Here is a 57,316-nt window from a genome sequence, read left to right as displayed (position 1 = left end):
AGCCGAGCGCCGCCTGAGGGCGGCGCCCGAGCCGCCCGCGACCGGGCGAGCCCGCCCGCGACTGGGCGAGCCCGCCCGCTACTGGGCGAGCCCGACTTGGACGAGGTTGTCGCTGTAGGTCGGCGAGTGGCCCATGCCGCCGTAGGTCGAGGCGCTGATCACGTTGACGGCCCCGTCGCGGTTCAGCGAGTGCCAGTAGCCGAGCGAGGCCACCACGAGGCCGGGCGGCACGTCCTCGGTCACCTTGGCCTCGCCGTGGAACGTGCCGCGGTCGTTGAACACCCGCACCAGCGCCCCCTCTGTGATGGCCCGCATCCGCGCATCCGCCGGGTTCATCAGGATCGCCTGCCCGCCCTGCGCGCGGATCTTGTGCGCCTCGTTCGCGTATTGCGAGTTGAGGAAGCCGTGGCTCTTCGGCGAGACGATGTTGAGCGGGTAGCGCTCGGCCTGGGCCGGGTTGGTCTCGGGCCGCTCGTTGGCCGGCACGTAGCCGGGCAGCGGGTCGAGGGTCTCGCCGCCCTGCTCCCGCTCGTACATCTGCCGGAAGGGCGGGGCCACGAAATTGCCTGTCGTCGCCGCGGTCTCGGACCAGAACTCGCACTTGCCGGACGGCGTCGGGAAGTTGCCCTCCGCGTGCGGCGTGCGCGTCTCCGGATCGCCGATGTCGAGCCGGTACCAGCCGTGCTCGCGGAAATAATCCATGGTGATGCCGCCGAGCTTGGGGCTGTCCCAGTCGAGGTACCACTCCATCAGCTCGGTCTCGCTCATCCGGAATTGCGGCTCGGTGAAGCCGAAGCGCTGGGCCAGCCGCCGGAACAGCTCGGCATTCGAGACCGTCTCGCCCGGCGGCTCGATCGATTTCTGGTTGAGCGTGAAGAAGAAGTGCCCCCACGAGAACATCATGTCGTCGTGCTCGGCCGCCATGGTGGCGGGCAGCAGGATGTCGGCGTAGCGGGCCGTGTCGGTGACGAAGTGCTCGCTCACCACCGTGAACAGGTCCTCGCGGGCGAGCCCGCGCTTGATCTTGGCCGTCTCGGTCGAGTTCGAGACCGGGTTCGCGTTGTAGACCATCAGGGCGTGGATGCCGGGCTCGATTCCCGCCTCTCCGGTCAGGATCTCGCCGAGCTTGAGCACGTTGAGCGCGCGCGTGCCCTCGGGGATCAGGTCCGGCCGGCAGACCCGGTCCCAATGCACCGGGAATTCCCAGAGCGGCATCTGGTAGACGCCGCCGCCCGGGTCCTTCCACGAGCCGGTCAGTGCCGGCAGCGAGAAGATCGCCCGCAGCGCCTGCGCGCCGCCGGCACTCCGCTCGACCGCGATGCCGGGCCGGAGCGCGGCGTTGCGCGTGGTGGCGTATTCGCGCGCGAGTTGCCGGATGTCGTCGGCGGGAATCCCGCAGATCGCGGCGGCGTATTCGGGGGTGAAGGCCGCGGCCCGCTCCTTGAGCTGGTCGAAGCCGACCGTGTGCCGCGCGATGTAGTCGTCGTCCGTCAGCCCCTCGCTGATGATGACCTGGATCATCGCCATGGCGAGGGCGCCGTCGGTGCCCGGCTTCGGCGCGAGGTGCCAGTCGGCCTCCTTGGCGGTGCGCGAGCGGTAGGGGTCGATCACGACGACCTTCGCCCCGTTGCGCTGGGCCTCCTTGACGATGTGCCAGTGGTGGATGTTCGTCGAGACCGAGTTGCAGCCCCAGATGACGATGTATCGCGACTGGGCGAAGCTCAGCGGGTCGGTGCCGTTCGTCGGCCCGACCGTCAGGAGCCACGCCGTGCAGGAGCCGGAGCCGCAGAAGGTCTTCTCGGCCACCGTCGCGCCGAGGCGGTTGAAGAAGGCGTCGCCGACCGTCAGCCCCTGCACCGTGCCCTCGTTGCCGAGGTAATTGTAGGGCAGGATCGCCTGCGCCCCGTGCGTCGCGATGATGCCGGTCCAGCGCCGGTGGATCTCGTCCAGCGCCTCGCCCCAGCCGATCCGCTCGAAGAGGCCGCTGCCCTTCGGGCCGGCGCGCCGCATCGGGTAGAGGATGCGGTCGGGATTGTAATGGTGCTTGTCGAAATCCTTGACCTTCGCGCAGAGGGCGCCGCGGGTCATCGGGTGGTCGGGATTGCCGCGGACATTGACGAGGCGCCCGGCCTCGACCGTGTAGATCATCGAGCACGTGTCGGGGCAATCGTGCGGGCAGGCCCCGAGCGTCTGGGTGATCTTGGTGGGCTCGGCCTGCGCTTCGAGGCTCGTCTCGACGTCCTGCAGCATGTTTCACTCCCGCAATCCGACGTGGCGTCGTGTTTTATTGTTTTCGCCCGGGCCTGAACGGGGCGCGCACTGGCGCCCGGCCGAACCCTCGGGGTCAGTCTGCACGAAGTTGGAATCGTTGCAACGTGGCCTTGGGCGCGTCGGGTCACCCGGAAGCCGGCGGCAGGGATGCGGCGAGCGAGAGACGCCTCAGCCCACGCCGGTCGGCCCGTCGAGGACGCGGCGCACCCGGCGGGCGAGCTCCATGCGCTTGTAGGGCTTGTTGATGACCTCGAACTCGGTGCCGCCCGCATCCGTGCGCTCCAGCGAGGCTTCGGCGTAGCCTGTCGTCAGAAGCACCCTGATCTTCGGTTGCCGCTCGCGCGCGGCCCGCGCCAGCATCACCCCGTTCATGCCGCCCGGCATGATCAGGTCGGTGAACAGCAGGTCGATGCGGGCCTCGCCGTCGAGCACCTCCAGCGCCGACGCGGGGCCGTCGACCACGGTGACCCGGTAGCCGAAATCCTCCAGGATGGTGCAGGCCGTCGCCGCCACGTCCGGCCGGTCGTCCACGACGAGCACGGCCTCGGTCCCGTGCCGGTCCGAGGCCCGGTGCGAGGCCCGGTGCGAGACCCTTCGCTCGTCCTCGGTCTTCTGGTCGGAGGCCGGGAAGAGCAGCCGCACGGTCGAGCCGTGGCCCACCTCGGAGTAGATCTTCACCGCGCCGCCCGATTGCTTGGCGAAGCCGTAGACCATCGCCAGCCCGAGCCCGGTCCCCTTGCCGTCCGCCTTCGTGGTGAAGAACGGCTCCATGACCCGCGCCAGGATCTCCGGCGGCATGCCGGCGCCCGTGTCGGTCACCGAGAGGACCACGTAGGCGCCCGGGTTCACCGACCGGTAGAGGGCGGCGTCCTCGTCCTCGATCAGGAGGTTCTCGGTTTTCACCGTCACGGTGCCCCCGTCCGGCATCGCGTCGCGGGCGTTGAGGAGGACGTTGAGCAGCGCGACCTCAGCCTGGGTCGGGTCGATGCGCGCGTTCCAGAGGTTCGGGGCGAGGTCCTGGCGCAGCACGACGTGGTCCCCGAGCGTCCGCTCGGCCATCTCGCTCATGCTCTGCACGAGCCCGTTGAGATTCAGGAGGCGCCCCTCCAGCCGCTGCTTTCGCGAGAAGGCGAGGAGCTGGTGGGTCAGCTTGGCGGCCCGCTCGGAGGCATCGCGCACCGCCTCGCCCGCCCGGCGCAGGCGCCTGAGGTCGATGTCGGGATGCTCGATGAGCGCCAGCATCATCTCGTTGTGGCCGGAGATGACCTGCAGCAGGTTGTTGAAATCGTGCGCGATGCCGCCCGTGAGCTGGCCCAGGCTCTCCATCTTCTGCGCCTGGTGCAGGCTCTCCTCGGCGTCGCGGCGGCGCGAGACGTCGAGCTGCGAGCCGAAGAAGTAGACGAGATCGCCCGCGCGGTTGAAGACCGGGCTGACGAACAGGGCGTTCCAGAACGAGGAGCCGTCCTTGCGGTAGTTCAGGATCTCGGTGGCGAATTCCCGGCGCTCGGCGATGGCCGCGCGCACCTCGTCGACGGTCGCGCGGTCGGTCTCCGGACCCTGCAGGAAGCGGCAATTGGAGCCGAGCAGCTCGTCCCGCCTGTAGCCGGTCATGCGGATGAAGGCGCGGTTGACGAAGATGATCGGGTTGTCGGCCTGGTGCGGGTCGGTGACGATCATCGGCATGCGCGTCGTCTCGACCGCCGCGAAGAAGATGTCGTGATGCCGGTCCTCGACGCCGGAGGGGCCGCTGCCGGTGACGGGCGTGCGGGGCCCACCCGTGCTCGGCTTCTCCGGTGACGTGGTCATCCGCGCGTGCCTCCTTGCCATGCCCCCGAGCGCGCGGGGAGTCGAACGCCGGGATGGAAGATCGTGTGCAATCGTATCGGGCGCTGCCGGAAAGCGGGTGAGTGTGCAAATGGTTCCCCAACCAGGGGTCGCAGAAGCGGGACGGCTCAGGCCTCGGCACCTTTCTCTCCGACAGAACTCGCCTCCTGCGGCCAAGCCCTCAGGCGGAGCCGTTCCGGGCCTGCCGTTGATCCAATCGGCATGAGGGTGGGTTGACGGAAAGGGTACACGCGCAGCGAGCATGGGATGCCACGCTTCTATTTCCACCTTCGGACGCCGGACGGGCTGGTCCCGGACGATACGGGGCTCGATCTGGTCGGGATCGAGGCCGCCTATCTCGACGCCTGCCGCTCGATCCCGGCCATGGCGGCCGAGCTGCTGCAGCGGCGGGTCGATCCCTCGCGCCACGGCTTCGAGATCACCGACCGCGGCGGGCAGATCCTGATGGAGATCCCCTTCACGGAAATCGCCAGGGCGAACCCGGCGCCCGCCCGGCCCGCGGGCGCCGATTGGCGCGCGGCGAAGGCGGGGCAGCAACGGACCGCGGACCTGACGGCCTCCATCCAGGAGACCGAGCGGGCCTTGCTGGCCACCCTGCGCGAGACGCGCGCGCTGCTGGACCGGGCTCGCGAGGTCAGCGACCGGGGCTGCGGGCTCGTGCAGGCGTGACGGCGCGGGGCGGCCGCGCGCCGGGCGACCCGCATCGGCCGGGAAGCGGGTAGGCGGCGGCCGCCGGCGCCGCCCGGGACGGATCGCGCGGAGCTTGCGAGGCGTTGGCCCAGGAAGCCGTCAGCCCGGAGACAGGATATGGCCGACGCCTCCCACGCCCCGAATGTCCGCTCCGCCGCGGCGCAGATGCACGGGGCGGAACGCCTCTACCGCGACCTGTTCGACCGTGCACCCCTGCCGCTCCTCGTGCTCACGCCCGAGTGCCGGATCGTGAACGCCAACGACGCCTACCTCGCGGCGACGGGACGGCGGCGCGACACGCTGGCCGGCCTCGACATGTTCGCGGCCTTCCCGGACAGCCCGCACGATCCGCAGGCCGACGGCGTCCGCAATCTCTGCACCTCGTTCGAGCGGGTGCTCCGGACGGGACGGCGCGATGGCATGCCGCTGCAGCGCTACGACATCCTGCCGGAAGGCGGGTGCTGGGAGGTGCGGTACTGGCACCCGGCGAACTGGGCGGCGCTCGATGAATCCGGCTCGGTGCTGGCGCTGGTCCACCACGTCACCGACGTCACCGCCACCGTCCTGAAGCCGCGGGCGCCGACGACGACGCTCCGCCCGGAGCCGGCCGCCGACGACCTCCTCGCCCGCGCCGACGCCGTCATCCGGACGGCGAAGCGGCTGCAGGCGCAGACCCAGCGGGACCTGCTCAACACCCGCAGGCAGGTGCGGGCCCTGCTGGGACGGTAGGGAGCCGGGGGCGCTCCGGGGAGCGCCTATCGGAACGGTCCCTCCCGGGCGGGGCGGCGCCCCCCGGCGCGACCCCCCTCCCCGCGGATGCCCCGGAACCGCTATGGAGCGTTCCCGCCGGTATCCCATCGCCCCCTTCCCCCTCCCCGCCCGTACCCCGATGACATCCGCACCCGACGCCGCGCCCGCCCCGCTCCGGCGCCTCCTCGCCGTCCTCTCGGTGGCGGGCTTTGCCAGCACCTTTGCCGGGCGCTCGGTGGAGCCCCTCGTCGGCGTGCTGGCGCGCGACCTCGGCAGCGACCCGCATACCGTGGCGCTGCTCTCCACCGCCTTCGCCCTGCCCTACGCGCTGATCCAGCCCGTGCTCGGCCCCGTCGGCGACGCCCTCGGCAAGGAGCGCGTGATGACGGCCTGCCTCGGAATCCTCACCGCGGCGCTGGCCGGCTGCGCGTTGAGCGGCGACCTCGGCCTCCTGTTCGGCCTGCGGATCGCGGCCGGCGCAGCGGCCGGCGGGGTGGTGCCGCTCGCCCTCGCCCTGATGGGCGACCGGGTGCCGATGCAGCGGCGGCAGGTGGCGATCGGCCGCTTCCTCGTCGCGGTCATCCTCGGCCAGCTCGCCGGCTCGACCTTCGCCGGGCTGATCGAGGCGAAGGTCGGCTGGCAGGGCGTCTTCGCCATCACCGCCGCGGTGGCGGCCCTCGGCGCCGCCGCGGCCCTCCTCGGCTTCGAGCGCGGGCTCGGCCCGCCCGCCCGGAGGCCCGCCTTCGCCGAGGCCCTCACCCGCTACCGGGGCATCGTCGCCAATCCGCGGGCGCGGATCCTGTTCGGTGCCGTCTTCGTCGAGGCGATCGCCGTGTTCGGCATCTTCCCCCACCTCGCGCCCCTGATCGAGGCGCGCGGCGAGGGCGGCCCCCGCGAGGCCGGCCTCGCGCTCGCGGGCTTCGCGGCGGGCGGCCTCGCCTACTCGCTCCTCGTCGCGCAGCTGCTGCGCCTGCTCGGGACGACGCGGATGCTCGCGGTCGGCGGCGCGGTCTGCGCGGTCGCGCTCCTCGCCGTCGGGCTCGCCGGGCGCTGGCAGCTCGACGCCGCGGCGCTCCTCGCCCTCGGCTTCGGCTTCTACATGCTGCACAACACCTTCCAGGTGCAGGTCACCGAGGTGGCGCCGGGCGCCCGCGCCTCGGCGGTGGCGCTCCACGCCTTCTCGTTCTTCTGCGGTCAGGCGCTCGGCGTCGCGATCCTCGGGGCGGCGCTGCCCGTGCTCGGCACCTTCGCGGCCCTGGCCGCCTGCGCCGCCACGATCCTCGCCCTCGGCCTCGCCACCGCGCGCCGTCTCGGCCCCCCGCCGGCGCCGCCGCGGGCGGCATGATCGCGATCTACGCGGGGGGGCCTCGAAACGAGATCGCTCACGCGGCCAGGATCGTGTGCTCCTCGGCCGCATCGGGCCCGTGGGTGTGGCGCGCGAACTGGCCGATCGCGGCCGGCCGGCCCATCAGGAAGCCCTGCACCGCCTCGCACTTCTCCGCCTCGAGGAAGCGCAATTCCGCCTCCGTCTCCACCCCCTCCGCCAGGACGGGCAGGCCGAGCCCCCGCCCGAGGCCGAGCACCGAGCGGACGATGGCCGCCGTCTGCTCGTTGGCATCCACCGCCCGGATGAACGAGCCGTCGATCTTGATCTTGTCGAAGGGAAAGGCCCGCAGATTCGACAGGGACGAGTAGCCGGTGCCGAAATCGTCCATCGCGATCTGGACGCCGAGCGCCTTGAGCTGGCGGAGCGCCGACTGGGCCCGGGCCGGGTCGCGGATCAGGGCCGTCTCCGTGATCTCGATCTCGAGCCGCCCCGGCGCCAGCCCGGTCTCGAACAGCAACTCGTGGACCAGGGGCACGAAATGCGGCCCGTGGATCTGCACGGCCGAGACGTTGACGGCCACCGTCAGCGGCACGGGCCAGCTCGCCGCCTCCCGGCAGGCCTCGCGCAGCACCCACTCCCCGACCTGGAGGATGATGCCGCTCTCCTCCGCGATGGGGATGAACACGGCCGGCGAGATCGCGCCGCGCTCCGGATGCTGCCAGCGCAGCAGCACCTCGAAGCCGGTCACCGTGCCGGCGCGGACATCCGTCTGGGGCTGGTAGACGAGGTGCATCTCGCCCCGGGCGACGGCGTGGCGCAGGTCGTGCTCGAGGAGGCGGCGCTCGCGCACCTGCGCGCCCATCTTGGCCTCGAAGAAGCGGTAGGTGCCCCGCCCCTCGGCCTTCGCCCGGTAGAGCGCCGTGTCCGCGTAGCTCAGGAGCGTGGCCCGCTCCGATGCGTCGTCGGGATAGAGCGCGATGCCGACGCTCGTGGCGATGATCGGGCCGTTGCCCCCCGCATTCCCGCAGCGCAGGGCCTCGAGGACCCGCTCGGCCAGGCGGCCCGCCGCCACCGCATGCTCGCAGGGCATCAGGATCGCGAATTCGTCGCCGCCCAGGCGCGCCATCACCTGCCCCGCGTCGAGCACGTCCGTCACGGCGCGGGCGACGCTGACCAGCATGGCGTCGCCGGCCGCGTGACCGAACAGGTCGTTGACCTCCTTGAACCGGTCGAGGTCGAGGCAGAGCAGGGCGAGCTTGCCGCCGGTCGCCGCGGCGAGCTTCAGGTCCTGCTCCAGGCGCTGGTTGAAGCTCGTGCGGTTCGCAAGCCCCGTGAGCGCGTCGTGGTGGGCCAGGAACTGGATCTGCCCCTCGGCCCGGCGCCGGGCGCGCAGGTCGCGCACCGCCACGGCGTAGTGGGGCTGGTTGCCGTAGGTCACCGGCCGCAGGATGAGCTCGACCGGGATGGCCGAGCCCCCCCCCGTCGCGCAGCTCCGCCTCGATCGCCTGATCCGGCTGGCCGGCGAGCGCGAGATGGGTTGCGGCTTCCGGCAGGAAGCGGGCCAGGGGGCTGTCCGGCAAATCGGCCGCGGCGATGCCCACGAGCCGCGCGAAGCTGTCATTCGCGCTGACGATGGCCCCGCCCCGGCACACGACGAGGCCCTCGACGGCCGCGTTGGCGAGGCTGTGCAGGCGCTCGCGCTCGCGCAGCGCCTGGCGCCGGTCGCGGATATCGAGCGAGAGCGCGGAGCAGGCCAGGAGCAGGATGGTCACGCTCACGAGGGCGATGCCGACCGCGAGCCAGCGCGCCGGGACGGCGGTTTCCGGGATCACGATGGTCGGATCCGCCGCGATCGTGACGGCGCCCATCGCCGTGAAATGGTGGCTGCAGATGGCGGCGAGGAGGAGGAGCGCGCCCGCCATCTGACCGCGGACGCTGTCCTTGCCGAGGGTGACCGACAGCGCCGCGCTTCCGAGCAGGCAGCCGAGGATCAGCGAGGCGGCGACGAGGACGGGGTCCCAGGCGATGTGCCCGGCCACCTCGAACGCCATCATGCCGGTATAGTGCATGGAAGCGATGCCGCCGCCCAGGATCGCGCCGCCGATCGCGGCCGCGAAGGGCAGGCCCGCGAGAAGCGACACCGCGAGACCGATACCCGTCAGAGCGACGGCGTAGACCAGCGAGAGGCCGGTCAGGCCGACCTCGTAGCCGCTCGGCAGCCCGGGCTCGAAGGCCAGCATGGCGATGAAATGGGTCGCCCAGATGCCCGAGCCGCCGGCCAGGGCGGCCACGCCGAGCCAGACCGCCCGCAGGCGCAGCGTGGCCTTGCGCGCGTGGCGCAGGAGCTCGATGGCGGTGACCGCGGCGAGGCTGCAGATGGCGGCCGCGAGCGCCACGAGCCACAGGTCGTGCGCACCGACGAAACACCCCACGACCTTCAGCATCGCACTCGACCAGCCAGATTTCGACCGGCCCATGGTGCAGACGCGCCCCTGCACGCATCCTTAAATTCCTCGCCTCCGCCTACGAAGACGGCGGTGGAGTTAACGGCCCGTCTTCGAGTGACCCGTCGTTCGAGGCCAGCTTAACCATCTGCGCCCATCGAGACTTACAACGGTTGCAGGGCGGGCCGGATGTCACAGGAGGGGATCGTCGGCCGCCTCGAGCCGGCCCTGGGCGATGGCCTCGCGAAACCGCTGGTAATCGGCGTCGTTCCGGTCGCCGTAGGCCTGCGCCCAGTCCGCCAGGGCCTCGCGGAGGCCGGCTTGGCGGTCCCGGCCGCAATAGCCGGCGATCGCGGCCGCATCGCCCGTGCGGGCATGGGCGCGGGCCAGCAGGGAGCCGTAGGCCCAGGAGAAGTAGACGAGGGGCTGCCCGGTCATGCAGCTGACCGGGATGTCGCCTTTCATGTTCTTCATCTGGCGCACGTAGAACGGGCGCTCCGCGATGGTCGTCCAGCCGAGCAGCGGGTCGCCGACCGCCTGGAGCAGCCGTTGCCCGTAGATCACGCGCTCGCCCTCGTGGGCCGCATAGGGCGCGGGCATGCCGGCGAGATAGGGCGCGTGGGCCGGGCTCACCGCTTCCTTCACCTGGAGGAAGAGCACGTCCTGATCCGAGTTGCCGCAGAGGAGCGCGACGTAGGCGCGGGTGCCGACGCTCCCCACGCCGACGACCCGGTGCGCGACATCGACCACGTGGTAGCGGCTCAGCATGAAGCGCCGCTCGCGCGGCAGCGTCTCGGCGTAGCGCTCCAGGCCGCCGATCACCGCCTCGTGCGTCTCCGCGTCGACGCGGGTGAGGATCGGCGGCTCTTCCCGGAAGCGCCAGCCGCCGTCGACGCGGCGCTCCCCGACCCGCGCCAGCAGGCTCTTGTTGTTCCGCTTGCGGGCCTTCTCCACGGCCTTGGCGACGACGCTGCGGGAATCCGGGTCGATCTCGATGCCGGCGAAGTCGAGCTGGTCCACGCGGGCGGCCTGATGCCAGACGTCGAGCGGCCCCTGAGGCGCGAGCTCGGTCATGGTGTGCTGGTAGCCGGCGACGGCCGCGAGAACCGCGTCCCGCCGCTCGCGGGGGGATACCTCGTAGCCCCGCGCCGCGACCTCGAGGCTCGCGGCGAGCCGCTTCAGGTCCCATTCCCAGGGGCCGACGGTGACCTCGTCGAAATCGTTGAGATCGAGGACGATGTCCCGCTGGGGGGTGCCGAACAGCCCGAAATTCGAGATGTGGGCGTCCCCGTTCATCACGACCATGATGCCGCTGCGCGGCGTCTGCGCGAGATCCCAGGCCATGACGTGGGCCGCCCCGCGCAGGAAGGCGAAGGGGGAGCTCGCCATCCGCGCGACCCGCAGCGGCAGCAGGGCCTCCTGGCGCCCGGCATGCGCCTGCTCGATCAGGGATACGGGGTCGGGGCGCTCCTCGGGCTCTGGCAGGACCGCGTGCGCGGCGTGGGGCACGGCCATGCGCAGATCCTTGCCCGCCGCACGCCGCCTGTCCCAGGGCTCACCGCTCTCCCGCAGGTCGATCGTCGGGAAATCCGCGAGGGGCTCGAGCACGACCTCGTCCGCCGCGGGGCGGCCGGCCTCCGCCTCGTCGGGTACGTCGACGCTCACCGGGTTTGTCCCTGCGCGGATGGCGCGGTCGGGCGATCGATCCATCGTGACGCTCTGTGACGGAGCCCCCTGTCCCTCGGGCCGGAACGACCTCGGGCCAGGATCAACCTTGGCCTTATGATTTCGTTCCGGACCTGCGGATTAAGAACCGCCGACCGATCGTGCGGTGCCCTCCCCCGCCACGACCTATGGCACCGTGCCGACCCGTCGCGCGGGAGCCAAAGGCATCCTGGACACTTACCGTGGCGATGCGCGTCCGGAGCGGACGCCGAGCCGGACAGGATGCCATGCGAACCCGATCGAAACTCGGCCTCGCGGCGCTCGCGGTTCTCCTCCTCGGAGGGGCCGCCTTCGTGCGCTTCATCGTCTACCCGGAAAAGGCCACGCTCGATGCCTCGGCCGGGCTCGGCACGAACCCGACATTGCCCGAACCGAACCCGACCCTCATGCCGACGGTGAATATCGCCCGGGTCGCGCGCTGGGCGAACGGCGCCAAGCCGCAGGCCGCGCCCGGGCTTCAGGTCTCGGCCTTCGCGGAGGGGTTCGATCATCCGCGCTGGCTCTACCTTCTGCCGAATGGGGACGTTCTGGTCGCCGAGGCCAACAAGCCGCAGACCGACGATCCCTCGACGGGCATCGCCGATTGGGTCGCCGACAAGGTCAAGAGCTTTGCCGGGGCAGGCGTGAAGAGCCCGGATCGGATCGTTTTGCTGCGCGACAGGGACGGCGACGGCGTGGCCGAGGAGCGTCACGTCTTCCTCACGGGTCTCCACTCGCCCTTCGGCATGGCGCTTGTCGGAGGCGACCTCTACGTCGCGAATGCCGACGCGCTGGTGAAGGTGCCCTACCAGACGGGCCAGACCGAGATCACGGCGGCCCCCGAGAAGGTCGTCGACCTGCCATCGGGCATCAATCATCACTGGACGAAGAACGTCATCGCCAGCCGGGACGGCCGGACGCTCCTCGTGACGGTCGGCTCGAACAGCAATGTCGGCGAGAACGGCCTCGACAAGGAAGCGGGCCGCGCCGCGATCTGGGAATACACCATCGCGACGAAGCAGATGCGGCCCTTCGCGACGGGCCTGCGCAATCCGAACGGCCTCGCCTTCGAGCCGACGACGGGCAAGCTCTGGACGGCCGTGAACGAGCGCGACGAGATCGGCAGCGATCTCGTGCCCGACTACGTGACCTCCGTGCAGGATGGCGGCTTCTACGGATGGCCCTGGAGCTACTGGGGCCAGCACGTCGACGCGCGGGTGCAGCCAGCCCGTCCCGATCTCGTCGCCAAGGCGGTCGCCCCCGATTACGCCGTCGGCACGCACACGGCCTCCCTCGGCATCGCCTTCTCGACGGATTCGAACCTGCCGGAGGCGTGGCGGAGCGGATTGTTCGTCGCCCAGCACGGCTCCTGGAACCGCCGCCCGAAGAGCGGCTACAAGGTGATCTACGTGCCGTTCAAGGACGGCAAGCCCGCCGGCCAGCCCGTCGACGCGCTGACCGGGTTCCTCAACGCGGATGAGAAGGCGCAGGGACGTCCCGTGGGAGTGATCCTCGACAGGTCCGGCGCCCTCCTCGTGTCGGACGACGTCGGCAAGGTCCTCTGGCGGGTGAGCGCGGAGCCTGCGCGGTACTGAATGCGCCGCATCGGCCTAGCGAAACCCGCGCCCGGCCGTCTGCCGAAGCGGGCGTCGCGGAGCGCCGATCTTGCTGCGCTCTCCCCGTTGCGCCTGCTCCGCGCATCGGCTACTGAATCCGCCACGGCCTGCACCCGTAGCTCAGCTGGATAGAGCGTTGCCCTCCGAAGGCAAAGGTCACACGTTCGAATCGTGTCGGGTGCGCCAATCTTCTCAATGACTTCGTAAGTCGATCCCGCTCCGCCGGCTGGAGTGGCGCATTTGCCGTCGCCGAACCCCTGATCCCGCCGAACGCCATATCGAACAGGCGGATCGAACGGCATCATTCCCGATGACGTTCAGGTCAGGTCGGGCCGGGCGTAGATGCCCGGTTCGCCGTCGACGGCTGCGGGAAGGCCCAGCAGGGTAGCGATCTCGATCCCATCGGTCCCAGCCAGCAGGTCAGCGAGCGTGTATCGGTCGAGCACGGCGAGGAAGGCCGCCAGAGCCTCGCCGAGAGCGCGCCGGAGCCGACAGGGCGCCGTGATGGTGCAGGCGCCGCCGGCGAAACACTCGACCAGCGCGAGATCGTCCTCGGTCTGGCGCACCACCGCGCCGACGACAATCTCGGCCGGCGGCCTCGCGAGGCGAAGGCCGCCGCCGCGCCCCCGGATCGTCCGGATCAACCCCAGGCGTCCAAGCTGATGCACCACCTTGGTCAGGTGGTTCTCGGAGATGCCGTAGGCGCGCGCAATCTCCGCGATGGAGCTCTGCCGAGGCTCGTGAAGGCCGACATAGATCAGAGTGCGCAGGGCGTAGTCGGTGTAGCGGGTCAGGCGCATGGCGACTCCGGAGGAACCCATAAGGTATATTTCATTTGCATGTTTTCAAAGGTGACCTAAAAGGTGCGGGAGATTTGCATCTTTGAGAGTTGCACATGCCGACCTGCCTGTCCGCCAACACCATCTCCGTCGTCAAAGCGACCGTGCCGGCACTCGAGGCGCACGGCCTCGCGATCACCCGGCGCATGTACGAGCGCTTGTTCCAGGACGCCGCGATCCGCGACCTCTTCAACCAATCGCACCATGGCGAGAGCGGCTCGCAGCCGAAGGCCCTCGCCCAGGCGGTGCTGGCCTATGCCCGCAACATCGACAACCTCGGCGTGCTCGCCGGCGCCGTCGAGCGCATCGCCCAGAAGCACGTCGCGCTCAACATCCTGCCCGAGCATTATGCTTCCGTGGCCGACGCGCTTCTCGGTGCGATCCGGGACGTGCTGGGCGAGGCGGCGACACCGGAGATCTGTGCTGCCTGGGGCGAGGCATACTGGTTTCTCGCCGAGTTGCTGATCGGGCGCGAGGCGACGATCTATCGCGACCTCGCCACGAAGCCCGGCGGCTGGAACGGGTGGCGCCCCTTCACCGTCGAGAGCGTCACACGAGAGAGCGAGACGATCCGGTCCTTCGTCCTCGTCCCGGCCGATGGCGGACCCGTCCTTCGCCACGAGCCGGGACAGTATCTCGGCCTCCTCCTCGACCTGCCGCAGCACGGCATCCTCAAGCGGAACTACTCGATCTCCTGCGCGCCGAACGATCGCGCCTACCGCATCACCGTCAAGCGGGAGGGAAAGGCGGATCAGGCCGCCGGCATCGTCTCGACCTGGCTGCACGAATGCGCTGCGCCCGGCACCGTGCTGAGCGTGGCTCCGCCGACCGGTGAGTTCTTCTTGGACCGAGAGACGCGCGATCCGGTGGTTCTGGTGAGCGGCGGGGTCGGGCTCACACCGATGATGAGCATGCTGGAGACCATCGCCGAGACCAGTCCGGACCGGCCCACTTGGTACGTCCACGGCGCGTTGAACGGGCGCGTGCACGCGTTGCGCGAGCATGCCCGCGCCATCGCGGCCAGCAACGGGAACCTGCGCCTGCAGACCTTCTACGCGGAGCCGGAGGCGGAGGACCGAGAGGGTGAGCATTATGACAAGTCAGGTCTGATCACGGCTGACTGGCTCGTGGCGCGGACCCCGCATCAGCGGGCGACCTACTACCTGTGTGGGCCGAAACCCTTCCTGCGCGCCCTCGTGAACGGCCTCCTGCGCGAGGGTGTACCCGCCGACCGCGTGCGGTTCGAGTTCTTCGGGCCGGCCGACGACCTCGTCGAGGTGCCGAAGCAGGCCGCCTGAGGCGAGTCCCGGCAGGGTGCTTGCCTCTCCGCCGCTCCAGACGACCGAAGCGCAGATGATGGCAGGGCCGGCCCGCTCCGGTTCGACGGGAACGTCACCGGGCTCCGCGCCGAGGCGGGTTATGATACCGGCCCCGCCCAATCCTGTGACGGGGACACTCCGCCGCCGGCGGAGCGGGATTCGGCCGCGATGCCCCCAGGGGGCAACCGCATCTCGCTCCGCACGGCTCCCTGAACGCCGCTGGCGTCGAAGCGATCGATGTGTCGTTGTGTAGGCTCTCCGGCAAGGGTTGAGGGCGGTGCGCCGTGGTGGACGAGAGCTTCAAGGCCGATCAGGCCGCGATCGATGCCATGATCGGGGATTTTCGCGGCCAGCGCTTTCTGAGCCCGCCGCCGGACCCCCGGCTCATCGACCCCACCCTCCTGCGCGCCCTGAGCGCCCGGTTGGCCGATCCTTACGCGTATCAGTGGCGTGCGACCCGGGCCAATGCGGACCTCGTCGACGCCCTCTACCACACCGTCACGCAGGCCAACGGATCGCGCTACGGCCTGGGCATCGAGAAGATCGCGCTGAACGACAAGGGTGAGAGCCCGCCGATCTTCGTCGGCCGGAACGGTCATGCGCGCATGCTGGCCTCGGACGAGTTCAAGCTGCATTACTACGTGACGGCCTGCAGCATGAACGTGCGCGCGTTCATTACCTCCTACGACGAGGCCGTCCGGCTGCTCGGCTCCCTGCTTCCGGGATGCGGCTTCCTCCTGCATTGCGCGGATGGCCGCGTCGCCGTCAGGCTGGAGAAGGAAGGCAGGGCCGGCCCCTGGGTCGAGGCAAGCCACGCCGCCCTGGCCCTGGTCCTGGCGGCCCTCGAACATCTGGAGCGCGCCCCGCACGAGGCCGCACACTGGCGGAGCATCTAGGAGGCGGGCCATGCGCCCGCCGCGACGGCGGAGAGGCCGCGTCTCACCCGCCTCGCATTGAAGCCGGAGCGGGACTTTGCCGCGCGCGAGACGTCGTCGCTCCCGAGGGACGCGGCTGTCCGCGAAGATGGGCCCGCCCATCATCGCGGTAGACCTTCGCCCACCGATCAGGCCGGACCGGAAGCTCCAGCGGCATCCCGAGCGATCGACTGCGCCGGATCGGCCTCGTATCGCTGCCTCGCACGCCGGATCGCCCGGTGGCTGGGAAAAGCCCGACGTTCGCGTTCGGAATGCACGACCGTGGCTCGGATCTGCAGCAGATCCTTGCGCGTGACGAGGCCGACAAGGGCGCCGCTTGCCGGATCGATCACCAGGATTCGGCCTTGGCCGGTGGTCATCATGATGTCCGGCGCCCGCGCGACCACATCGTCCGGATGCACGCGCGCCAGCGACGCGTCGGAGATCCTCTCCTCGATGCAATCTCTACCGTGACTTCTCGGTCTTCCACCGCAACGCGTCAGCGCGGAATACCATCCCCACAGGCCTGCGCATGCCATCGACGACGGGATACGCGTGATCCCGGCCGCCTGCGCTGGCCTGAATGGAGGCGGCGATCGACGCGCCGGCATCGAGCATTGACGTCGCGGAGCATGACCTCCGAGACGCGGGTGAGTTCGTGCGGGTCCACGCCGTACTCGCGCATGATGTGCTGCCCGCGTCGCGCGATCTTCTCCGTCGGGATCGACCGCTTCAGGAGCAGCACCGTCACCGCATAGGCCGCGACGGACGCAGCCAGGAGCGGGGCTAGGATACGGACGTCGCCGGTGAGTACCCCAGCGAAAGAGAGGCGCGGATCGCTCCCTCAGCGTCGAGCCGTGCAGGCGGTTTGGAGACCTGACGCCACGCGATTGCGACCCGACCGGTATTCCACCGCGTTGAGGACGACGATGGCTCCGATCAGCAGACCCATCCCGACAATACCGGCCGAAAGCAGGCTCGCCTCCGTCAGCGCATAGCTCACGGACGCACGCCCGAACCCTAAATTTTCAACGTAGAGATCGCATGCATCGCTACCATAAATACCTCGATGCAGCTCACACACCGTAGCCGGATAGTGGCCCTCTTTGTAAAATATCATCATCTGTGCGGCGAGAACCGCAATCCAATAGGAGGCCAGCAGTAGCAGACCATTCTTGAGTATTTTATCCGATGAACTCGGTGACGATTTCGTCAGTCCGACAAGGACACGATCTTCCATCATCACACTCTCTTGCTGACTGCCAGCCCCGAGTATCTGAGTCGATCCCGCGAGGAACGTGCCTAGGTGCTAAAGGCCGAGTTTTGCATGCAGAGAGCATGCCATGCCGTGTGTCCGTCTCCATGACTGCGAAGAGTGTGTCCCGATCGCGTGCCATGCGTGTGCTGGCAGCGGGAACAGCCGGGACTGGGAGGCCGCTGTTACGAAGGCGCGTCAGGAGGAGCATTCCCCTCCGATGCCGCGTCAGCACCTACCCGCGAAATCGAACACCAATCTGCATGCTTCCGATGCGGTCGTGCGCGCGGCATGCACGATCGGACGGAAAGCAGCTGCTCGGATGGCTGCGTCCGAGTTGCCTCAGTTGCACGCAAGGGAGGCAATGACAGCCAGCTCAAGCGGCAAGCGCTGCTGCGTGTGATTGGTGAGCATCCGATGTCGGCCACAGAGCGCCTGTCGGTTAGGCATACTGCATACCAGATTTGCAAATCCGAGGTATCGGAGCTATAAGGTACATCGAGGTTGTATCTTTAAAAGGCGCCGATGCCCCAACCTGCGCATCCCGTAAGCCGGTGCTGAGGGTCGCCGCCGTAAAGGGCGCAAGCGGAGGATGCGGGAAGTCTCACTCGGCAAGCCGAGCGTCGGCTTTTCCCGCCCCTGTCGATCGATCAAGTCCCACTTCAGCCTGAGGCGCATTCTCGCATGATCGAGCCCGGTGGTCCCGCCCGATACAGTGAGCACGCCCGCGGCTTTCGCCTGTTCAGGCCGATTCTCGCCGGGGCAACGCTGAGGGAGCGCCTTGTCGCATGCTTGGGAGCCCTGGCCGGTATCACGCTCACCGGCCTGATCTGCGGCTGGTTCTTCGGACAGGGCCCGCACATTCCGCTCATCGTGGCGCCGATGGGAGCGTCGGCCGTCCTGCTGTTCGCCGTGCCGGCGAGCCCCCTGGCCCAACCTTGGCCCATCATCGGGGGCAACACGATCTCTGCCTTCATGGGCGTCCTCGCTGCCTATCTCATTCCGGATCCGGTCGTGGCGATCGGCGTCGGCGTCTCGCTGGCCATCGCCGCGATGTCGCTCACGCGCTCCCTGCACCCGCCAGGTGGGGCGGCCGCCTTGACGGCGCTGATCGGCGGCCCGGCCGTGACCTCCGCCGGGTTCCTGTTCCCCCTGTTTCCGGTCTGCATCAACTCGGTGATCTTGGTGGCGCTCGGGATTGCGTTCCATAAGATCTCGCGCCGCAACTACCCGCACGCTCCCGTCAAGGCTCCCGTCAACACACACGGAACGTCGGACCTGCCTGCACCGCTCCGCGTGGGCTTCAGGCCGGAAGATGTGGACGCGGCGCTGGTCGCGCTCGACGAGACCTTGGACATCGACCGCGGCGATCTCGACCGCCTCCTTCAGCAGGTCGAGCTCAACGCGCTGGTCCGGACCCAAGGCGACATCACCTGCGGCGAGGTCATGTCGCGGGATGTCGTGACCCTCGGGCTGGACAGCAGCACCGAACGGGCCCGGGAACTGCTGCTCGCGCACAACATCAGGACGCTGCCGGTGGTCGATGGGGACGGCCGGGTGATGGGCACGGTGGGATTGCGGGAACTCGCCCTTCGTCCCTCCGGCAGCCTCGCGGAGGCGATCTCTGAAACCAAGACGGCCGCTCTCAACGATCCCGCCGTCGGCTTGGTCCCGACGCTCACGGATGGCCGAACGCACGCGATCGTGGTCACGGCCGAGGACCGCACGGTCCTCGGGGTCATCACCCAGACGGACCTGCTCGCGACCCTGGCGCGCACCGCCTCGGCGAAAGCCTTCGACCCGCGTGCGGGATTGGCCGCGTAGCGAGGGCTAACCCCGCTTCAGCGCTGGCCGGCAAAGGCACGCATGGAGGTCGTGGACGCTCGGCGGCCGACCGGAGACGATGCCGCCGTCGGAGCGCATCAAACCCATGCGTTCCTCACCGCCACGGCGCATGCGGGCGAGTCCGACGACAGAATCTGACTGAACTTCTTTGCGGATCAGCGCTTTAGGCGGCTGATGGTGCCCAGGAAAGGACTCGAACCTTCACCTCTTGCGAGACTGGTACCTGAAACCAGCGCGTCTACCAATTCCGCCACCTGGGCCCGTCGACCGCGTGCGGCCGGCGTTGGCGTTCGTTTAGGGGGCGGAGGCGGGATCGTCAATCCGGATTCCGCCCCGCTTCGCACGTTCAGGCGCTCGGCCACTCGCGGATGTCGACGAAGCGGCCGGCCACGGCCGCCGCTGCCGCCATGGCGGGGGAGACGAGATGGGTGCGCCCGCGCGGGCCCTGGCGGCCCTCGAAATTGCGGTTCGAGGTCGAGGCGCAGCGCTCCTCGGGCCGCAGCTTGTCCGGGTTCATGCCGAGGCACATGGAGCAGCCGGGCTCGCGCCAGTCGAAGCCGGCCGATTTCAGGATGCGATCGATCCCCTCGGCTTCCGCCTGCGCCTTCACCAGACCGGAGCCCGGCACGACCATCGCCGAGACGCCGGGATGGATGGTGCGCCCCTCCACGATCTTCGCCACGGTGCGCAGATCCTCGATCCGGCCGTTCGTGCAGGAGCCGATGAAGACCCGGTCGAGGGTGATGTCGGTGATCTTCGTGCCGGGCGTGAGGCCCATATAGGCCAGCGCCTTCTCCTTGGACTGGCGCTTGTTCTCGTCTGCGATGCCCGACGGGTCGGGCACGCTGCCCTGCACTGAGACAACGTCCTCCGGGCTCGTGCCCCAGCTCACCAGAGGCGGCAGGTTGGCCGCATCGAGCCGCACCTCGCGGTCGAAATGGGCGCCTTCGTCGGTCAGGAGGCTCTCCCAGTAGCGGCGCGCCCGGTCGAAGGCCTCGCCCTTCGGCGCCTTCGGGCGGTCCTTGACGTAGGCGTAGGTGGTCTCGTCGGGCGCGACCATGCCGGCGCGCGCGCCGCCCTCGATCGACATGTTGCAGATCGTCATGCGGCCCTCCATCGAGAGGGCGCGGATCGCCTCGCCCGCATACTCGATGACGTGGCCGGTGCCGCCCGCCGTGCCGATCTCGCCGATGATCGCCAAGATGATGTCCTTGGCCGTCACCCCCGGCGGCAGCGTGCCGTCCACGGTGACGCGCATGTTCTTCGCCTTGCGCTGCAGGAGCGTCTGCGTGGCCAGAACGTGCTCGACCTCCGAGGTGCCGATGCCGTGGGCGAGCGCGCCGAAGGCACCGTGCGTCGAGGTGTGGGAATCGCCGCAGACGATGGTCTGGCCGGGCAGGGTGAAGCCCTGCTCGGGGCCGATGATGTGGACGATGCCCTGGCGCCGGTCGAGGGCGTCGTAGAACTCGATGCCGAAGTCGCGCACGTTCTCGGCCAGCGCCTCGAGCTGCGTGCGGCTCTCGGGATCCTCGATGCCGAAGCGGCGGTCCGAGGTCTGGACGTTGTGGTCGACCACCGCCAGCGTCTTCTCCGGGTGGCGCACCCGGCGCCCGGCGACGCGAAGCCCCTCGAAGGCCTGGGGGCTCGTCACCTCGTGCACGAGGTGGCGGTCGATGTAGAGGAGGCTGGTGCCATCCGGCTCGACATCGACGACGTGGTCGTCCCAGATCTTGTCGTAGAGGGTGCGGGGGGCGCTCATGATACAGGTCGCGTCTGGTGTGGATCTCGTCCGGTTGCCGGATCGGACCCCTTTAGTAGTGTCGCCGAGCCCGTTTCGGAAGTGGCGGAAGGCGGCTCGGCGCAGATGGCTGCCCGGATGAGCCCGCATGGTGCCGGAAACCGGCCCGCGCGGCCCGCTTCTGCCGCCTGACGGGCCGCCGCGCGGCCGCTATAAGGGCGGCCTCCTGTCCGCACCGTGCGGATCCGCTCCCGGGACCTGAGACGTTGCGCCCCGACCTCCTCCTCCTCCGCCCGATGCAGCCCCTCGTCATGGAGGCCCTGGAGCGGGCCTTCACCCTGCACCACCTCGACGCGGCCGCAGAGCCCGCGGCCCTCCTCGCCGAGGTCGGGCCGCGGATCCGCGGCATGGCGGTCAACGCCCACGCGCCGATCGATGCGGACCTGCTCTCCCGCCTGCCGAACCTCGAGATCGTGGCGAGCTTCGGCGTCGGCTACGACACGATCGACGTGGGCGAGGCGCGCCGCCGCGGCGTCGTCGTGACCAACACGCCGGACGTCCTCTCGGACGAGGTGGCCGATTTGGCGCTCGGCCTCCTCCTCGCAACGCTCCGCCAGATCCCGCAGGCCGACCGCTACCTGCGGGCCGGGCGCTGGCCGGACAAATCCTTCCCGCTCACCGCGACCCTGCGCGACCGCACGGTCGGCATCCTCGGCCTCGGCCGCATCGGCCGCGCCATCGCCCGCCGGCTCGAGGGCTTCGGCGTTGCCATCGCCTATCACGGGCGCTCCCGGCAGGCGGTGCCGTACGCCTACCACGCCTCGCTCCTCGATCTGGCCCGCGCCGCCGACGTGCTGATGATCGTGGCCCCGGGCGGCCCGGAGACGCGGGGCGTCGTGAACGCCGAGGTTCTGGAGGCGCTCGGCGCGCAGGGCATCGTGGTGAACGTCGCCCGCGGCAGCCTGATCGACGAGGCCGCCCTGATCGCGGCCCTGCAGGCCGGCACGATCCTGGGCGCCGGCCTCGACGTCTTCGCCGACGAGCCGCACGTGCCGCCCGAACTGATGGCGATGGACCACGTGGTGCTGCTGCCGCATGTCGGCTCGGGCTCGGTGCACACCCGGGCGGCGATGGGGCAGCTGATCGTGGACAATCTCACCGCGTGGTTCTCCGGCAAGGGTCCTCTCACGCCGGTGCCGGAGACGCCCTGGAGCGGACGCCCGTGAGGCGCGTGCTCGCCGCCCTCCTGCTCGCGGGCTGGCCCGCCGGGCTGCAGGCGCAGGAGGCGCCCCCTCCCCCCTTCGTCGCCAGCCTGCCGGACGCGGCGACCGGCGTGCCGGGCACCTGGGACCTCTCCCGCGACGGAAGCACGCGGCGCTGCGTGATGACGCTGACCGCCGAGAGCGGCGAGGCCGGACGGCGCCTCTTCTTCCCGGCGGGCTGCCGCAAGGCGCTGCCGGTCCTGAACGGTATCGCCGGCTGGCTCTTCACGGACGGGGCGATGCGCCTCGTCGACCGCAATCTGCGGCCCGTCCTGATGTTCGCCCGGCGCCCGGACCAGCGGAGCCTGCTGGCCTCCTCGGAGGGCGGCGAGACCTACAGCCTCGTGCCGCTGCAGATCCAGGCGATGCGGCCGCCCGAGCCCCCCTCGGCGGAGCCGGCCGAGACGGCGCCCTCCGCCGCAGGCGGCACCGCAGCCGCGCCGCCGCAGGAACCCGGACCGGCACCGGGCGTCTACGCCCTCGACCGGTACCGCGACCAGGATGTCTGCCGTCTCTCCCTCGCGCCGGGCGACGGTTCGGCGGCCCCGGTGCACATCCTGGACGGCTGCCGCGACAGCGGGCTGGCGATCTTCGACCCGGTGACGTGGCGCTACGCCTCGGGACGCCTGACGCTGGTGGCCAGGCGCGGCCACGTCGTGAACCTCGTGCGGATCGGCGAGGACAAGTGGCGCCGCGACCCCGAGACGGGGACGACCTTCCAGCTGCGGAAGATCGAGGGCCCCTGAGGGAGCCCGCTCGCCCCGAACGCCCGGATCCCTAGACCTGCGGCCTCTGGGCCGGCAGCATCCGCTCGTGCAGGCCGTCGCGGCGGATGGCGACGTGCCAGGCCGTCGCCAGCACGTGGAGCACCACGAGGGCGTACACCGCCCATTGCCCGACGAGGTGGATCTGCTTGAAGACCGGCTGCAGCGCCTCGTTCCTGGCGAGGCCCGGCGCCGTGAAGAGCCAGAAATACGGCGTGTCCCGCCCCGCGAGCGCGCTCAGCAGGTAGCCGCTCAACGGCATGACCAGGAAGATCGCGTAGAGGAGCCAGTGGTTGACCCGCCCGAGCAGGGTCAGGGCGGCAGGCGTGCCCGGATGCGGGGGTGCGGGGTGGATCATCCGCCAGACGATGCGGGCGACCACGACGGCGAGGATCGTCAGACCGACCGACTTGTGCAGCACGAACATGGTGCCCTTGGCCGGCGCCTCGCGGGCGAGGCTCTCGGCGATCCAGGCGAGCGGCAGCACCGCGAGAACCAGGGCGGCGGTCACCCAGTGCAGCGCCTGCTGCGTCGCAGTGTAGCGCAGGCGCGCCGGTCGCGCGGTGTCGGCCATCCTGTTCCCCCCTCCTTTTCCCCTTCCCCGCCCGCGGAACGGCTCAGATCGCCGCGGCGGGGTCGCCCCCGAGCGGGTTGCCGTCATCCTCGTTGCGGGCGTCGCGCGTGCTGCGGCGGGGACGGCGCTCGAGGAACGAGCGGCCGAGCGCGCGCAGCGGCGCCGAGAGCCGGCGCAGATCCTCGGCGCGCTCCATCACGCGCTCGCCGTTGCGGATCTCGCGGTCGAGCCGGGCCATGGTGCGGGCGAGCGACGGGTCGTCGTCGTCGAGCCAGGTCTCGACCACGCGGGAGAAGGCGATCACCGTGCCCTGCAGCTTGAGGCGCCCGAGGGGGCCTTCCGTGTCGATGCCCGCAGCCGCCAGCATGTAGCGGTGCGAGTTGAGGGCGACGCCGTTGAGCGCGATCATCGCGAGCGGGTCGCCGCGAAGAGCGTACGAGATCCGGCGCAGGGCCGGCTTGTAGGGGGTCATGGCGTCGAGACGGCGCATCAGCACGTCGAACAGGCGCTCGCGCGCGGGCTCGTCCGCGAGGTCGGAGGTGTCGCCCTCCAGCACCGTCCGGTCGATCAGGCGGGAGAGGCCGCCGAGCACGGCGCCCTTGGAGGGGAAGAGATCGCGCATCTCGGCGAGACTGAGATCCGCCTCCCGGGCGATGTCGCCGAGTTCGATGTCGTTCCAGGGCTGCTCGGCAGCCAGCCGCATCAGAGCCTGGACGGCGGCCTCGCGGGGCGGGAGCTTCGGCGCCTCGGCTTCCGGCCCGGCAGCCTTCGCCGCCCTCGTGCTCCTGCCCTTCGGGCTTCCGGACTTCTCCATCGCGTCCCGCTCCTCGTCGGCCTCGCCCTCTATGTAAGCGCCGTTTCCCGATGGGGACCCCGGAGGAGGAAGAAAAAACGCCGCGGGGCGGCCCGCTCAGCCGGCGAGTTCGCCGGCCCGGCTCTTCGCCGCGGCGACCGCCTCCCGCAGGAGCGCGGGCATCCCGTCGGCGCGCATCAGCACCTCGAGGGCCGCCGCGGTGGTGCCACCGGGGGAGGTCACGTTGCGCCGCAGCTCGGCCGCCTCGGTCGCCTCCGCATCGAGGAGGGCGCCCGAGCCCGAGACCGTGGCCCGGGCGAGCCGGCCCGCGATCCCGGGCGGCAGGCCCGCCGCGATGCCGGCTTCCGCCAGCGCCTCGGCCAGCAGGAAGACGTAGGCGGGGCCGGAGCCGGAGACGGCCGTCACCGCGTCGATCAGCCCCTCGTCGTCGAGCCACTCGACGAGGCCGGCGGCCCGCAGCAGGGCGTCGGCGCATTCCCGTTGGCCGGGCGTCACTTCCGGGCTCGCGGCGGCGCCGGTCGCCCCCCGCCCGATGCTGGCCGGCAGGTTCGGCATGGCGCGCACGACCGCGCGGGCTCCCGGCAGCCGCGCCTTCAGGTCGGCGATGGTCTTGCCGGCGAGGATCGAGACGACGAGCGTGTCCGGACCGACGAGGGGCGCCAGCGCGGGAGCCGCGGCCGCGAGGCCCTGCGGCTTGACCGCGAGGACGAGCGCCTCGGGCACCTGCGGCTCAGCCGGGTTGAGGGCGAGGCCGCGGGCGGCGCAGAGAGCGGCGAGTTCGGGCGAGGGTGCGGGCTCGACGACCGTGGTGCGCCGGGGATCCAGTCCGCCGGCGAGCCACCCCGCCAGCATGGCGCCCCCCATCTTGCCCGCTCCCACGAGGGTCAGGGAGGCGGGCAGGCTTGCGACCGTGTCGGGCATGGCCGTGCGACCCTACGCTTCGCCCTCGGTCTCGAACAGCACCGCGTCGAGGGCTTCCCGCGCCGGCTTGCCGGCCCAGAGCACGAACTGGAAAGCCTGGAAGTAGCGCTCGCAGGCCTCGACGGCCGATTTCAGCATCATGCCGCATTGTGGATGCGTCGGCGCGACGCCGCCGGCGAGCAGGAGCGCGTGGCGGAACATCACCACGTTGTCCGTCGACCACAGGTCGAAATGGCCGATCCAGAGCTGCTCGTTGACGAGGGAGACGAGCTTCAGCACCTCGTTGCGCCGCCGCTCCGGGACCTTGAGGTCGAAGGCGCAGGCGACGTGCAGGGCCTCCATGTCCTCGATCCAGGTGAAGGCCACGTGGTATTCCGTCCAGCGGCCCGAGACGGTGACGGACATCTCGTCCGTCTCGGCCCGGTCGAAGATCCAGTCGCGCAGGGAAGCGAGGCGCTCCACCACGTCGAGCGGGTGCTCGAGCCGGTCGTGATCTTCGGTGTCGACGTGGAGCTGGGTCATGGCGATCCGGGCTGCCGGCCCGCAGGGGCCGCAGCGACAGGGTGAGGACAAGAAACCGGAGCGACCAAGCGCGCCGCGACAAGGTGAGAGCCGAACGGACAAGGTTCAGCGCAGGGCGGCGAAAGCTTAGGCGTTCATGGTCTTCGGCGAATCAGGCGAATCAGTGCGTCCCTGACTATAGACCGCGCCGGACTCGCGTTTCAAAGCGGGCATCGCGGCCGGTGAACAGGAAAGGGCCTATCCACCGCTGCTTCCTGTGCACAAGCGCTCGCCGGTGGACAGGTTCTCGGGGCGCTCTTGCCGGCATCCTTGCCGGAGCCGCGAGGCCCCTGCGTCAGACTGACTCGGTGGTGCCCGCGCCCACCTCGGGGCCGAGCTTGGCCTCGAGCGCGGCCACGCGCGCGGCGAGCCCGTCATTCTGGGCGCGCAGGGTCGTGACGAGGTCGCGCAGCACGTCGACCTCCTCGCGCGAGGCGATGTCCATGTCGCGGATCAGCCGCTCGAACTGCGCCTTGACGACGCTCTCCGCCTCGCGGCGCACGCCCTGCGCGGCACCGGCCGCGTCGGTCATGAGGCGGGCGAAATCGTCGAACAGGCGGTTGGGGGTCTGCATCGTCCGTCTCCCGGGATCGAGCGATGCCACAGCGCGGCACGCGCCCGTTGGCTGCGCGGATGGTCCGGCGCCGAAGCATTTCGCCGCCGCGTCGGGACATAGGAATCCGCGGACTCGGCGGCAATCGGGCACCGGCCCGCGGCGGCGCTTTCCACAGCGGGCGCAGCACCCGGGCGGCCGCGGGAAACAGCCGGTTACAATTTTGGGACCCGGACCCCGTTCCGAATGCTCGAACCGGCAAGGCATAAAGGCCGCCGAGACTGGCTAGCCGAACCGGCCGATGACGACGAATCCGACACCCCACATCCTCCTCGTCGAGGACGACCGCGAGATCAGCGCCCTCGTCGCCCGCTACCTGCGCGCCAACGAGTGCCGCGTCAGCCTCGCCGGCGACGGGCGCGAGATGGACCGCGTCCTGTCCGACGCGCGGGTCGACCTCATCGTCCTCGACCTGATGCTGCCCGGCGAGGACGGCCTCAGCCTCTGCCGGCGCTTGCGGCGCGCCTCGTCGATCCCGATCCTGATGCTGACGGCGAAATCGGAGGAGATTGACCGGATCGTCGGGCTGGAGCTCGGCGCCGACGACTACCTCGCCAAGCCCTTCAACCCGCGCGAACTCCTCGCCCGCATCCGCGCGGTCCTGCGGAGGGGCGTCTCCACCGAGGCCGCGGGCGACGACGGGGCGCGCCGCCTCCATTTCGCGGGCTGGACGCTCGACGTCTCGCTCCGCCAGGTGCTGAGCCCGGAGGGCGCGCGCATCGCCATCACGGGGGCCGAGTTCGACCTCCTCCACGCCCTCTGCCTGAGGCCGGGCCGGGTGCTCTCCCGCGACCAGCTCCTCGACCTGACGCAGGGGCGCGCCGCCGGCCCGTTCGAGCGCAGCATCGACGTGCTGATCAGCCGGATCCGCCAGAAGATCGAGCAGGATTCGCGCAATCCCGAGATCATCCGTACCATCCGGTCCGGGGGCTACCTGTTCACCCCGGAGGTGACCCGGTCATGACCGCACCGGCCCGGCTGACGCGCCTGATGGCGCGCCTGCGCCCGCGCAGCGTCGCGGGGCAGATCGCCCTCCTCGTCGTCGCGGCGATCGCCGTCGCGCATGTGGTCGCCACCCTCGCCTTCGTCCTGCTGCGCGAGCCCTGGCGGCCGGACGACCATCCCGGCGTGGCGGCCAACCGCCTCGCCACCGTCGCCCGCCTTCTCGACGCGGCCGAGCCGGGCGAGCGCGACGCGCTGCTGCGCAACGCCGCCCGCTCCCTGCCGAACCTCCGGATCGCGCCCTGGGACGGGAATGCGCCGGCCGCGGGCGCCGAGGATCTCGACGACCACCCGATCGTCGGGCGGCTGCGCGATGGGTTCGGCCGTCCCCTCGCCGTCGTCGATCTGGCGCCGAAGGAGGCGCGGCGCGACGCGCTGCGGCTCGGCCTCGTCACGCCCTCGGGCGCCGTCTTCCTCGCGAGCCTGCCGGACGAGGCGCTGCGCTCGCCGCGCCAGGGCGCCATCATCTTCACCGTGGTCTTCCTCGGGCTCACCCTCGCCCTCCTCTGCGTCTGGGCGGCCCGGGCGCTGACGGCGCCGCTCGCGCGGCTCGCCGTCGCGGCGGAGGCTTTCGGCGCCCGCACCGACATCGTCGCGCTGCCCCGCCGGGGGCCGGAGGAGGTGCTGGCTGTCTCCCGCGCCCTGGAGCGGATGCGCGAGCGCGTCCGCCGCCTGATCGACGACCGCACCCAGATGCTGGCCGCGATCAGCCACGACCTGCGCACGCCGATCACCCGCCTGCGGCTGCGGGCGGAGTTCATCGAGGACGAGCACGCCCGGACGATGACGCTGCGCGACCTCGACCAGATGAACGGCCTCGTCGAGGCCGCCCTCTCCTACGTCCGCGACGGGCAGGGCGGCGAGGCCGGCCAGATGGTGCTCGTCGACCTCGCCTCCGTGGTCCAGACGGTCTGCGACGGGTTCAGCGACATCGGCGCCGACGTCCGGGTCGAGAATCCCCGCCACGTCCTCGTGCGCGGCCGACCCGACGAATTGCAGCGGGCGCTGACGAACCTCGTCGAGAACGCGGTGAAGTACGGCGGCTCGGCCGTGCTGCGGATGGACAGCGGACCCCGCGGCGCCTCGGTCGAGGTCTGCGACGAGGGACCCGGCATCCCGGAGGCGGAGCGCGAGGCCATGCTCCAGCCCTTCGTGCGGGGCGACCGGGCGCGCAATCTCAACGAGGCGAGCGGCTTCGGCCTCGGCCTCTCCATCGTCCTCGCCATCGCCGAGGCGCATCGGGGCCGCCTCAGCCTCGCCAACCGGCCCGAGGGCGGCCTCTGCGCGCGGTTCGAGCTTCCCGCCGGGGCGCAGGGTGTGCCGGCCGCCCCGCCCGCCGCCCCGCCCCTCGCGGCCGAGTGAGTCCGGGCCGGGCTTCGCACCGGGCCGTGCAATCCTGTTTCCCCTCGTGTCCCCCCGCCGAGGGCGACACGCCGCGAAACCGATCCGGCCTGGGCCGCAAGACGCATGAGTTGCAGACCTCGCAGGGCCGGACGTCCGGGGGCTCCGCCGGCGGCCTCGGCAGCGGCGGCGCGCAAGGATCCGCCCTGCTTCGTCGATTTCCAGGCCTGAGCGGGCCGGAGATCCTCAGAACTCCCTTCAGAACTCCATGTCGAGTTCCTCGATCTCCTCGGGCTCGTTCAGGGCGGCCTCGGTCCACTCGACCATGAGGGGCCAGGACAGGATGGTGTCGCGATAGGCGTTGACGCGAGGGGGCAACGCCACGTCGTAGGTCCGGAAGCGCGTGCAGACCGGCGCGTACATGGCGTCGGCGAGCGTGGGCGCCTCGCCGAAGAGGTAGGGACCCTCGTACTGGGTGAGGCACTCGTCGAAGATCGCCACGATCCGCTCGATGTCGCCCCGGGCGCCGTTGAAGATCTTGAAGTTCGGATGGTGCGCCTTGAGGTTCATCGGCAGCGCCGAGCGCAGGTTGATGAAGCCGCCATGCATTTCGCCGGCGATGGAGAGGCAATGGGCGCGGGCGGCCACGTCCTTCGGCAGGAAGCCGGCATCCGGGTAGAGCTCGGTGAGGTACTGCGCGATGGCGAGCGTGTCCCACACCGCCACGCGGCCGTGGGACAGGCGCGGCACGAGGAAGGAGGGCGAGAGGTGCAGGAGCTCCGCCCGCGTCGAGGCGTCGGACCCCGACAGGACCTCGGTCTCGAAATCGAGGCCGGCCATGCGACAGACCAGCCAGCCGCGCAACGACCAGGACGAGTAGTTCCGGCTTGAGATCGTCAGCGTCGCCGCGCCCATCGTGTTTCCCCCTCGGAGGTATTTTTCCCTCGGGCGAACCGAATCAAGACTCGTGCCGCGCTCACGCCCGGCTCCGGATGCCCTTCGAGGGGCGGCGCGATCCGCGCGGGCCGGCCGGCTGGCATATCTCATGCAAACGCTTCGCGGTGATGCAGCGGAACAACAGCCTGCGGCTTCGTACTTTTTGCCGGTTGCGGCCAATCTGCGCCCGGCTAATCCTTAGCGCGCAATGAACATGCAGCGCACAGTGGCGTGGCTGCCCTCCTCCACGGCCGTGACGTCCCTCTCCGAGGGGCGATCACGCATGAGAGCCCGCCCCATGCTGTACGATGCGTTCGAGGTGCAGGCCGACCTCGCGGAACAGACCCGCGCCTGGGGCCGCGTTCTGCACGATGCGATCTCGCCCTGGACCCGGGCCGGCCACCGCGAGCCGGCGACGTGGTGGGCGGCCGGTGCCCGCATGATGATGCGCGCCGGCCTGACCTTCGCGCGGCCCGCCTTCGGAATCTCCGGTGTCCGGGTCGGCAACCGGGACGTTCCGGTGATCGAGGAGCCGGTCGCGGCCACGCCCTTCGGCACGCTGCTGCGCTTCCGCAAGGACATCGACGCGCCCCAGCCGAAGGTGCTGGTGGTGGCCCCGCTCTCCGGCCACTTCGCGACCCTCCTCAGGGGCACCGTGCGCACCCTGCTGCCGGACCACGACGTCTACATCACGGACTGGCACAACGCCCGGGACGTGCCCGTCTCGGCCGGCCGCTTCGGCTTCGACGATTACGTGGACCACCTCGTCCAGTTCCTGGAGACGATGGGCGAGGGTTCGCACATCGTGGCCGTCTGCCAGCCCGCGGTGCAGGCGCTCGCCGCCGCCGCCGTGATGGCGCAGGCCAGGAACGCGGCCGCGCCCCGCTCGATGACCCTGATGGCCGGCCCGGTCGATTGCCGGATCAGCCCCACGGCCGTGAACCAGCTCGCCATCTCGAAGCCGATCGACTGGTTCGAGAAGAACCTGATCTCGACCGTGCCGCGCCGCCACAAGGGCGCAGGCCGCCGGGTCTATCCCGGCTTCGTGCAGGTCTCGGCCTTCGTGTCGATGAACGCCAAGCGCCACATGCAGGGCCACGCGGACCTGTTCTGGCACCTCGCCAACGGCGAGGCCGACAAGGCGCAGGCGATCGAGACCTTCTACGACGAGTATTTCGCGGTGCTCGACCTCGCGGCCGAATTCTACCTCGAGACCGTGCAGATGGTCTTCCAGGACTACACCCTCGCCAAGAACGAGCTCACCTACCGGGGCACGCCGATCGACATGCGCGCCATCCGCCGCACGGCGCTGATGACGGTCGAGGGCGAGCGCGACGATATCTGCGCTGTCGGCCAGACCATGGCCGCCCACGACCTCTGCACCGGCCTCGCCCCCCACATGAAGAGCCATCACCTCCAGGCCGGCGTCGGCCATTACGGGGTCTTCTCGGGCCGGAAATGGGAGGCCCAGACCTACCCGCTGGTGCGCAACTTCATCCAGTCGCACAGCTGAGCGGGCCTCTGTGGCAGCGCTGCCGCGCCGGCCGGGCAGCGCGCCGCCATCCGCACCGGACGCCGCCTGCCCGGTTGGAAGTCGCGGACGCTTCGTGTATGGGATCGGGTCAGGTGTGAATTTACGCGCCGATTCGAGTCCGTTCGATCGACGTCCCTCCCGGGTGCCACCCGGGACAGGGGCGTTTGTCGGTTTCTCAGCGAGACCGGAACCTCGACGTCGGCGCCGCCCGAAAACAGATGCTCTAGAGGATCAAGACCGTTGCAGGTACTCGTTCGCGACAACAACGTCGATCAGGCGCTCCGCGTTCTCAAGAAGAAGATGCAGCGTGAAGGCATCTTCCGCGAGATGAAGCAGCGCAAGGCCTACGAGAAGCCCTCCGTCCGCAAGGCACGGGAGAAGGCCGAGGCCGTCCGCCGCGCGCGCAAGCAGGCGCGCAAGACCGCGATCCGCGAGGGCCTGATCGCGGCCCCGAAGCCGAAGCCCCGCTTCGGTGCCGGCGGCCCGCGCCGCCCGGGTCTGCCCTCCACGAGCGCCGCTCCGCAGCAGCAGAGCACGGGCGCCGCGACCGCCTGATCTCCGGCCCGGGCCGTCACGGCGGCCCGACCGGACCGATCTCCGGACCCCATCTCCCGACGAGGCCCGGCCGCCCTGCGGCGCGGGCCTTTTCGTTGGGCCGCCCGCCGTCCGGTCAGGCCGCCCGTGCGGCGTCGGTCGCCCGCTCGGCCTGGACCAGCACGTCGAGGGCCCGCCACGGCTTCTGCATGAAGACGGCGCCGGACGGCAGGCGGGCGTTGCGGCCCTCGTCGTAGCCTGAGGTGACGATGACGCGGACCTCCGGCCAGCGGCTCTCGACCGTGCGGGCGAGCGAGATCCCGTCCATGCGGCCCGGCAGGCGCACGTCGGCGAAGAGCAGGGCGACGGTGAGGTCCGACCGCTCCAGCACGGAGATCGCCGCCTCCGCGCTCTCGCAGGCGATGACGTCGAGATCGGTCTCCTCCAGGACGGCGGCGGCGAGATCGCGCACGGCCGTATCGTCCTCCACCACGAGGGCGACGGGGCATGGGGGCAGAGCTTGGCCCATGAAGCCTCCTCTTCTCAGGTTGTTGTGATGCCTCGGGACACGCGCAGGCCACGACAGGGCTGCTGATTCCCATCCGCCCATGCTGCGCCGGCCTCGATCAACGGGCAAGAGTCGGGATTATTTCCGTCGCAATGTCCAATTTTACACGGAGCGCGGGCGGCACGCGCCGAAGCCTCTCGGATGCCATCCCCGCGCCCTGCTGCGGCCCCCGTTGCGCGCGAGCCTCACCGGGCTCGATGCTGCGGTGCATTAACGATCTGTTCACCGCAACGGACTGAATGTTACGGTTGTGTGAACGTGGGGGCCGAAACGGAACGGCGCTTGCTTGGCTGTCCGCGAGCCCGGACCGGGAGCCAGTCCCACGCGTTCGTCAGGGGGTGTTCGTCGCCATGTGCCGCTTCCTCGCCTATAGCGGTGAACCGGAATTCCTGTCCGACTTGGTCTGCGCGCCGACGCATTCCCTCGTGCACCAGTCGCTGCACGCGGCCGAGGCGAAGACCGAGACGAACGGCGACGGCTTCGGCATCGGCTGGTACGGCGAGCGGCCCGAGCCCGGCCTCTACCGCGACGTCTCCCCGGCCTGGTCCGACGAGAACCTCGTGAATCTCTGCCGCCAGGTGCGAGCGAGGACCTTCTTCGCCCATGTCCGCGCCGCCACCGGCACCGTCACCAGCCGGGCGAACTGCCATCCCTTCGTGCACGGCCGGCACATGTTCATGCATAACGGGCAGATCGGCGGCTACCACCGCATCAAGCGGCGGCTGGAGGCCCTGATCCCCGACGCGCTCTACGACGGGCGCCGGGGCACCACGGATTCCGAGGCGATCTTCCTCCTGGCGCTCGCCAACGGCCTGGAGGACGACCCGATCGGCGCCATGGCCGAGACGCTCATGACGGTGCGCGGCCTGATGCGCGGCGCCGGCATCGGCGAGCCCCTGCGCTTCACCGCGCTCCTGACCGACGGCGAGTGGCTCACCGCCTATCGCTGGGCCTGCGACGGGCGCCCGCCGAGCCTCTACTCTCGCCAGAGCGAGACCGGCCTCGTCGTCGTCTCCGAGCCCATCGACGGAAGCCGCGAGGGCTGGCGCGTGGTGCCGAAGGGCGGGACGCTCCGGGCCCGGCGCGGCGAGATCACCCTCGCCGAGGGGCCGGAGGCGCTCCCGGAGATGATCGCCGCCTGAGGCTCCGCTCTCCGGAGGCTTGGCCCCCTCGGACCGGACGCCTAAAAGACCCCTGCCGGCAGGCTGGCCGGCCGAGCAGGGTGGGTCGCCATGGGCGGTTACGCGGACGTCGAACTCCACATCGCGGGGCGCTGGCGGGGCGGATCGGGGGACGAGCGGCGGCCCGTCCTGAACCCCGCGACCGGCGAGACGCTGGGCCAGCACGCCGTGGCGAGCCGGGCCGACCTCGACGAGGCGCTCGAGGCGGCCGAGCGGGGCTTCGCGGCATGGCGCAAGGTGGCGCCGATCGAGCGCGCCAAGGTCCTGCGGCGCGCCGCCGACCTCCTGCGGGAGCGGGCCGAGGACATCGCCCGCACCATGACGCTGGAGCAGGGCAAGCCGCTGGCCGAGGCCCGCCTCGAGACGCAGGTCGCCGCCGACGTCACCGACTGGTTCGCAGAGGAGGGCAAGCGCACCTACGGCCGGGTGATCCCGGCCCGCCAGGAGGGCGTGATGCAGCTCGTCCTGCGCGAGCCGATCGGCCCGGTCGCCTGCTTCACGCCTTGGAACTTCCCGCTCAACCAGGCCGTGCGCAAGATCGCGGCGGCTCTGTGCACCGGCTGCTCGGTGATCCTGAAGGGCCCCGAGGACACGCCGGCTTCCTGCGCCGCGCTCGTCCGGGCCTATCTGGATGCCGGGGTGCCGGGCGACGCGCTCTCCCTCGTCTACGGGGACCCGGCCGCGATCTCCGCCTACCTGATCCCGCACCCCGTCATCCGGAAGATTTCGTTCACGGGCTCGACGGCGGTGGGCAAGGAACTCGCCGCGCTCGCCGGCCGCCACATGAAGCGGGTGACGATGGAGCTCGGCGGCCACGCCCCGGCGATCGTGTTCGAGGATGCCGACGTCGAGAAGGCGGTCTCGGTGCTCGGCACCAACAAGTTCCGCAATGCGGGCCAGGTCTGCGTGGCGCCGACCCGCTTCCTCGTCCACGAGAGCGTGTTCGACCGCTTCCTCGACGGGTTCACGGCCTTCGCCGAGGGGCTGACGGTCGGCGACGGGCTCGCCCCCGAGACGCGGATGGGGCCGCTGATCCACGGCCGCCGCCTCGAGGCGATGGAGAGCCTCGTCGCCGACGCCACGGCGCAGGGGGCAACGCTCCGCACGGGCGGCAAGCGCATCGGCAACCGCGGCAATTTCTTCGAGCCGACCGTGCTGACCGACGTGCCGCTCTCGGCGCGCCTGATGAACGAGGAGCCGTTCGGCCCGGTGGCCGCCGTGCAGCGTTTCTCGGACGACGAGGCGGCGTTGCAGGAAGCGAACCGCCTGCCCTACGGGCTCGCGGCCTACGCCTACACCCGCTCGGCCGCGCGCGCCGCCAAGGTCGCCGCGCGGATCGAGAGCGGCATGCTCGGCATCAACCATCACGGCCTCGCGGTGCCCGAGACGCCCTTCGGGGGCGTGAAGGATTCGGGCTACGGCAGCGAGGGCGGCGCCGAGGCCCTGGAGGGCTACCTCGTCACGAAGTTCGTGACCCAGGCGGGCGCCTGAGATCCGGCCGGCGGACGCGCGCAGGCCTCATCGTCGCCCCGGAGCATCGCGCCGGGAACGTCGGGATCGAGGAAGGGGACGCGGGACGCCGCGGGACCCGAGAGTGGTGTTGCGCTGCGGATGCCGATCCCACGGCGTCCCACGGCCTCCCGCCCTCGCGGGCCTTGAGGCCGCCTTCGCGTCGCGGTTCTTGCTACACGCGCGTCGACTCCGGCTTCGGGCCGCGTATGTCGGCGGACCCCGATCGGACCTCTGTCGCCGCACCGGGCCTCGTAGTGGTGCCCGGCACCGGTTCCCTCAGGGCCGCCGGCCGGGCGTGAGCCCGAACCGCCGACCCTGCGTCGCGAGCGTGCCCGGGACGATGGCGACCGAAGCCACCGGCGCGGGACCGCCCTGCCGCCCAGGCCCGCCCGGTCGGCCACCGGGAAGGCCCCCTGCTCGGCGGCGGCAGATGCGGGATTGAAAGCAGATTTTAGGAATTCTGTCAAGAACAAATCGCGTACGCAGATCCGTTCAATAATGCGGCGGGGGCGGCTCGGGGGTGCGGGGATCGGTGCGCCCGGCCGCCTCCTCGACGTGCTCGGTGAGCACGGCGACCTGCCGCGTCAGCCGGTCGATGATCCGCCACTGCTCGGTGATCGTGCGGTTCAGATCCTCGATCGCCTGGTCCTGCTCGGTGAGGCGCATCTCCAGTCGGTCGATGCGGGCGCCGTCGTCGCTCATCGTTTGGCCTCCGCGAAGGATCCCAGCGCCTCGGCCGGGTGGTCGCCGTGTTCCTCGAGGCCGTGGCCGAGGGCGATGCGGCCGTCGAAGACGAAGCAATCCCCCCGCCAGCGGCTCTCGGCCTCTGGCACGGTCTCGAGGTATTTCAGGATGCCGCCCTGGAGCAGGTGGACGTTCCGGAAGCCCCGCGCCCTCAGGTAGGCGCCGGCCTTCTCGCAGCGGATGCCGCCGGTGCAGAACAGGGCGATCTCGGGCTCCTCCGCGGGGTCGAGCGCGTCGGCATAGGCGCGGAAATCGGCAAAGCGGGTCAGGCCCGGATCCTCCGCGCCGTGAAAGGTGCCGAGCGCCACCTCGAACCGGTTGCGGGTGTCGACGAGGCGCAGGCCCGGGCGGTCGAGGAGCGCGTTCCACGCCTCCGGCGGGACCCGTGTGCCGACATCGCCGGTCGGATCGGTGGCGCCGGCGTCGAAGGTGACGATCTCGGGTTTCCGCTTCACCTTCATGCGCCGGAAGGGCGGCTCCTCCGCCGACGACAGCTTGCATTCGAGGGCGTCGAGCCTCCCGCCGAGGAGCGGGCCGGCGCGGAGCTCCGAGAGGAAGGCGTCGATGGCGGCCGCCTCACCGGCCACCGTGCCGTTGATCCCCTCGCGGGCGAGGAGCAGCGTGCCGGTGAGCGCCAGGGACTCGCAGAGCGCCTGGAGCGGCGCAACGAGGGCATCGGCATCGGGGAGCGGCGTGAACCGGTAGAGGGCAGCGACGGTGTAGGGCATTGGGCGGGGTTTAGCAGGGGATGGCGCGGGAGGACACGGGCAGGAGGACACGGGCAGGAGGGCACGGGCAGGAGGACACGGGCGAGCGAGGCGCGCCGCGCGCCCTCCCCCGTTCGGGAGAGGGCTGGGATGAGGGGTGCGCGTCATCCGGAGAGGTCGCACCCCTCACCCGGTCCGCGTCCCGCGGACTCGACCTCTCCCGAACGGGAGAGGTGGATGGCGGCGTGTTTCGAGGCCATTCTCGACCGAGGCGCAGGATCGCAGATTTAGAGAGGACCGCACCGATGCCGATCGCCACCCGGACCCTGCGCCTGCTCGGGCCCGGCTCGACCGAGAACGTAACTGTGCGCCTCTACCGGCCCGAGGTGGAGGATGGGGGCTGGATCTGCCGCTACGCCATCGGCTGGCCGGACGTACGCACCACGGCTTTGCCGGCGGCGTCGACGCGGTCCAGGCGCTGAACCTCGCGCTCCAGCGGGTCGGGTTCGCGCTTCACCGCAGCCCGCACCATGCCGAGGGCCGCCTCGTCTGGGAGAAGCCCGGCGACGGATACGGATTTCCGGTGCCGCCGAGTGCGCGGGATCTGCTGGTCGGCGCGGATCGGGTTTTCGAGTGAGATGCTGGTTCGGAAGGCTGCTCGCAGGTGGTGCAACCTCACGCTTGCGGCCGCTTTCGGTCTTTCTCGGCCCTTCGGAAGGTCTGCTTGTCGGCAATCTGATCAGCTCGAAACGACCGAGCTTGGCCGAAGGCGGAACAGCGGCTTCCGGGTATCAGGCCCCGCAAAGCGGACATCGCGTTTCGGTAGGCGTTGCAGCGCGTCTGTCCTTCATGCCGTCGGCAGCACCTCCGTTCGTGGTTCGCATCGCCCACCGGCAGGCCAGAGGCTTCGTACGTTTCCGACCGTTCGCGCATGCCGGGACGCGCATGGATGCCCACCGTAAATATTCCCCGTCACGCGATAGTATTGCAAGTGGTGCCGGCATTATGAAGCGCCGAAGAAATCGGATGCGCAGATACAACGTCTTGTTGGGCTAAGCCCTCGGATTATGATATACTTCGTATGATCGCGGTATTTGCCGTCTTGAGAATTCTCATTACGACCAAGATACGTACTTTATGCCGAGGAGCGCCGCGGCTCTCATCTGTTTTCGATGCCTGCTGTCGTCCCGGCTCGACCGTACTCGCGCAAGCTGGTCGGCTCAGAACACCTGAGAAGACCGCAAACCACCAAAATTCCGTCAAATTACGCCTGGACTTCGACGCCCGACCCGTTGAAAGGCGCCGGCCATCGACGGGTTTGCTCTCATAGCGAAGGGTGGGGCTATGACGTACGGCGTGGATTTCAGCGTCAGCAGCAGCTGGAACGCGGGTTTCATCGGTTCAGTCTCGGTGAAGAATACTGCGCCGACCGGGACGAATGGCTGGCTCGTCGAGTTCGATGCACCCTTCGAGATCACGAACCTCTGGAACGGGGTCATCGTCAGCCATGTCGGCACCCGCTACGTGGTCCGCGACGCCGGCTGGAACAGCACGATCGCGCCGAACGGATCGGTGAGTTTCGGCTTCCAGGCCGCCTCCCAGGGCACCGCGCCTCCGCCGACAGGCTTCGTCGTGAACGGCGAGGCGGTGGGGACGGGTGCCCCGGCGCCGCCCCCCACCGTCACGATCGGTGACATCTCCATCACCGAGGGCAACACGGGCACGGCGCCCGCGAGCTTCAAGGTCTCGCTCAGCGCGGCCTCGAAGGAGCCGATCACCGTCGCGTATTCGAGCGCCGACGGGACGGCGACGGCCGGGGCGGACTACACGGCAACGAGCGGCACGCTCACCTTCGCCCCCGGCGAGACCAGCAAGACGATCAGCGTGCCGGTGGTCGGCGACACGGTGCTGGAGGGCAACGAGACCTTCCGGATCAACCTGTCGGGCGCGACGAAGGCGACGATCGCGAAGGCGGCCGGCATCGCCACCATCGTCAACGACGACGCCGCGCCGCCGCCGATGCCCTCGATCGGCGTGTCCGACATCACCCTGAGGGAGGGGACGGGCGGGACCACCAACGCCGTCTTCACGCTCACCCTGTCGGCTGCGAGCACCGCCAGCGTCACGGTGGGCTACCAGACGCAGGACGGAACCGCGCTCGCGGGCTCGGACTACGCGGCGACCTCCGGGAGGCTCACCTTCGCGCCCGGCGAGACCGTCAAGACGGTCGTGGTCCCGGTGACGGGCGACGCGCTGAGCGAGGGAAGCGAGGCCTTCAGGCTCAACCTGCTGCAGCCGACCGGGGCGACCCTCGCGAGGGCGCAGGCCACCGCCACCATCACGGACGATGACGCGCCCCGGCCGACGCTCAGCGTCGCCGACATCTCCATCGTCGAGGGCAACCCGGTGGTCACCTCGACGGGCGGCACCGGCCTCGGCAGCGGCTACTTCCACACGCAGGGCAGCCAGATCCTCGACGCGGCCGGCCACACCGTGAAGATCGCCGGCGTGAACTGGTTCGGCATGGAATCGGGCCGCTACGCCCCGGACGGGCTGAACGTCCGCAATTACAAGGATATGATGCAGCAGATGGTGGACCTCGGGTTCAACACCATCCGGCTACCCTTCTCCGACCAGCTCTTCGACGCGGCGAGCACGCCGAACGGCATCGACTACGGCAAGAACCCGGATCTGGCGGGCCTGTCCGGCCTGCAGATCATGGACAAGATCGTGAGCGCCGCCGGCCAGCTCGGCCTGAAGATCATCCTCGACCACCACCGCTCCAGCGCCGGGGCCGGGGCCTCCGAGAACGGCCTGTGGTACAACGGCACCTACAGCGAGCAGAGCTGGATCAGCAACTGGAGCATGCTGGCGAAGCACTTCGCCGGCAACAGCACCGTCATCGGCGCCGACCTGCACAACGAGCCCTACAACGGCACCTGGGGCGGAGGCGGGGCCACCGACTGGGCGGCGGCGGCCGAGCGGGCCGGCAACGCCGTCCTCGCCGCAAACCCGAACTGGCTGATCTTCGTCGAGGGCGTCGCCTCCTACCAGAACAATTTCTACTGGTGGGGCGGCAACCTGATGGGGGTCAAGGACCGTCCCATCCAGCTCAGCAGCCCGGGCCACCTCGTCTACTCGGCGCACGATTACCCGAACTCGATCTACGGGCAGCCCTGGTTCAACGATCCGAGCTTCCCAAACAACATGCCGGCGAAGTTCGACCAGATGTGGGGCTACATCGCCCGCGAGAACATCGCCCCCGTCTATCTCGGCGAGTTCGGCAGCAAGCTCACCGATCCGAAGGACGTCGCCTGGCTGTCGAAGCTCCAATCCTACTTGTCGGGCGACTGGGACGCCAACGGCACGCGCGACATCGCGGCCGGCCAGCAGGGGGTGAGCTGGACTTGGTGGTCGTGGAACCCGAATTCCGGCGATACCGGGGGCATACTCAAGGACGACTGGACCAGCGTGCAGACCGACAAGGTGTCGAGCCTGCAGCCGCTGATGTTCCACTTCAGCGGCGACGGCGGGACGACGACCGTCGACGGGACGACGAGCGCGACCTTCACGGTGAGCTTGTCGGCGGCGGCCGCGACGGCGGTCAGCGTCGACTACACGACTCTGCCCGGCACGGCAGACGCGAGCGACTTCACGGCGACCAAGGGCACGCTCACCTTCGCGCCGGGCGAGACCACCCAGACCGTCACGGTCACGGTGAAGGGCGACGCGGCCGCCGAGGCGAACGAGACCTTCCAGTTCGCCCTCTCGGCGCCGAGCAACGCGGATCTCGGCCACGGCACCGCCACCGCCACGATCGTCAACGACGACGGCGGCGTGAGCACGCCGACCACACCGCCCTCCACGGGCACGCCGTCGACGGGCACCCCGCCGGCGGCCGGTGCGCCGACGCTCCTGCCCAAGACCACGGTGGTCAACGACTGGGGCACCGGCGTCGTCACCAGCACCGCGCTCAAGAACACCGGCACGGCCGCGCTCGACGACTGGACGATCAAGCTGAAGACGCCGCTGGAGATCACCAATATCTGGAACGCCGAGATCGTGAGCCACACGAACGGCGAGTACGTGATCCACAGCGCGACCTGGAACCATCACCTCGATCCCGGTCAGGAGATCAGCTTCGGCTTCCAGGCCGCCGGTCACGCGACCGCCGGCTCGTTCGACTGGGTGATCTGAGGCCCCGCGGACCGCTGGCGGCGGGCGTGCGCCGCCGCTACCAGCCGAAGGGCGGGGGCACCGGCCCGCGATAGGCCTGGGCCGGGACGTCGGCCGAGAGGCGCTCCGGCTGCGGTGCGCGGACCGGAACCGGCGGCGGAGGCGCCGCGGTCTCGCCCGCCCGGCGGTCGGCGGGGGCCGTCGCCACGCGCTCGCTGAGGAAGCGCGGCTGATCGAGGGAGGCGCCCCCCTGCCCGCTCGGCCGCGGCACGGCGAAGCTCTGGCCGACCTCTCCCGCCGCAGCGCCGGCCTGGGGCCGCGCCGCCTCGCCGGAGAGGTATTGCGGAGGCCGCTGCGGCGCGGCCGTGACGAGGGTCCGGCTGCTGTTGATGGCGACCGGCGCGGGCGCCGGCAGCGGCGGGATCGCCGCCGGGGCTGGGACCGGGGCCGGGGCGGGCTCCTGCGGCTCGGCTGCCCGCACGATCCGTCGGCGGGGACGCGGGGACCAGGGGGCCGGCTCCTGGCCGGAACCCGTCCGGATGGACAGGCGCTCGAGGTCGGCGAGGAGCGCCTCCGGGGTCGTCGGGCCGCGCTGGCAATGCTCGACGCGCAGGGACGCGGCAACCTCGCCGCCGGTCCAGTCGAGCCCGCGATCCTGGCCGCGCAGGTTGTCGATCCATTGCCAGGCATAGGCGCAGCGGGCGCTCAGGGCGACGCCGAACTGACCGTAGCGATTGCGGATCGGGCGCCGGACGATGCGGTAGCTCCCCTCGGAGGCGAGCTGCGCGAGTTCCCCGGCGATCCCGGCGCGGGTGGGCTTGTCCATGGGCAGGCCGCCGCGCCCGCCGGTCCGGAGCATGATCTCGATCCGGCTCCGGGAGTTCGGCCCTTCGAGGGAGATCCGCTGCCGGCGGCCGTTGGCGTAGGTGGTCTCGTCGACGTTCGTGACCGTGCCGCTGCGCGGCAGCGACACCAGCGGGCCGCTCTTCGCGGGCGGGCGCGTGTCGAGCGCGCTGAAGAACCCGTCCGGCATCGCGCGGCCCGCGCTCTGCCGGCCCTGGGTCGCGGTGCAGGCCGGCAGCGCGAGGCAGAGGAGGGCCAACGAGAGGCCCATCCGGGTCAGGCGCCGGGCCCGGGCGGCGGGGGAGCGGAGGTCGGTCATCATGGTCCCAGGGAGCGGGTGTCCGGCCGCGCGCCGGCGGGGTTGACGTCGAAGGCGCCGAACCGGTCGGCCTCGCCTCGGGAGGCCGGACGCTGCGCGCCAGCCCGGGGCTCGGCGGCCGCCTCGGCCTGGGCCAGGGTGCCGACGGGCGGGGAGCCGCTGCCGATCTGGAAGCTCGGCCGGTCGGTGCCATTCCAGCCCGGGAGGAGCGTGTAGCCGTAGCGCTCGTAGGGCATCGACGCGACACCGACGACGCGCCGCGCCACGAGCGGCGGCTGCGCGGGACGGGTCAGGCGCAGGTACTCGCCGTCGCGGGCGGGATCGGGCGCGATCGAGCCGCCGGCGAAGTGGAGCGGGTTCTCGGCCGCTACGGCGACGGGGAAGTCGGTCCGCTTGACCGCCACCGGCTGGACGGCGGCCGCGCGCCCGGCGCTCGGCTTGGGCACCCGCGTCGGCGCCGCCGCGCTCGCGACCTGGATGACGGGCGCGGCGGCGGCGCGCGCGGAGCAGGGTGTCGGGTCGCCGGTCTGCACGTCGGCGGGAAAGACCTGCTCGACGACCTTCGGGAAGAGGCCGTCGTAGCGGTTCAGGACCTCCAGGTACTCGCGGGTGCGCTTCAGGCGCGCGAGGGTCAGCGCGTAGCCGAGGATCACGGGCTCGCGCGGCATCCAGGCCGCCGCGCGCTCGAACCACTCGAGCGCGGTCTCGTACTGGCAGGAATTGTAGGCGTACCAGCCGAGCGCCTGAGCGCCCTCGCCGGAGGAGGCCGCCAGCACGACCTTGGCGAAGCGGTCGGTCCGGTGCGGCTCCAGGGGCACCGCCGGCGCCTGGGTCAGGCGCCGCTCCATCAGGTCGATGTACAGGATGGTGTTCTCGAGGGAGGGACCGCGCCAGGCGAACGCCACCTCCTCGGCCTCGCGCTCCTGGCCCATCTCGGTCAGGCTGAGGGCGAGCCCGTGCGCCACCGTGGCGTCGCCGCCGCGGGCGATCGCGGCCTTGAACCAGTCCAGCGCCTCGCGGAACTGGCGGCGCCGGTGGGCGTACCAGCCGAGCATGCTGATCTGCCCGGCATCGCCGAGCCTGCGCGCGCTCTCGCCGAAGGCCGCGAGCTCGGCGGCCTGGACGCGCACCTCGGTCTCGCCGTGCAGGAAGGCGGCGATGCGGGAGCGGGTGATGTCGCTCTGGATCGGCTTGAACTCGCTCGACCCGTCCGCCGCCGCGCGCCCGAGCGCCAGCAGCGTCTCGACCTGGGCCATCGGCAGGTTGGCCATCGCCTTCTGGATGGTCGCGAGGCGCAGGGCGGTCTCGCTCTGGCGCTCCAGGATGCCGCGGTAGACGCTCGCCGCCGCGGCGGTCTGGCCGATGCGCGCGTAGGCCTCGGCGACGTACCACGCGATGTCGATGTCGGGCGCCTGCATGGCGTCCGGGTCGGCACCGATGCGGGCGACGATCTCGGCCCAGGCCCCGCTCTGCGCGGCCGCCTTGACCTCGCTGCGGAAGGTGCCGCGGCCGAGCTTGCGCGCGAGCTCCTCGGAGGGCTGCCAATCGGGGTCCAGCGCACGGCGCGCGGCGATCGAGGCGCGCAGGTCGTCGAAGCGCCCGGCCGTGAAGAGATCCCAGAGCGGCGCCTCCTCGGGCGGGCTCGGCTTCACGGTGTCGAGGTCCGTCGGCACAATCCAGTTCGGGTACCGGCGCTGCAGGCGCCGGATCTCGGCCTGGACGCGCTGGGTCTGGCCGTTCGCCGCGTAGTAGCGCAGGGCGCTCTCGTCGACGATCTCCGTCTGGAGCGGCGTCGCGGGCGTCGTCTCGAGGATGACCGGCGCGCGCCGCTCGGAGGGCTGCAGCACCACGGAGGTGCCGGGCCGCGCCGGAAGGGCCTGCGCCGCGACCGGCCCGGCGCAGCCGAGGCTCGCCCCGAGCAGGATCAGCAGCGTCGCGCCGCCGCGCCGCGGCTGGGAGGCCAGCTCTAACGCCCAAGGCATGTCTTGAACCTCGTCTGCACCGCGACGAGCGCGAGAAGATGCAGCGTCGCCGGGTAGTAATTCTCGGTCTTGGCCGGGGCCGTGAAGTTCGCCGGCAGGGCCTCGCCGGACACGGCGCAGGCTTCGAGGGCGGAGAGGGCCTCGTAGCCGGGCTCCTGCATCCACTCGACCGTCTGGCCGTCCGCGGTGTCGACGACGGGCAGGCCCGTGCGCTCACGCGCCGCCCAGGCCTGCGTGAAGGGGGCGTGGATGCGATGGTCGGTGATGCCCGCCCAGGCGAGGTAGAGCGGGATCCGGATGCTGTTGTAGGAGAAGACGGCCGGGAAGCCCGCGGCCGGCTTCGGCGCCGGGTCGCGCATCGAGATCCACTCGGTCGGCAGCTTGGAGGGGCCGAACTGCGCCTTGGCCAGGAGTTCGAGCCCGCTGCGGGTCACGGCGGCCCAGTCGATCTCCCCCGCCACGGTCGCGAGGCGCGGGAAGGCGGGGAAGATCCAGTAGGACAGGTTCGCGACCGGCCCGTCGGCGCGGTCCTCGGCCGAGAAGCCGGACATGCCGGGCAACAGCGGCTGGCTCGGGGCCCTGAAGAGGATCGTGCGCCGGCCGATATCGACGGCCATGCGCCGCGCCGCGACGCGGTAGCCCATGTCCGACCAGGCGTCCGCGGCCTCGACCAGGGCCCAGGCGACGAGGATATCGCCGTCCGTGGCGTTGTTGATGTCGGCGACGCCGGGGCGTTTGTCCGGCTCCCAGCGCCAGGCGAGCAGCGAGTCGTCGCGCACCATCAGGTTGGCGCGCGTCCAGTTCCAGATCCGCTGGAACGCGTCGCGGTCGCCGGCCGCCACGGCGAGCAGCATCCCGTAGCCCTGGCCCTCGCTGTGGCTGATCTGGCCGTTGCCCGTGTCGACGACCCGGCCCTGGTCGGTGACGAAGCGCGCCTTGTAGGCGAGCCAGGCCGATGTGTTGCCGAGGGCATTGAAGAGCGGCGAGACGCTCTCGGGCGCGTTCCGGCTCTCGGCCGCCGGCTCGCCGCGGCGCGCCTCGGCGGGGGCCGCGTCGCGCGGGGGCGGGGCGGGTTCGGCGATGGCCTGCGCGCCGAGGAGGCCGAAGGCGAGCGAGAGGCAGAATCGGGTCCGGCTCACGATGGCTCTCCCGGGTTCGTGTCGCGGGCGGGGCCGTCCGGACCGCGCCCGCCGGCACTCGTGCGCCCGACGCTGCGGAGCATCGCGTTCGTGCTCAGGCCGAGCGCGATCGCGGCGGCGAACAGCGCGAGGACGTAGATCGAGGGGTTCATCGACAGCCAGCCCGCGAAGACCAGGCGCAGATTGGCGAGGTTGCGCGGCTCGGTCTCGAGCAGGCGGGAGCGCTTCGCCTCGTAGGTGCTGATCGCGCCGTCGTTGGCGTCCAGGGTCGCGATGCGGCCCTGCAATCTGCTCCACAGGACCGGGCTGCTGAGGCAGGTCACCGAGGCCTGGAGGAGGGCGGCATTCGGCGCCGTGAAGACGGTCACGACGGAGCCGAGGCCCTCGCCGTCGACGCCTTGGCCGACGACGAGCGACGCGCGCGAGCCGATCTCCACGGGCGGGTCCTTCATCTGCCCCTTGATCCAGGCCGCGGCGTCCTGGAGCGAGGCCTGCGCGGCGTCCCCGATCTGGCCCGCCATCGCCGAGACCTGATCGGTGAGCGAGGGAGCGGTCCGCAGCGTGGCGTCCCAGGCGGTCGCGATGTCGGCGGCCTCGTTGCGGGTCCGGGACCCTGCGGGGCGCGGGCGCTGCGTGGCGAGGGCCGCGACGCGGGCGTGGGCGGCGGGCAGCGCGCAGGCCGGCGGCACGTTGTTCTGCAGCCGCTCGAGGCTCATCCCCTCGGTCTGTCCGGGCGGGCCGGCGAGCTTCGCGGCCTCCTGCCCGGGCGGGACCGGGGCGGGCTCCGCGCGGCTCTGCCAGATCTGCCGGAGCTGGTCGGGCTCCAGGCCGATGATGCGCAGGAGGGCCGGGTCGAGGGCGCGGGCAGGCGCCACCACGACGGCCGGGGCATCGCGGTCGGCGGGGCGCTCGGCGCTCAGGGAGAAGTCGATGACGCGGTCGGCCGCGATGGCCATCTGGACCGCGATCGTCGTGGCCGCGCCCATCGTGTCGCGGTCAGGGGTCGGCACGACGAGCCGGGGCCGCTTGGAGGACCGGGCATAGGGCAGGCCGCTGCTCGCGGTCGCGGCGAGATCCGGCACGCGCAGAGCTCTCGCCAGGGGCGGCACCTTCAGGGTGCTGGTGTTGAGCAACAGGAAGCGCTTCTGCTCGTCGCTCGGGTTGGCGGTGTCGCAGGTGCGGTCGGCCTCGGTCGCCAGGAGCGCCTTCACGTCGACGTGGTTGCGGCCGGGGCGCCAAAGATCGAGCGGCAGCGCGATCGGCTCGCCGCGCAGGCGCTCCCCGGCCGTGTTCGGCAGCGGGACGCTGGCGGCGTTGCGGCCGTTGATGTCCACCATGATCTGCGCGCCGACCTCGAGGCCGGGGGCGTAGCCGCCCTCCAGCGCCAGCTCGATGCGCGCGTAGTCCGCCGGTACGAAATCGGCCGGCAGCGTCAGGTCGAAGCCGGAGCGGAACAGGCGGCCGCTGAACTCGCGGTTCTGCAGGCCGAACGTGTCGAGCCGGATGGTGTCGCCGCCGCGCACCGGCACGCCCTTGGCGATGGCCAGCACGCGCAGCCCCTGCGGGCTGCCGACGGGGGCGTCGAGGCCCTCGCGGCGCTTGAGGGCGGCCACGCCCGCGTCGAGGTCGTCCCCGTCCGCGCCGGTGATGACGAGCGTCGCGGCGCGTCCCTCCTTGGCCGGGTGGAAGCTCAGGGGCGCGCCGCCGACGGCGCTGCCCATGTCGAGGTCGGGCACCGCCCGCAGCTCGTCCGCCGTCCCGACGACGAGGTTGATGCCGGCCGGACCCGTCAGGAACGGCCCGTATTCGACGACGACCTGCGAGAAGCGCCCGACGAGGGCGAGCTGCTGGACCGCCCGGATGATGCGCTCGAAGCCGGCGGGGGCGGGACGTCCCGGCAGCACGACGCGGATCGGGACGATGCCCTGGCCGTTGGGCGGGATGGCCGGCAGGTCGCGCAGGCTCGCCACGGCCCCGGTCCCGGGCGGCAGGATGAAGCCGGTCCACGAGGGATCGATCTGGGTCCACAGCTCGAAGGTCGCCGGCAGCGAGCAATCCACCCGGTGGCGCTGGACACCGCCGAGGCGGACCGCGTTGTAGCCGGGCTTCAGGACGCCCTCGGGCACATCGAACTCGATCAGCTTCACGGCGCCCGGGGCATTGATCTGGGCGCGCCCGATCACCGTGTCGTTGACGGTCGCGGTGATGAACGAGGATTCGGGCATGACCGAGATGGCGGCGAGATAGCCGATCCGGAAGCGCGCCCGCTCGCGACCCTGCGCCTCGGTCAGGAAGACCGACCATTGCAGGCTGCTCTCCTCGCCGACGAGGCGGAGGTTCTCGCCGATGCTGGGCAGCGGCCGCTGCGGGATCGGCGCCGCCGGCTGGACGGCGGCGACTTCGGCGCGCGCCGGCCGCTCCCGCAGCGTGGCCGCGACCGGGCCCGCGACCGGGATCGGGGCGGGGACGGGAGCGGGCCGCGCGGAGGCGTCCTGCTCCGGAGGCACCACGAGGCCCTTCGGGGCCGTGCGGCCGAGGAAGCTCTGCGCATCGGCCTGCCCCACCGGGACGAGGGCGAGTCCGGCGGCAAGAAGGGCGAGGGGCGCTCCGAGGACCCGCTGCCGGGACCGGCCGGCCGTGAAGCGAAGCAGGGGCATGTCGACCGTCAGCCGTCGCGGGAGGAGGGAAAACCGGGTCATGGGCTGTCGCTTCGCGCCGTCAGCCGGCCGCCGGTTCGGGCGAGGGGCCGAGATCCGCCGACCGTCGCTGGCGGTTGCGCGCGAGGGCCTCGTTCTCGGCATCGACCATGAGTTGCAGCCAGGAGGGGGCCAGCTCGGCGGCCTGCGCCTGCGCGGCCGGGCTTTCCGCCTCGGGGCCCACGGCCGGCTCCGCGGCGCGGGCCGCGATCGCGTCCGCGTTCCGACGCGCGGTCCGGTCGGCGAGGGACCGGCGCATCGTGATGGTCTTGGGGACCGGAACCGGCTCGGCCTCGGCCGGCGCCCGGCGGCGCAGGCCCGCGAGCCCGTAGGACAGCGCCCGGAACGGCTCGACCAGACCCCACCAGACGAACTGCGCGGTGCCCGCGAACAGCGTCTTGTGGCGCCGCCGCGCCTGCTGGAAGCGCGTCATCGCCTCCGCGTCGCCGTACATCAGGTCGGCGAGAGCGAGATAGTCGCGCGGGCGCAGCCGCTCGAACCGGAGCTCGCACACCGTCTCCTCGCCCGAGAGGGCGGAGCTCGTGAGAGTCACGGGCATGGACGGCCACGTGCCCGCCGAGCCGCCGTCCTGCTGCGGGACGATCGCGAGCGTCCCGGTGCTGCTGTCCTCGCCGCGGCGGGTCGGGACGATCGTGTCCATCCGGATCCGGCAGCGCTGGGCCGAGACCCGCTCCACCCGCACGTCGATGGCGAGGCCGTTCAGGGTCAGCACCGCCTGCCGGTCCACGGCCAGCGACGGGGTGGTCTCGGTCTGGCGCCGCTCGGCGGTGACCCCGAGGGCCGCGCCGGCCTTGATCACGTTGACGAAGTTCCAGAGGCCGACGACCAGCATCAGGTTGGTGATGCCCGGCTCGAACGCGTAGCGGTAGGCCGCCACGAGGCTGCCCGCGAGCAGGATCACGTAGACGACGAAGAAGGGCAGCGCCAGCGGCGAGAGATGGTCCTGGTCGAGCGTCACGTTCTTGGCCGTGACGTTGAAGGTGGGCTTGCGCGGCGACAGGATGACGGCCGCCGTCGCCTTGATCAAGAACAGGCCCTGGACGTACTCGTACAGCTCCGAGACGAAGGGCCAGCGGACCCGGCCGTAGAGATAATTCTGCATCATCAGGTTCACGATGATGTAGGTCGCCGTGTAGGCGATCGCCTCGTCGACGTTCGCGACGACGATCTTCATATCGAAGAAGATGTACAGCAACGGCGCGAACATGAACACCAGGCAGGGCACCGGGAAAAACCAGTACGTCATGTTGGACATGTAGCAGAGGCGCTGAATCATCTTCAGGCCGCGCTTGAACACCGGGTTCTTCAAAAGCAGGATCTGCAGCATGCCCTGGCACCAGCGCGAGCGCTGGCCGATGAAGTCGCGCAGGGTGTCGGGCTGCAGGCCGGCGATCAGCGGCTTGTCGACGTAGATGCTGGTCCAGCCGCGGCTGTGCAGCTCGAAGGCTGTCTCGCAATCCTCCGTGATGGTGATGCCCGAGAAGCCGCCCGCCTCATCGAGCGCCGTCCGGCGCAGGAGGGCGGCCGAGCCGCAGAAGAACGAGCCGTTCCACTTGTCGAGGCCCGGCTGGCTGATCGCGTAGAACATCTCGTTCTCGGAGGGCATGCGCTCGAAGGTGCGCAGGTTCCGCTCGATCGGGTCGGGGTTGAGGAAGGCGTGCGGCGTCTGCACGAGGAACAGACGCGGGTCCTGCGCGAAGTGCCCGATGGTCTCCTTCAGGAAGGAGCGGAAGGGGACGTGGTCAGCGTCGAGCACCACCACGATCTCGCCGGTGGCGTGCTTCAGCCCGTTGTTGAGGTTGCCGGCCTTGGCGTGCACGTTGCGGCGGCGCGTCAGGTAGCGGACCCCGAGCTCCTCGCAGAGGCGCTCGAGGCCGACGCGGCGCGCCCGCGCCTCGTCGCTCTTGCGGGTGTCGGGGTCGGCGCATTTCTGGTCCGTCCCACCGTCGTCGAGCAGCCAGACCGTGAGCTTCCGCGCCGGGTAGTCGAGGGAGCGCGCAGCGGCGAGCGTCGTGGCGAGGATCGACGCGTCCTCGTTGTAGCTCGGCACGAAGATATCGACCGTCGGGAGGTCCGCCTCGTTGCCGACCGGGGCCGGCGGGCGCTTGAGCGGGTCGGCGTTGATGAACAGGCTGAGGAACAGGATGTAGAGGTAGTAGAGTTCCGCCGCGAGCAGGATGAGCCCGGCCGTGAGGCTGACCGGATCCGCGGACCACGGCAGGGTCCTGGTGATCCGCCAGTAGAAGTACTTGATGACGACCAAGCTTCCGATGCCGAGGAAGATGTAGTGCGCGGTCCGCCCCCGCGTGAACAGCCAGAGCGCCGTCATGACGGCGATGGCGCCGAGGCTCATCTCGAGCTGGACCGCCGTCCCCACCGGCTGCAGAAGGAGGCCGATGACCAGCGCGGCGGTCACGAGCCAGGAGAGACGTGTGAAGAAGATCGGCATCGCCGCGAAGCCCTGACTCTTATCTTGAGGTGATTGCCGGGATTTGCGGCCCGTTGAGCGCGCCATGCTCAAGATGTGAGAAACTCTACTGCAGACTTAGTGCAGAACGATGATCCTATCGACACAGGCATTCCAGGATGAATTAGAACGCGGCCCGCCCCTCGACACTGGTGTAGTAGCCACCCTTCTGCACACGGTCGTGTGCATAACCTGCGCCGAGCGAGAATTTCATCGGACCGACGGTGAATCCGGTCAGGTGCGCTCCCAGGCGCCACTGATTGAAGTAGGCATCGCCGAGCAGCGTCCCCTCCGGTCCGACGAACACGCCGTCAGCGACCATGAAGCCGGCCTTCGCGCGCACGTAATAGGCGCTGAACAGGGTCGAATACGATGCGTTCGCGGCGAACAATGTGTTCTGCGTCGGGTTGAGCCAGAGGTCGGCCGCGACCTTCGCGCCGACGCCGGTGCCCACGACCGGGTTGCGCGGGTCGAGGATCGAGAGCTCGTTGTTGCGGACGTTGAAGCCGACGTAGCCGGCGAGCGCGGCCTGGTCCCAGATCCACTCGTAGCCGGCCAGGACCGAGCCCTCCTGCTGGTCGCCGCGGACTCGCGACCCGGCGGTCGCCCCGGGATAGGAGTAGGTGCCGGCGATCGCCTGGAGGCGGACGCGCGGCCCGCTCTCGACCAGGGCTCCAGCCGGCGCGATCGTCGTCGTCAGCGCTCCGAAGGCGGAGCTGTTCGAGGTGACGGTCGCCGCGCCGTCGAAGGCCACGATGTAGTCGTCGGACGGGCCGCCCCGCTCGGTGCCCGTGTACCAGTCCGCGGCCGAGGCGGGCGCCGCCGCGGACATCCCCAGCATGAGCGCGAGCGTCCAGACGGTTCGGAGGCTGAATTCAGGCACGTCGAGGCTCCAAGACCCGCGGATACCGCCAGATTTCTGCGGCACCGTATATGGGACTCTACTTAATTAAGAAGGTTAACGCAGCACCTTGTCGGACATTATGAGGATTTCAACCAGTGCGTGGCGCGTTTGCATCAGTTGGAAGCGCGGATGATGCTGTGGCTGCAGGAGAAATTCAGGACGATATCGTTGCACAGTCAATCGTCGCCGCGATCGGAGGTGAGCATCCCGCGCGCGAACGACTTCAGATCCATTCCGGACTGAGCGGAGGCGCATGAACTTACCGGCCGCCGCACGATGTTCGTGTCCCGCTCAGGCTCTCCCGCGTCAGGCCGCCTCCTGCTCCCTCCGGTCCGCGCTCCGCGAGCGCAGGGCCGCGGCGAGCTCCGGCAGGCCGAAAGGCTTGTGAAGCTGCTGAAAGACCTGGGCGTTCACCGGCAGGTGCCCGCGCGGTCCGGCGAGGATGGTGCGGATCCGCGGGTGGGTGCGGGACACGGTCGCGGCGAGCTGGAGCCCGCTCATGCCCGGCAGGGCGTAGTCGGCCAGCAGGATGTCGAAGTCGCGCTGGGCGGACAGGATGTCCATCGCCTGGGCGCTCGAGGCAGCCTGGGTGACGGCGTGGCCGAGGTCGGCCAGGGCGCTCGCCGCGGTGGCCCGCAGCAGCGCGTCCGCTTCCACCAGCAGGATGGAGAGAGTGTCGACAGCCCCGTCCGCCGCGGGCTCGGCGAGGACCCGCCGCTCGCCTGCCGGGAGCCAGACCCGGACGGTCGTCCCCATCTCCGCCGATTGGACGTCGACGGCCGCCCCGATCTCCTCGGCGAGGTCGCCGACCGAGGCGAGGCCGCGCCGGTTGGTGAGATCGACCGGCGCCGAGAGGGTCAGGCACAGGCTCGGCCGAGACGCGAGGAGGCTCGTCGCCGGCGGCTCGGCCGCCTCGACGACGAGGGAGACCCCGCAGCCGTCCGGGGCCGCCGCCTTGATGTCGAGGACGAGGTTGAGGACCAGGATCTCGATCTGCCGCTCGCTGCACAGGACGGGCGGGAGCGGCTCGTCCAGCGACAGGCCAATGGTGATCTGCGGCGCGACCGAGGTCCGCAGGAAGTCCGTGAGATCGTCGAGGACCATCCCGAGATCCGCCTCGGCGAGCGTCGAGACGTCGCGCCGGGTCAGAGCGGAGACGCGCCGCGTGAGGGCTGCCCCGTTGCGGGCGCCCCGCAGGGCCACGTCGGCGAGGTGGAGGGCCCGTTCCGGCAGGTCGTGGCCGTGGCGCTGCAGGTTGCCGAGGGCCGTCATCACCACCGCGAGCGCGTTGTTGACGTCGTGAACGATGCCGTCCGTCACTTGGCGCAGGAGCCCGTCGCGCCGCCGCTCAAGAACCGGCTCGTTCGCGGCCGGCGCCAACGGCCGCGCGATCGGCGTGACCGAGGCGCCCGATAGGCTGACGACGCCGACCTCGCGGCTCAGCACGTGCAGGCGCTCGCGGGCGTCGCCGTCGTCCAGCACCCGGGCCATGCGCAGATGCAGCCGCCGCCCGGACTGCTCGCCCGCCACCGGCAGCGTGCGCAGGGTCACGTCCTGCGGGGCACCCCCGGCCGAGGCCGCCGAGCGCATCGCCACGCGCATGAGGTCGCGGTCCTCCGGGTCGAGCCGGCCGACGAGGTCGTCGAGGGTGGTGGCGTGCTCGGAGGTCGTCGGCAGGATCGGCAGGACTGCGTCCGTCCACGTGACGCGCCCGTTCGTCAGGTCGACCTCCCAGCAGCTCCAGCCGGCCATCGTCTTGAAGGCGCGGACGCGCTCGCGGCTCCGGACGAGGGCGGCGCGCGCGTCCTGCATCATCCGCTCGCGGCCCTTGCCGCGGGCGATGGCCTCCGCGACGGACTCGGCGAGGCTCTGCAGCTCGCGGATGGGGAGCGAGGTACGGACCTGCCCCGGGACGTCCCGCGCGCAGGATGCCTCGATCTGGCGCACGCGCCGGCCGACGAGGCCGCCGCCGATCCAGCCGGCGAGACCCGCGATGCCGGCGGCCAGGATCGCGAGGAGCATCATCGGCGAGGCTTGGTCGGCCGGTCCGGCGGCACCCGGTGCCGGGGCGCCCCGGGCCACCAGCAGCCAGCCGAGGCCCGGCCGCTCGCTGCCGTCGAGGGGGGCGGAGATCTCGAGGCCGCCCGAATTCGGGCGTCCGGCCGCCGCGTCCCCGATCTGCAGCACGGTGCGGCCGCTGCCGTTCAGCACCGCGAAGGCGATGCCCGCGCCCGCCTCACCGAGGCCCCGGCGAGCGAGTTGCGCCGCCTCCTCGATCCAGCGGGGCGTCATCTGGATCGCCACGACACCGCCGCCGGGTGCAGGCGCGCCGACGATGACGTTGCGCGGCGCCTCAGTGCCGGCGCGGCTGCTCTCCGAGGCGTCGGCGGCGGTCACGCCCTGCAGGCCGCGGGCGAACCAGACGGCGCCGGAGACGTCGGCCCCGACGAGCCTGCCGCTCGCCGTTGCCCGGACCCGCCCGGCTTGGTCGGCCACGAGGATGTCGGTGTATTCGGGCCGGAGGCGCTGCCAAGCCGCGAGATAGGCCGAGAGGTCCGCGGCACGGTCCGCCCGCGCGACGCGGTCGTCGAGGGCGCCGAGGCTCACGTCGCGGCCGACATCGCGCAGGGTGCGGCCGAGATGGTCGGCGAGCAGTGGTGCAGCCCGGTCCAGGAGAGCCCGCATCGCGTCCGTGCGGGCGGCCTCGGCCTGGCGATGCGACTGGTAGAGGGTGACGCCGCTGCCGAGGCCGACCGCCAGGGCGAGGGTCAGGCTCGTGAGAGCGCGGACCGACACCGCAATTCGAGATCTCGCCATCTTTGGTCGCGCTGCCAGATCGGGTGATAATGTCTACAGGGCGATGATGCGCCGCACAGTGCAATTTACATTTGTGGAAGAAAGTTAACAAATGGTTAACGGCGCAATTGACCCACTAATCGTCTTTTCGCGACCGGCCTAGAAAACAGGCGACAAGTTCAGAAATTCAGCACGCCAGTGGTTGTCGCGGGTGACAATCTGGGTCGGCAAAAGTGCGATTGCGGCATCATTCGCGACGGACCACAGAGCGCATGCATTCACGGGCAGGTTCTGCCTCCCTGCCACCGAATTTCGAAATTCGCCCGGTCAGGGCTTACTGAGTTTGCACTGCAAAATCAGTATTCCGGCAAACCGCAGCACGCATAGTCGATACAAACCGGCGCGCCCGAGCCCGTTTTCCAAGCTTTCATCGCTGTCCGCCCTATGGCGTCGAGCTCTAACGCCGAAGTTTTCGCGACTCCTAGGAAGCATTAATCTTTGGTTTTAATTCATAACCGACGAGGCCGCGCCCGAAAGCTCCTGGCCTAGCAACGGGCGTCCGCAAATCATGCTGCGGCTGGATTAGAGCGGCATGAGCCTGATGGGGCGAAAGAACGGCTCGGGACGGTAACACACGTAGCCATAGGGGCCGAACCACCGCCGACCGACGCGACAAGGCGGAAGCGCGGGACGGCAGACACCGAAACAGGATTGCCCGAATGCGTCGACCGGAACGACGCCTCCGCTCACGCCCGTGTCTCTCGGTTGCGCAAGGGCGCTCGCGGCAAGGAGGCCCCAAACTCCGCCGGCAGCCAGGGTGACACGCCCCAAGCGATGAATGCGCGACATGCAGACCGCTCCTCACGATGGCGCTCCTGGAGATCTGCTCGTGACGACGCAGACCGATGTGCAACGGGTTAACGATCTGGCACGGCTTAGGTTCTGCAGCGCAGGAGGGCGGAATATTACGCAGATGCGCATTCCGCCGAGTACAGTGTCGGCTCGTCCGCCCCAATCGGCAGCCACAGGCACGCTCTGCACAGGACCTCGGACCGAACGCGCACGAGAGACGTTCTGCCTGGCCCTCGCTCGTTATCCGGGCGACTGCGAGATTCACAGACGGTACTTGGCTGCTTGGTCGACGTCCTCGTTTGGATGCTGTCCCGGTTACCCGAGCTGTCACGTCGTCAGGACTCGCAGTGACCACCTCGGCATTTCGGTCTCAAAACAACCGGCGACGGTGGCCCATATCTCTGCAGCCGTTTTCGAACCCGACCGAGACCGATCCAGCCCTAGAATCCCGGGTCCGGGACGGTCGTTCGACTCGCCCCCCCCCCCCGAGAGTGGACGTTGAACATCAATTGCAGGCAAATACCCTCCGTCTATTCGAGCGCATGGCGTAGGCTCGCCGCATGGGATTATTGACCTTCAGCATCAACGTCACCCTGGACGGCTGCGTCGACCACCAGGAAGGAATCGCTGACGACGAGACGCACGCGTTCTTCACCCGCCTCATGGACGAGGGCGGGGCGATGCTGTGGGGCCGCATCACTTACGAGATGATGGAAAGCTCCTGGCCGGCGGTCGCTCGCGGCGCCGTGGAGGCACCGCCGGCGATACGCGAATGGGCGGTCAAGCTGGAGGCCAAGCCGAAATACGTGGTGTCGTCGACGCGAAAGGACTTCCCGTGGAGCAACAGCCACCCCATCGCCGGCGATCTGCGAACAGGCGTGCAGAGGCTCAAGGACGCGACTCCGGCGGGTGTGCTCCTCGGTAGCGGCAAGCTCGCGACCGAGCTGGACCGGCTGGATCTGATCGACGAGTACAGGCTCCTCGTCCATCCCAGGATCGCTGGCCATGGCCCGACCCTGTACCAGGGCGGGCTGCCCAGCACGCGACGGCTTGCGTTGGTCTCGGCGAAGCCGCTCCGCAATGGCGCGGTCGCCATGCATTACCGGCGCGAACGCTGACCCAGAGCAGCCCGTCGAGTTCCGCTCGGGGACCTGTGCGTGGCGGCAGCGCCGCCGGTGAACAGGCGGCTTCGGTCGCCTGTATCACTGGACCGAGATGTGGGTGACAACCGCCGAACGGCCGGGATGGGCGCGAAGCGGCTGGATCTGGCCGGAAGCGGCCTGTCCGGTTTCAGGCGCCGCGACAAAGAAGCGGACTTCGCCATTAGGGTCATGGTCGAGCCCTGAAACATCGGACAGCCCACAAGCCAAGCTACACGAGCCCCGCTGCTCGGTGCAGCGCCAATCCAAACTTTCAGTGTGCAAATACCTATCTTACTGGGCATAATTCCAGAACCGGACGTCCATTCACATCCAAGTCCTCGGTCGCGGTCGCGGTCGCGGTCGCGGTCGCCTCGACGTAGTTGTAGGCGGCAACCGCCCCACCGATGGCGTACCGGTCGACGATGCCTTCGGCGATCAACGTGTTCAAAACCTCAAGCGTCTGCTTCATCCCCATGATCGCAGCCTTGTCTCCTCGCTCACCGGACGCGCGAGGCTCCCACGAAGGAGTGCGAATTCAAAGTGGCTTCGCTGCGCAGGCGGACTGTAAGCCTCGTCGAATTGGAACGGGAGTGAATTGCTTCCATGCCGGCTCGTCACGACGCGACGGGAAGCTCCCTCGTCACCGACTCTGGCTGGCGCGCCTCGCCGTTTCGGCGATCCAGCTTTCGTGATGTCCGAGCTCGAAATTGTGGACGATGCGGAACACTCGCGAACTGCCGCAGCAGGCCTCCACGCTCAGGCGACGTGTCCAACCCTTTGCGAAGCCGCCAGCGCTGGTGAAAGCCGAAGCGACCGAGCCGAATCTGATGGTTGGCATCGAACGTGAAACCCTGTCTGACAAGAGCTTTGGCTGTCTGGACGCGTGACCTCCGTGGCATCTGCGACGACTTGCGGAGTTCTGGTTGGCTTTTTCGAATCGGGCAGCTTCGCGCGTCCGGTTGCCAACTCGGACTTCCTCGACCTGTCGCGGGGCCTGCCAGGCTTGCTGAGACTTCCAAGCGACCATTACGACCGGCTCCGTCAACCGATCCTTGCGGATGTCCCGTGGCGAACCGATCGAAAGCGGGTCGGGGATGCGCCGCCGTGGACGGAGAAGGGTTCGAGACAATCGCGGTTCCTGGAAACCGGGCCCTTGCTCCCCACCCTACCTATTCGGCCTCTCCAGGAGCGAAGAAGGCTGCTCACTTCCCCGTCGGCTTCGTCCATGATACATAAACATGCCAAGTATGCCATTTGCGGAACATTTATGAGCTATTCATGTCCAAGCCTGCCGAGCGCGCCCATTCGCGACAGGCCGTCGAGGCCTTAGAGCTCCTCGGCAGCCTCGTGAAGCTCGCACGTCTCGAGCGCAAGATGACGGCCGCAGATCTGGCGGAGCGGGCTGGCATCTCGCGCCCGCTCCTGCGCCGCATAGAGCGCGGAGACCCCGGCTGCTCGATCGGAGCCGTGTTCGAAGCGGCAGTGATCGTCGGGGTGCCTCTCTTCGAGGCCGAACAAGGGGCCGCGACCCTGCATGCGGGTGAAATACGGCAGCGGCTCGTCCTGATGCCGAAGTCGGCGCGCCGCTCCAGAAGGCCTGCGCGCGATGACTTCTGAGCCCCGCACCGACGAGGCATACGTGTGGATCTGGCTGTCGGGCGCGACAGCTCCAGTGGTCGCCGGCCGTCTCTCCCGGGAGGGGGAGACGATCGAGTTCACCTACGGGCGAAGCTACCTGGAGCGCGACGACGCGATCGCGATCTACGAGCCGGAATTGCCGCTCCGCCGCGGGATCCAGGCTCCCCAGCCCGGGCTGTCCATGGCGAGTTGCATCCGCGATGCTGCCCCGGACGC

44 protein-coding genes, 2 tRNA genes and 3 pseudogenes (1 of these 49 cut by a window edge) are annotated in these 57,316 nt (G+C 70.3%); 23 read left to right on the top strand and 26 right to left on the bottom strand.

Annotation, left to right across the window (positions count from 1 at the left end):
- Nucleotides 1–17, top strand: partial view of a DUF2336 domain-containing protein gene (locus tag E1J50_RS06945; RefSeq protein WP_132251800.1) — the end only. Its footprint begins 1,060 nt before the window's first position; 17 of the gene's 1,077 nt are visible here — the last part of the coding sequence; its start codon lies off the left edge, out of view; it ends in the stop codon at nt 15–17.
- A 61-nt stretch (nt 18–78) separates the two neighbouring features.
- On the opposite strand, the gene E1J50_RS06940 is transcribed toward E1J50_RS06945, so the two are convergent.
- Nucleotides 79–2,250, bottom strand: a complete 2,172-nt coding sequence (locus E1J50_RS06940; RefSeq protein WP_132251798.1) for a molybdopterin-containing oxidoreductase family protein — start codon at nt 2,248–2,250, stop codon at nt 79–81.
- 189 nt (nt 2,251–2,439) lie between these two features.
- Complete coding sequence (locus E1J50_RS06935) at nt 2,440–4,077, bottom strand: hybrid sensor histidine kinase/response regulator (RefSeq protein WP_132251795.1); 1,638 nt, start codon at nt 4,075–4,077, stop codon at nt 2,440–2,442.
- Between the two features lie 285 nt (nt 4,078–4,362).
- On the opposite strand from E1J50_RS06935, the gene E1J50_RS06930 reads away from it, so the two are divergent.
- The 3 genes from E1J50_RS06930 to E1J50_RS06920 all read left to right on the top strand — a co-directional run bounded on the left by E1J50_RS06930 (nt 4,363) and on the right by E1J50_RS06920 (nt 6,901).
- The gene (locus tag E1J50_RS06930; protein WP_132251793.1) at nt 4,363–4,785 is read left to right on the top strand and encodes a DUF6894 family protein; all 423 of its coding nucleotides are present in this window, start codon (nt 4,363–4,365) and stop codon (nt 4,783–4,785) included.
- 138 nt (nt 4,786–4,923) lie between these two features.
- Nucleotides 4,924–5,535, top strand: a complete 612-nt coding sequence (locus E1J50_RS06925) for a PAS domain-containing protein (RefSeq protein ID WP_132251791.1) — start codon at nt 4,924–4,926, stop codon at nt 5,533–5,535.
- Nucleotides 5,536–5,695: 160 nt separating this feature from the next.
- Nucleotides 5,696–6,901, top strand: coding sequence for an MFS transporter (locus E1J50_RS06920; RefSeq protein ID WP_132251788.1), 1,206 nt, complete (start codon nt 5,696–5,698; stop codon nt 6,899–6,901).
- A gap of 37 nt (nt 6,902–6,938) precedes the next feature.
- Here E1J50_RS06920 and E1J50_RS06915 read toward each other — a convergent pair.
- Nucleotides 6,939–9,327, bottom strand: a pseudogene (locus E1J50_RS06915) (bifunctional diguanylate cyclase/phosphodiesterase).
- A 192-nt stretch (nt 9,328–9,519) separates the two neighbouring features.
- Nucleotides 9,520–10,992, bottom strand: a complete 1,473-nt coding sequence (locus E1J50_RS06910) for a DUF2252 domain-containing protein (protein ID WP_245516458.1) — start codon at nt 10,990–10,992, stop codon at nt 9,520–9,522.
- A 287-nt stretch (nt 10,993–11,279) separates the two neighbouring features.
- On the opposite strand from E1J50_RS06910, the gene E1J50_RS06905 reads away from it, so the two are divergent.
- The gene (locus tag E1J50_RS06905) at nt 11,280–12,626 is read left to right on the top strand and encodes a PQQ-dependent sugar dehydrogenase (protein ID WP_132251783.1); all 1,347 of its coding nucleotides are present in this window, start codon (nt 11,280–11,282) and stop codon (nt 12,624–12,626) included.
- A 130-nt stretch (nt 12,627–12,756) separates the two neighbouring features.
- Nucleotides 12,757–12,833 (top strand) — tRNA-Arg (locus E1J50_RS06900).
- Between the two features lie 131 nt (nt 12,834–12,964).
- On the opposite strand, the gene E1J50_RS06895 is transcribed toward E1J50_RS06900, so the two are convergent.
- Nucleotides 12,965–13,447, bottom strand: coding sequence for an Rrf2 family transcriptional regulator (locus E1J50_RS06895; protein ID WP_132251781.1), 483 nt, complete (start codon nt 13,445–13,447; stop codon nt 12,965–12,967).
- Between the two features lie 95 nt (nt 13,448–13,542).
- On the opposite strand from E1J50_RS06895, the gene hmpA reads away from it, so the two are divergent.
- Both hmpA and E1J50_RS06885 read left to right on the top strand, forming a co-directional pair.
- On the top strand, nt 13,543–14,784 hold the full coding sequence (gene hmpA, locus E1J50_RS06890) for an NO-inducible flavohemoprotein (protein ID WP_132251778.1): 1,242 nt from the start codon (nt 13,543–13,545) through the stop codon (nt 14,782–14,784).
- A 308-nt stretch (nt 14,785–15,092) separates the two neighbouring features.
- A complete protein-coding gene (locus tag E1J50_RS06885; protein ID WP_132251776.1) occupies nt 15,093–15,701 on the top strand; it encodes a hypothetical protein in 609 nt (202 codons plus the stop codon).
- Nucleotides 15,702–15,868: 167 nt separating this feature from the next.
- On the opposite strand, the gene E1J50_RS28415 is transcribed toward E1J50_RS06885, so the two are convergent.
- Together E1J50_RS28415 and E1J50_RS06875 are read right to left on the bottom strand one after the other, a co-directional pair.
- Nucleotides 15,869–16,141, bottom strand: coding sequence for a CBS domain-containing protein (locus tag E1J50_RS28415; RefSeq protein ID WP_342635889.1), 273 nt, complete (start codon nt 16,139–16,141; stop codon nt 15,869–15,871).
- A 422-nt stretch (nt 16,142–16,563) separates the two neighbouring features.
- Nucleotides 16,564–16,962, bottom strand: a complete 399-nt coding sequence (locus E1J50_RS06875) for a hypothetical protein (RefSeq protein ID WP_132251774.1) — start codon at nt 16,960–16,962, stop codon at nt 16,564–16,566.
- A 696-nt stretch (nt 16,963–17,658) separates the two neighbouring features.
- Between E1J50_RS06875 and E1J50_RS06870 the strand changes: the two genes are divergently transcribed.
- On the top strand, nt 17,659–18,798 hold the full coding sequence (locus E1J50_RS06870; protein ID WP_132251772.1) for an HPP family protein: 1,140 nt from the start codon (nt 17,659–17,661) through the stop codon (nt 18,796–18,798).
- 196 nt (nt 18,799–18,994) lie between these two features.
- Here E1J50_RS06870 and E1J50_RS06865 read toward each other — a convergent pair.
- Together E1J50_RS06865 and leuC are read right to left on the bottom strand one after the other, a co-directional pair.
- A tRNA-Leu gene (locus E1J50_RS06865) sits at nt 18,995–19,079 on the bottom strand.
- A gap of 86 nt (nt 19,080–19,165) precedes the next feature.
- Nucleotides 19,166–20,578 (bottom strand): 3-isopropylmalate dehydratase large subunit, encoded by a 1,413-nt coding sequence (gene leuC, locus E1J50_RS06860; protein ID WP_132251769.1) that lies wholly within the window; start codon nt 20,576–20,578, stop codon nt 19,166–19,168.
- 275 nt (nt 20,579–20,853) lie between these two features.
- Here leuC and E1J50_RS06855 point away from each other — a divergent pair, with 275 nt between their 5' ends.
- Both E1J50_RS06855 and E1J50_RS06850 read left to right on the top strand, forming a co-directional pair.
- Entirely contained in the window at nt 20,854–21,783 is a 930-nt protein-coding gene (locus tag E1J50_RS06855) for a 2-hydroxyacid dehydrogenase (protein WP_132251809.1), read from the top strand.
- The gene (locus E1J50_RS06850) at nt 21,780–22,565 is read left to right on the top strand and encodes an AprI/Inh family metalloprotease inhibitor (protein WP_425374915.1); all 786 of its coding nucleotides are present in this window, start codon (nt 21,780–21,782) and stop codon (nt 22,563–22,565) included. Before E1J50_RS06855 ends, E1J50_RS06850 begins: the two co-directional genes overlap by 4 nt.
- Nucleotides 22,566–22,596: 31 nt before the next feature.
- On the opposite strand, the gene E1J50_RS06845 is transcribed toward E1J50_RS06850, so the two are convergent.
- The 5 genes from E1J50_RS06845 to E1J50_RS06825 form a co-directional block, all read right to left on the bottom strand.
- Nucleotides 22,597–23,157: a cytochrome b gene (locus E1J50_RS06845; RefSeq protein ID WP_132251766.1), complete on the bottom strand. Its 561-nt coding sequence runs from the start codon at nt 23,155–23,157 to the stop codon at nt 22,597–22,599.
- 43 nt (nt 23,158–23,200) lie between these two features.
- Nucleotides 23,201–23,971 (bottom strand): TetR/AcrR family transcriptional regulator, encoded by a 771-nt coding sequence (locus tag E1J50_RS06840; RefSeq protein WP_132251764.1) that lies wholly within the window; start codon nt 23,969–23,971, stop codon nt 23,201–23,203.
- A gap of 96 nt (nt 23,972–24,067) precedes the next feature.
- On the bottom strand, nt 24,068–24,892 hold the full coding sequence (gene proC, locus E1J50_RS06835) for a pyrroline-5-carboxylate reductase (protein WP_132251762.1): 825 nt from the start codon (nt 24,890–24,892) through the stop codon (nt 24,068–24,070).
- A gap of 12 nt (nt 24,893–24,904) precedes the next feature.
- The gene (locus tag E1J50_RS06830) at nt 24,905–25,414 is read right to left on the bottom strand and encodes a type III secretion system chaperone family protein (RefSeq protein ID WP_132251760.1); all 510 of its coding nucleotides are present in this window, start codon (nt 25,412–25,414) and stop codon (nt 24,905–24,907) included.
- 334 nt (nt 25,415–25,748) lie between these two features.
- Nucleotides 25,749–26,027 (bottom strand): accessory factor UbiK family protein, encoded by a 279-nt coding sequence (locus E1J50_RS06825; protein ID WP_132251758.1) that lies wholly within the window; start codon nt 26,025–26,027, stop codon nt 25,749–25,751.
- 280 nt (nt 26,028–26,307) lie between these two features.
- On the opposite strand from E1J50_RS06825, the gene E1J50_RS06820 reads away from it, so the two are divergent.
- Both E1J50_RS06820 and E1J50_RS06815 read left to right on the top strand, forming a co-directional pair.
- Nucleotides 26,308–27,030, top strand: coding sequence for a response regulator (locus E1J50_RS06820; RefSeq protein WP_132251756.1), 723 nt, complete (start codon nt 26,308–26,310; stop codon nt 27,028–27,030).
- A complete protein-coding gene (locus E1J50_RS06815) occupies nt 27,027–28,430 on the top strand; it encodes an ATP-binding protein (protein WP_132251754.1) in 1,404 nt (467 codons plus the stop codon). Before E1J50_RS06820 ends, E1J50_RS06815 begins: the two co-directional genes overlap by 4 nt.
- A gap of 237 nt (nt 28,431–28,667) precedes the next feature.
- Here the strand turns inward: E1J50_RS06815 and E1J50_RS06810 are convergent, their stop codons facing one another.
- Nucleotides 28,668–29,324, bottom strand: a complete 657-nt coding sequence (locus E1J50_RS06810; protein ID WP_132251752.1) for a glutathione S-transferase family protein — start codon at nt 29,322–29,324, stop codon at nt 28,668–28,670.
- Nucleotides 29,325–29,643: 319 nt separating this feature from the next.
- Between E1J50_RS06810 and E1J50_RS06805 the strand changes: the two genes are divergently transcribed.
- Both E1J50_RS06805 and rpsU read left to right on the top strand, forming a co-directional pair.
- Nucleotides 29,644–30,858 carry a polyhydroxyalkanoate depolymerase gene (locus tag E1J50_RS06805; protein ID WP_132251750.1) on the top strand — a complete coding sequence of 405 codons (1,215 nt, stop codon included), beginning with the start codon at nt 29,644–29,646 and terminating at the stop codon, nt 30,856–30,858.
- A gap of 261 nt (nt 30,859–31,119) precedes the next feature.
- A complete protein-coding gene (rpsU, locus tag E1J50_RS06800; RefSeq protein WP_132251748.1) occupies nt 31,120–31,434 on the top strand; it encodes a 30S ribosomal protein S21 in 315 nt (104 codons plus the stop codon).
- A gap of 115 nt (nt 31,435–31,549) precedes the next feature.
- On the opposite strand, the gene E1J50_RS06795 is transcribed toward rpsU, so the two are convergent.
- The gene (locus E1J50_RS06795) at nt 31,550–31,942 is read right to left on the bottom strand and encodes a response regulator (protein ID WP_132251746.1); all 393 of its coding nucleotides are present in this window, start codon (nt 31,940–31,942) and stop codon (nt 31,550–31,552) included.
- A gap of 389 nt (nt 31,943–32,331) precedes the next feature.
- Between E1J50_RS06795 and E1J50_RS06790 the strand changes: the two genes are divergently transcribed.
- Together E1J50_RS06790 and E1J50_RS06785 are read left to right on the top strand one after the other, a co-directional pair.
- Nucleotides 32,332–33,123 carry a class II glutamine amidotransferase gene (locus tag E1J50_RS06790; protein ID WP_132251744.1) on the top strand — a complete coding sequence of 264 codons (792 nt, stop codon included), beginning with the start codon at nt 32,332–32,334 and terminating at the stop codon, nt 33,121–33,123.
- A gap of 90 nt (nt 33,124–33,213) precedes the next feature.
- The gene (locus E1J50_RS06785) at nt 33,214–34,653 is read left to right on the top strand and encodes an NAD-dependent succinate-semialdehyde dehydrogenase (RefSeq protein WP_132251742.1); all 1,440 of its coding nucleotides are present in this window, start codon (nt 33,214–33,216) and stop codon (nt 34,651–34,653) included.
- A gap of 513 nt (nt 34,654–35,166) precedes the next feature.
- Here the strand turns inward: E1J50_RS06785 and E1J50_RS06780 are convergent.
- Together E1J50_RS06780 and trhO are read right to left on the bottom strand one after the other, a co-directional pair.
- Nucleotides 35,167–35,376 (bottom strand): SlyX family protein, encoded by a 210-nt coding sequence (locus E1J50_RS06780; RefSeq protein WP_132251739.1) that lies wholly within the window; start codon nt 35,374–35,376, stop codon nt 35,167–35,169.
- On the bottom strand, nt 35,373–36,146 hold the full coding sequence (gene trhO, locus E1J50_RS06775; protein WP_132251737.1) for an oxygen-dependent tRNA uridine(34) hydroxylase TrhO: 774 nt from the start codon (nt 36,144–36,146) through the stop codon (nt 35,373–35,375). The genes E1J50_RS06780 and trhO overlap by 4 nt, the downstream gene beginning before the upstream one ends.
- Before the next feature lie 20 nt (nt 36,147–36,166).
- On the opposite strand from trhO, the pseudogene E1J50_RS28500 reads away from it, so the two are divergent.
- Together E1J50_RS28500 and E1J50_RS06770 are read left to right on the top strand one after the other, a co-directional pair.
- Nucleotides 36,167–36,762: pseudogene (locus tag E1J50_RS28500) on the top strand (DUF6968 family protein).
- A gap of 707 nt (nt 36,763–37,469) precedes the next feature.
- Nucleotides 37,470–40,322, top strand: a complete 2,853-nt coding sequence (locus E1J50_RS06770; RefSeq protein WP_132251735.1) for a Calx-beta domain-containing protein — start codon at nt 37,470–37,472, stop codon at nt 40,320–40,322.
- A 37-nt stretch (nt 40,323–40,359) separates the two neighbouring features.
- On the opposite strand, the gene bcsN is transcribed toward E1J50_RS06770, so the two are convergent.
- The 7 genes from bcsN to E1J50_RS06735 form a co-directional block, all read right to left on the bottom strand.
- Nucleotides 40,360–41,466, bottom strand: coding sequence for a cellulose biosynthesis protein BcsN (gene bcsN, locus E1J50_RS06765; protein WP_132251733.1), 1,107 nt, complete (start codon nt 41,464–41,466; stop codon nt 40,360–40,362).
- A complete protein-coding gene (locus E1J50_RS06760) occupies nt 41,463–43,445 on the bottom strand; it encodes a tetratricopeptide repeat protein (RefSeq protein WP_132251731.1) in 1,983 nt (660 codons plus the stop codon). Before E1J50_RS06760 ends, bcsN begins: the two co-directional genes overlap by 4 nt.
- The gene (locus E1J50_RS06755; protein ID WP_132251729.1) at nt 43,430–44,584 is read right to left on the bottom strand and encodes a family 8 glycosyl hydrolase; all 1,155 of its coding nucleotides are present in this window, start codon (nt 44,582–44,584) and stop codon (nt 43,430–43,432) included. The genes E1J50_RS06760 and E1J50_RS06755 overlap by 16 nt, the downstream gene beginning before the upstream one ends.
- Nucleotides 44,581–47,241 (bottom strand): cellulose biosynthesis cyclic di-GMP-binding regulatory protein BcsB, encoded by a 2,661-nt coding sequence (locus E1J50_RS06750; protein WP_132251726.1) that lies wholly within the window; start codon nt 47,239–47,241, stop codon nt 44,581–44,583. The genes E1J50_RS06755 and E1J50_RS06750 overlap by 4 nt, the downstream gene beginning before the upstream one ends.
- Before the next feature lie 61 nt (nt 47,242–47,302).
- Entirely contained in the window at nt 47,303–49,750 is a 2,448-nt protein-coding gene (gene bcsA, locus E1J50_RS06745) for a UDP-forming cellulose synthase catalytic subunit (protein ID WP_132251724.1), read from the bottom strand.
- A 142-nt stretch (nt 49,751–49,892) separates the two neighbouring features.
- Entirely contained in the window at nt 49,893–50,609 is a 717-nt protein-coding gene (bcsS, locus tag E1J50_RS06740) for a cellulose biosynthesis protein BcsS (protein ID WP_132251807.1), read from the bottom strand.
- 369 nt (nt 50,610–50,978) lie between these two features.
- Nucleotides 50,979–53,468 carry a response regulator gene (locus tag E1J50_RS06735; RefSeq protein ID WP_132251721.1) on the bottom strand — a complete coding sequence of 830 codons (2,490 nt, stop codon included), beginning with the start codon at nt 53,466–53,468 and terminating at the stop codon, nt 50,979–50,981.
- 1,412 nt (nt 53,469–54,880) lie between these two features.
- Here E1J50_RS06735 and E1J50_RS06730 point away from each other — a divergent pair.
- Entirely contained in the window at nt 54,881–55,438 is a 558-nt protein-coding gene (locus tag E1J50_RS06730; protein WP_132251718.1) for a dihydrofolate reductase family protein, read from the top strand.
- 310 nt (nt 55,439–55,748) lie between these two features.
- On the opposite strand, the gene E1J50_RS06725 is transcribed toward E1J50_RS06730, so the two are convergent.
- On the bottom strand, nt 55,749–55,931 hold the full coding sequence (locus E1J50_RS06725; protein ID WP_132251716.1) for a hypothetical protein: 183 nt from the start codon (nt 55,929–55,931) through the stop codon (nt 55,749–55,751).
- Between the two features lie 247 nt (nt 55,932–56,178).
- On the opposite strand from E1J50_RS06725, the gene E1J50_RS27165 reads away from it, so the two are divergent.
- The 3 genes and pseudogenes from E1J50_RS27165 to E1J50_RS06715 form a co-directional block, all read left to right on the top strand.
- Complete coding sequence (locus tag E1J50_RS27165; protein WP_165937804.1) at nt 56,179–56,349, top strand: hypothetical protein; 171 nt, start codon at nt 56,179–56,181, stop codon at nt 56,347–56,349.
- A 391-nt stretch (nt 56,350–56,740) separates the two neighbouring features.
- A complete protein-coding gene (locus E1J50_RS06720; protein WP_132251714.1) occupies nt 56,741–57,079 on the top strand; it encodes a helix-turn-helix transcriptional regulator in 339 nt (112 codons plus the stop codon).
- A pseudogene (locus tag E1J50_RS06715) lies at nt 57,069–57,316 on the top strand (type II toxin-antitoxin system HipA family toxin); the annotation flags it as partial. The gene E1J50_RS06720 and the pseudogene E1J50_RS06715, both read left to right, overlap by 11 nt.

Source organism: Methylobacterium segetis, from assembly GCF_004348265.1.
Lineage (GTDB): Bacteria > Pseudomonadota > Alphaproteobacteria > Rhizobiales > Beijerinckiaceae > Methylobacterium > Methylobacterium segetis.
Note: the sequence above shows the minus strand (reverse complement) of the source record. Positions and strands in the feature narration are given on the sequence as shown.

Coding starts and splice junctions, on each gene's coding strand:
- E1J50_RS06750 (WP_132251726.1), bottom strand. CDS start 47,241: ATGCCCCTGCTTCGCTTCACGGCCGGCCGGTCCCGGCAGCGGGTCCTC.
- E1J50_RS06810 (WP_132251752.1), bottom strand. CDS start 29,324: ATGGGCGCGGCGACGCTGACGATCTCAAGCCGGAACTACTCGTCCTGG.
- E1J50_RS06805 (WP_132251750.1), top strand. CDS start 29,644: ATGCTGTACGATGCGTTCGAGGTGCAGGCCGACCTCGCGGAACAGACC.
- E1J50_RS27165 (WP_165937804.1), top strand. CDS start 56,179: ATGCGGAACACTCGCGAACTGCCGCAGCAGGCCTCCACGCTCAGGCGA.
- E1J50_RS06905 (WP_132251783.1), top strand. CDS start 11,280: ATGCGAACCCGATCGAAACTCGGCCTCGCGGCGCTCGCGGTTCTCCTC.
- E1J50_RS06720 (WP_132251714.1), top strand. CDS start 56,741: ATGTCCAAGCCTGCCGAGCGCGCCCATTCGCGACAGGCCGTCGAGGCC.
- E1J50_RS06760 (WP_132251731.1), bottom strand. CDS start 43,445: ATGCCTTGGGCGTTAGAGCTGGCCTCCCAGCCGCGGCGCGGCGGCGCG.
- E1J50_RS06940 (WP_132251798.1), bottom strand. CDS start 2,250: ATGCTGCAGGACGTCGAGACGAGCCTCGAAGCGCAGGCCGAGCCCACC.
- E1J50_RS06820 (WP_132251756.1), top strand. CDS start 26,308: ATGACGACGAATCCGACACCCCACATCCTCCTCGTCGAGGACGACCGC.
- E1J50_RS06830 (WP_132251760.1), bottom strand. CDS start 25,414: ATGACCCAGCTCCACGTCGACACCGAAGATCACGACCGGCTCGAGCAC.
- E1J50_RS06930 (WP_132251793.1), top strand. CDS start 4,363: ATGCCACGCTTCTATTTCCACCTTCGGACGCCGGACGGGCTGGTCCCG.
- E1J50_RS06730 (WP_132251718.1), top strand. CDS start 54,881: ATGGGATTATTGACCTTCAGCATCAACGTCACCCTGGACGGCTGCGTC.
- proC (WP_132251762.1), bottom strand. CDS start 24,892: ATGCCCGACACGGTCGCAAGCCTGCCCGCCTCCCTGACCCTCGTGGGA.
- E1J50_RS06815 (WP_132251754.1), top strand. CDS start 27,027: ATGACCGCACCGGCCCGGCTGACGCGCCTGATGGCGCGCCTGCGCCCG.
- E1J50_RS06845 (WP_132251766.1), bottom strand. CDS start 23,157: ATGGCCGACACCGCGCGACCGGCGCGCCTGCGCTACACTGCGACGCAG.
- E1J50_RS06785 (WP_132251742.1), top strand. CDS start 33,214: ATGGGCGGTTACGCGGACGTCGAACTCCACATCGCGGGGCGCTGGCGG.
- E1J50_RS06875 (WP_132251774.1), bottom strand. CDS start 16,962: ATGATGGAAGATCGTGTCCTTGTCGGACTGACGAAATCGTCACCGAGT.
- E1J50_RS06855 (WP_132251809.1), top strand. CDS start 20,854: ATGCAGCCCCTCGTCATGGAGGCCCTGGAGCGGGCCTTCACCCTGCAC.
- hmpA (WP_132251778.1), top strand. CDS start 13,543: ATGCCGACCTGCCTGTCCGCCAACACCATCTCCGTCGTCAAAGCGACC.
- E1J50_RS06770 (WP_132251735.1), top strand. CDS start 37,470: ATGACGTACGGCGTGGATTTCAGCGTCAGCAGCAGCTGGAACGCGGGT.
- bcsA (WP_132251724.1), bottom strand. CDS start 49,750: ATGCCGATCTTCTTCACACGTCTCTCCTGGCTCGTGACCGCCGCGCTG.
- E1J50_RS06870 (WP_132251772.1), top strand. CDS start 17,659: ATGATCGAGCCCGGTGGTCCCGCCCGATACAGTGAGCACGCCCGCGGC.
- E1J50_RS06925 (WP_132251791.1), top strand. CDS start 4,924: ATGGCCGACGCCTCCCACGCCCCGAATGTCCGCTCCGCCGCGGCGCAG.
- leuC (WP_132251769.1), bottom strand. CDS start 20,578: ATGAGCGCCCCCCGCACCCTCTACGACAAGATCTGGGACGACCACGTC.
- bcsN (WP_132251733.1), bottom strand. CDS start 41,466: ATGATGACCGACCTCCGCTCCCCCGCCGCCCGGGCCCGGCGCCTGACC.
- E1J50_RS06780 (WP_132251739.1), bottom strand. CDS start 35,376: ATGAGCGACGACGGCGCCCGCATCGACCGACTGGAGATGCGCCTCACC.
- E1J50_RS06825 (WP_132251758.1), bottom strand. CDS start 26,027: ATGCAGACCCCCAACCGCCTGTTCGACGATTTCGCCCGCCTCATGACC.
- E1J50_RS06725 (WP_132251716.1), bottom strand. CDS start 55,931: ATGAAGCAGACGCTTGAGGTTTTGAACACGTTGATCGCCGAAGGCATC.
- E1J50_RS06895 (WP_132251781.1), bottom strand. CDS start 13,447: ATGCGCCTGACCCGCTACACCGACTACGCCCTGCGCACTCTGATCTAT.
- E1J50_RS06920 (WP_132251788.1), top strand. CDS start 5,696: ATGACATCCGCACCCGACGCCGCGCCCGCCCCGCTCCGGCGCCTCCTC.
- E1J50_RS06795 (WP_132251746.1), bottom strand. CDS start 31,942: ATGGGCCAAGCTCTGCCCCCATGCCCCGTCGCCCTCGTGGTGGAGGAC.
- bcsS (WP_132251807.1), bottom strand. CDS start 50,609: ATGCTGGGGATGTCCGCGGCGGCGCCCGCCTCGGCCGCGGACTGGTAC.
- E1J50_RS06935 (WP_132251795.1), bottom strand. CDS start 4,077: ATGACCACGTCACCGGAGAAGCCGAGCACGGGTGGGCCCCGCACGCCC.
- E1J50_RS06840 (WP_132251764.1), bottom strand. CDS start 23,971: ATGGAGAAGTCCGGAAGCCCGAAGGGCAGGAGCACGAGGGCGGCGAAG.
- trhO (WP_132251737.1), bottom strand. CDS start 36,146: ATGCCCTACACCGTCGCTGCCCTCTACCGGTTCACGCCGCTCCCCGAT.
- E1J50_RS06790 (WP_132251744.1), top strand. CDS start 32,332: ATGTGCCGCTTCCTCGCCTATAGCGGTGAACCGGAATTCCTGTCCGAC.